This window comes from Porphyromonas circumdentaria (assembly GCF_900167105.1).
GTDB classification, from domain to species: Bacteria; Bacteroidota; Bacteroidia; order Bacteroidales; family Porphyromonadaceae; genus Porphyromonas; species Porphyromonas circumdentaria.
The window spans coordinates 1-57,671 of sequence record NZ_FUXE01000014.1; the positions used below are offsets into that span (position 1 = coordinate 1).

42 protein-coding genes and 1 pseudogene (1 of these 43 running past the window's edge) are annotated in these 57,671 nt (G+C 41.5%); 9 read left to right on the forward strand and 34 right to left on the reverse strand.

Features of this window, described 5'->3' with window-relative positions; translation table 11 throughout:
• Positions 1-234, forward strand: a pseudogene (locus B5D06_RS06625) (relaxase/mobilization nuclease domain-containing protein); the annotation flags it as partial.
• A gap of 353 nt (positions 235-587) precedes the next feature.
• Here the strand turns inward: B5D06_RS06625 and ispE are convergent.
• The 8 genes from ispE to B5D06_RS06665 form a co-directional block, all read right to left on the reverse strand.
• The gene (gene ispE / locus B5D06_RS06630; RefSeq protein ID WP_078737266.1) at positions 588-1,436 is read right to left on the reverse strand and encodes a 4-(cytidine 5'-diphospho)-2-C-methyl-D-erythritol kinase; all 849 of its coding nucleotides are present in this window, start codon (positions 1,434-1,436) and stop codon (positions 588-590) included.
• A gap of 4 nt (positions 1,437-1,440) precedes the next feature.
• The gene (lpxB, locus tag B5D06_RS06635) at positions 1,441-2,619 is read right to left on the reverse strand and encodes a lipid-A-disaccharide synthase (RefSeq protein WP_078737222.1); all 1,179 of its coding nucleotides are present in this window, start codon (positions 2,617-2,619) and stop codon (positions 1,441-1,443) included.
• 15 nt (positions 2,620-2,634) lie between these two features.
• A complete protein-coding gene (gene surE, locus B5D06_RS06640) occupies positions 2,635-3,420 on the reverse strand; it encodes a 5'/3'-nucleotidase SurE (RefSeq protein ID WP_078737223.1) in 786 nt (261 codons plus the stop codon).
• Positions 3,421-3,432: 12 nt separating this feature from the next.
• Positions 3,433-3,987, reverse strand: a complete 555-nt coding sequence (locus B5D06_RS06645; protein WP_078737224.1) for an FKBP-type peptidyl-prolyl cis-trans isomerase — start codon at positions 3,985-3,987, stop codon at positions 3,433-3,435.
• Entirely contained in the window at positions 3,977-5,530 is a 1,554-nt protein-coding gene (locus B5D06_RS06650) for a glycine--tRNA ligase (protein ID WP_078737225.1), read from the reverse strand. Before B5D06_RS06650 ends, B5D06_RS06645 begins: the two co-directional genes overlap by 11 nt.
• A gap of 69 nt (positions 5,531-5,599) precedes the next feature.
• Positions 5,600-6,325, reverse strand: coding sequence for a HesA/MoeB/ThiF family protein (locus B5D06_RS06655; protein WP_078737226.1), 726 nt, complete (start codon positions 6,323-6,325; stop codon positions 5,600-5,602).
• A 9-nt stretch (positions 6,326-6,334) separates the two neighbouring features.
• Positions 6,335-7,651, reverse strand: a complete 1,317-nt coding sequence (gene rmuC, locus B5D06_RS06660) for a DNA recombination protein RmuC (RefSeq protein ID WP_078737227.1) — start codon at positions 7,649-7,651, stop codon at positions 6,335-6,337.
• A gap of 5 nt (positions 7,652-7,656) precedes the next feature.
• Positions 7,657-8,811, reverse strand: a complete 1,155-nt coding sequence (locus B5D06_RS06665) for an iron-containing alcohol dehydrogenase (protein ID WP_078737228.1) — start codon at positions 8,809-8,811, stop codon at positions 7,657-7,659.
• Positions 8,812-9,421: 610 nt separating this feature from the next.
• On the opposite strand from B5D06_RS06665, the gene B5D06_RS06670 reads away from it, so the two are divergent.
• Entirely contained in the window at positions 9,422-11,974 is a 2,553-nt protein-coding gene (locus B5D06_RS06670; RefSeq protein WP_234989571.1) for a TonB-dependent receptor, read from the forward strand.
• Positions 11,975-12,178: 204 nt separating this feature from the next.
• Here B5D06_RS06670 and B5D06_RS06675 read toward each other — a convergent pair whose 3' ends face one another.
• The 21 genes from B5D06_RS06675 to B5D06_RS06780 form a co-directional block, all read right to left on the reverse strand.
• Entirely contained in the window at positions 12,179-13,294 is a 1,116-nt protein-coding gene (locus tag B5D06_RS06675) for a TlpA disulfide reductase family protein (RefSeq protein ID WP_078737230.1), read from the reverse strand.
• 404 nt (positions 13,295-13,698) lie between these two features.
• Positions 13,699-15,882, reverse strand: a complete 2,184-nt coding sequence (locus B5D06_RS06685; protein ID WP_078737232.1) for a hypothetical protein — start codon at positions 15,880-15,882, stop codon at positions 13,699-13,701.
• A 248-nt stretch (positions 15,883-16,130) separates the two neighbouring features.
• A complete protein-coding gene (gene rho / locus B5D06_RS06690; RefSeq protein WP_078737233.1) occupies positions 16,131-17,945 on the reverse strand; it encodes a transcription termination factor Rho in 1,815 nt (604 codons plus the stop codon).
• A gap of 855 nt (positions 17,946-18,800) precedes the next feature.
• Positions 18,801-20,603 (reverse strand): T9SS type A sorting domain-containing protein, encoded by a 1,803-nt coding sequence (locus tag B5D06_RS06695; RefSeq protein WP_078737234.1) that lies wholly within the window; start codon positions 20,601-20,603, stop codon positions 18,801-18,803.
• A 213-nt stretch (positions 20,604-20,816) separates the two neighbouring features.
• On the reverse strand, positions 20,817-23,459 hold the full coding sequence (locus B5D06_RS06700; protein ID WP_159442701.1) for a T9SS type A sorting domain-containing protein: 2,643 nt from the start codon (positions 23,457-23,459) through the stop codon (positions 20,817-20,819).
• A 538-nt stretch (positions 23,460-23,997) separates the two neighbouring features.
• The gene (locus B5D06_RS06705) at positions 23,998-25,545 is read right to left on the reverse strand and encodes an MBOAT family O-acyltransferase (RefSeq protein ID WP_078737236.1); all 1,548 of its coding nucleotides are present in this window, start codon (positions 25,543-25,545) and stop codon (positions 23,998-24,000) included.
• A gap of 23 nt (positions 25,546-25,568) precedes the next feature.
• Positions 25,569-26,390, reverse strand: coding sequence for a GDSL-type esterase/lipase family protein (locus B5D06_RS06710; RefSeq protein ID WP_078737237.1), 822 nt, complete (start codon positions 26,388-26,390; stop codon positions 25,569-25,571).
• A complete protein-coding gene (locus B5D06_RS06715; protein WP_078737238.1) occupies positions 26,374-27,801 on the reverse strand; it encodes an SGNH/GDSL hydrolase family protein in 1,428 nt (475 codons plus the stop codon). The genes B5D06_RS06710 and B5D06_RS06715 overlap by 17 nt, the downstream gene beginning before the upstream one ends.
• 810 nt (positions 27,802-28,611) lie before the next feature.
• Positions 28,612-29,511, reverse strand: a complete 900-nt coding sequence (locus tag B5D06_RS06720) for a 4-hydroxy-3-methylbut-2-enyl diphosphate reductase (protein ID WP_078737239.1) — start codon at positions 29,509-29,511, stop codon at positions 28,612-28,614.
• Positions 29,508-30,206 carry a (d)CMP kinase gene (cmk, locus tag B5D06_RS06725; RefSeq protein WP_078737267.1) on the reverse strand — a complete coding sequence of 233 codons (699 nt, stop codon included), beginning with the start codon at positions 30,204-30,206 and terminating at the stop codon, positions 29,508-29,510. Before cmk ends, B5D06_RS06720 begins: the two co-directional genes overlap by 4 nt.
• 13 nt (positions 30,207-30,219) lie before the next feature.
• Positions 30,220-31,218 carry a type IX secretion system protein PorQ gene (gene porQ, locus B5D06_RS06730; RefSeq protein WP_078737240.1) on the reverse strand — a complete coding sequence of 333 codons (999 nt, stop codon included), beginning with the start codon at positions 31,216-31,218 and terminating at the stop codon, positions 30,220-30,222.
• A gap of 68 nt (positions 31,219-31,286) precedes the next feature.
• Positions 31,287-32,159 (reverse strand): 1,4-dihydroxy-2-naphthoate octaprenyltransferase, encoded by an 873-nt coding sequence (menA, locus tag B5D06_RS06735; protein WP_078737241.1) that lies wholly within the window; start codon positions 32,157-32,159, stop codon positions 31,287-31,289.
• A gap of 28 nt (positions 32,160-32,187) precedes the next feature.
• The gene (locus B5D06_RS06740) at positions 32,188-33,555 is read right to left on the reverse strand and encodes an aspartate kinase (protein ID WP_078737242.1); all 1,368 of its coding nucleotides are present in this window, start codon (positions 33,553-33,555) and stop codon (positions 32,188-32,190) included.
• 28 nt (positions 33,556-33,583) lie between these two features.
• Positions 33,584-34,300, reverse strand: a complete 717-nt coding sequence (locus B5D06_RS06745; protein WP_078737243.1) for a cell division ATP-binding protein FtsE — start codon at positions 34,298-34,300, stop codon at positions 33,584-33,586.
• A 23-nt stretch (positions 34,301-34,323) separates the two neighbouring features.
• Positions 34,324-34,848 carry an NAD(P)H-dependent oxidoreductase gene (locus B5D06_RS06750; protein ID WP_078737244.1) on the reverse strand — a complete coding sequence of 175 codons (525 nt, stop codon included), beginning with the start codon at positions 34,846-34,848 and terminating at the stop codon, positions 34,324-34,326.
• A gap of 107 nt (positions 34,849-34,955) precedes the next feature.
• Positions 34,956-35,645, reverse strand: a complete 690-nt coding sequence (locus tag B5D06_RS06755; RefSeq protein WP_078737245.1) for a porin family protein — start codon at positions 35,643-35,645, stop codon at positions 34,956-34,958.
• A 45-nt stretch (positions 35,646-35,690) separates the two neighbouring features.
• A complete protein-coding gene (locus tag B5D06_RS06760; protein ID WP_234989569.1) occupies positions 35,691-36,872 on the reverse strand; it encodes a tetratricopeptide repeat protein in 1,182 nt (393 codons plus the stop codon).
• Positions 36,873-36,943: 71 nt separating this feature from the next.
• Positions 36,944-39,535: a DNA gyrase subunit A gene (gene gyrA, locus B5D06_RS06765; RefSeq protein ID WP_078737247.1), complete on the reverse strand. Its 2,592-nt coding sequence runs from the start codon at positions 39,533-39,535 to the stop codon at positions 36,944-36,946.
• 348 nt (positions 39,536-39,883) lie between these two features.
• Entirely contained in the window at positions 39,884-40,699 is an 816-nt protein-coding gene (locus B5D06_RS06770) for an Omp28 family outer membrane lipoprotein (RefSeq protein WP_078737248.1), read from the reverse strand.
• Positions 40,700-40,717: 18 nt separating this feature from the next.
• The gene (locus B5D06_RS06775) at positions 40,718-42,490 is read right to left on the reverse strand and encodes a DUF6029 family protein (RefSeq protein ID WP_221416036.1); all 1,773 of its coding nucleotides are present in this window, start codon (positions 42,488-42,490) and stop codon (positions 40,718-40,720) included.
• A gap of 8 nt (positions 42,491-42,498) precedes the next feature.
• Positions 42,499-42,990, reverse strand: a complete 492-nt coding sequence (locus B5D06_RS06780) for a TlpA family protein disulfide reductase (RefSeq protein ID WP_078737249.1) — start codon at positions 42,988-42,990, stop codon at positions 42,499-42,501.
• A gap of 806 nt (positions 42,991-43,796) precedes the next feature.
• Here B5D06_RS06780 and B5D06_RS06790 point away from each other — a divergent pair.
• The 7 genes from B5D06_RS06790 to rsmD all read left to right on the forward strand — a co-directional run bounded on the left by B5D06_RS06790 (position 43,797) and on the right by rsmD (position 51,049).
• Positions 43,797-45,458 carry a dipeptidase gene (locus tag B5D06_RS06790; RefSeq protein WP_078737251.1) on the forward strand — a complete coding sequence of 554 codons (1,662 nt, stop codon included), beginning with the start codon at positions 43,797-43,799 and terminating at the stop codon, positions 45,456-45,458.
• Between the two features lie 106 nt (positions 45,459-45,564).
• A complete protein-coding gene (gene rfbA, locus B5D06_RS06795) occupies positions 45,565-46,458 on the forward strand; it encodes a glucose-1-phosphate thymidylyltransferase RfbA (RefSeq protein WP_078737252.1) in 894 nt (297 codons plus the stop codon).
• A 2-nt stretch (positions 46,459-46,460) separates the two neighbouring features.
• On the forward strand, positions 46,461-47,507 hold the full coding sequence (gene rfbB, locus B5D06_RS06800) for a dTDP-glucose 4,6-dehydratase (RefSeq protein WP_078737253.1): 1,047 nt from the start codon (positions 46,461-46,463) through the stop codon (positions 47,505-47,507).
• A 37-nt stretch (positions 47,508-47,544) separates the two neighbouring features.
• The gene (hflX, locus tag B5D06_RS06805; protein ID WP_078737254.1) at positions 47,545-48,765 is read left to right on the forward strand and encodes a GTPase HflX; all 1,221 of its coding nucleotides are present in this window, start codon (positions 47,545-47,547) and stop codon (positions 48,763-48,765) included.
• 236 nt (positions 48,766-49,001) lie between these two features.
• Positions 49,002-49,643 (forward strand): hypothetical protein, encoded by a 642-nt coding sequence (locus tag B5D06_RS06810; RefSeq protein WP_078737255.1) that lies wholly within the window; start codon positions 49,002-49,004, stop codon positions 49,641-49,643.
• Positions 49,644-50,477, forward strand: a complete 834-nt coding sequence (locus tag B5D06_RS06815; protein ID WP_078737256.1) for a DUF3822 family protein — start codon at positions 49,644-49,646, stop codon at positions 50,475-50,477. It abuts the gene before it with no gap.
• Between the two features lie 17 nt (positions 50,478-50,494).
• Positions 50,495-51,049, forward strand: coding sequence for a 16S rRNA (guanine(966)-N(2))-methyltransferase RsmD (rsmD, locus tag B5D06_RS06820; protein ID WP_078737257.1), 555 nt, complete (start codon positions 50,495-50,497; stop codon positions 51,047-51,049).
• Positions 51,050-51,238: 189 nt separating this feature from the next.
• Here the strand turns inward: rsmD and cls are convergent, their stop codons facing one another.
• The 5 genes from cls to rlmD all read right to left on the reverse strand — a co-directional run.
• On the reverse strand, positions 51,239-52,666 hold the full coding sequence (gene cls, locus B5D06_RS06825) for a cardiolipin synthase (protein ID WP_078737258.1): 1,428 nt from the start codon (positions 52,664-52,666) through the stop codon (positions 51,239-51,241).
• A 188-nt stretch (positions 52,667-52,854) separates the two neighbouring features.
• Complete coding sequence (locus B5D06_RS06830; protein WP_078737259.1) at positions 52,855-54,105, reverse strand: ABC transporter permease; 1,251 nt, start codon at positions 54,103-54,105, stop codon at positions 52,855-52,857.
• 22 nt (positions 54,106-54,127) lie between these two features.
• Positions 54,128-56,008 (reverse strand): ABC-F family ATP-binding cassette domain-containing protein, encoded by a 1,881-nt coding sequence (locus B5D06_RS06835; RefSeq protein WP_078737260.1) that lies wholly within the window; start codon positions 56,006-56,008, stop codon positions 54,128-54,130.
• A 21-nt stretch (positions 56,009-56,029) separates the two neighbouring features.
• A complete protein-coding gene (locus B5D06_RS06840) occupies positions 56,030-56,872 on the reverse strand; it encodes a transglycosylase SLT domain-containing protein (protein WP_078737261.1) in 843 nt (280 codons plus the stop codon).
• A gap of 21 nt (positions 56,873-56,893) precedes the next feature.
• Positions 56,894-57,671 carry the 3' portion of a 23S rRNA (uracil(1939)-C(5))-methyltransferase RlmD gene (gene rlmD / locus B5D06_RS06845; RefSeq protein WP_078737262.1) on the reverse strand. It continues 650 nt past the right edge of the window, so 778 of the gene's 1,428 nt are visible here — the last part of the coding sequence; its start codon lies off the right edge, out of view; it ends in the stop codon at positions 56,894-56,896.

Below are 57,671 nucleotides of genomic sequence, written 5' to 3' on the forward strand. Positions count from 1 at the left end.
GTTCCGATTTATCAGCCGAAGGAGGTTTTTCAGGAAGAAACGCTACAGCCAGTACCAAGCCTTGAACCAAGCCTTGTTGAGAGCGTAGTGGATGTTGTTGCCGAAGGGATTGCATCGGGTGTTGGCGGTGTACTGGACTTCCAAGTCCATGGAGAGAATTATGCCGAAACCGCCTTTCAGCGGAGACTGCGCCACGAAGCCAACAAGAGAAAGAAACGGGGACGAAGGATGTAGAAACAGCCACTTCCTTTCCCGAAAAGAAAATCATGACGGAACGCTCACTTTTGCTCGCAAATCAATATCTTTGCAAGGGATAATAGTGAGCGTTCTTTGTTAGTACAAACACGAGCAACCAAAAGCATCTCGCTCATTTCCAAATCGTTACCTGTCCACCATCGTCCTGTTGGTAACGCATTGTTGCTCAATAAGATAGTTCCATCTTGAATTTTCGTATATACGAAATTTTCACCGCCTTTATAGACAGACAAAACTTCCTGATTAACAATAGATTACAAAACCTCCAAAGAGAAATTCAAAAAGAGAGAAAAAGCCTCTTTAAAAGCTCATCACTCGGACTTACAAAAAAGCTATTGAATTAGTTTTCCCTGCCACACGAAATAGCTTTCTTCCCTAAAAGGAGCATCTGTAAGAGGCGGGATAGAACGAGTGAATATTCCATACAACGTAGACCCAGAACCAGACATTGAAGCATAATCTGCCCCCAACGCATAGATATACTCTTTTATCTCTTTAAGAAGAGGATAAACCTTGAAAAGAGGCTCTTCAAAATCGTTGATAAATAGCTCTTTCCAAAGAGAAAGAGGGCTTTGGAAAAGGTCTTTCAGACTGTTTTTCGCCTCAGGACGGCAAGAAATAGCACTATAAGCCTCCTTGGTGGAAATGAATATCGGAGGTTTTATCAGCAAAATTTGAGCTCGTTTAATTGATGAGGGCAACGCCAAAGGAGTAAGCACATCGCCAATTCCTTCGCCCAACATGGGTGTGTTATGAATGAAAAAAGGACAATCGGCACCGATCCTCTTTATCATAGAAGCCATACGCTCCGTAGAAAGCTCTAAGTGAAACATTTCGTTTAGTGCTTTCAACATAAAAGCAGCATCGGCAGAGCCTCCTCCCAATCCTGCACCAAAAGGTATCTTTTTTACCAATTCCACAGAAAGGGGGGGGATAGGATATCCTTCCTCTCGAAGCATATGTAATGTGCGAAGTACTGTATTCTCTTCTGCTTTTTCCTCAATAATTACCCCGCTTTGTTGCCATTGATCAACTCCTTGCACCTCTGGCAACGGAACAATCTCTATGATATCACAGAGTTCAACGGGTAGAAAGATAGTCTCTATAGCGTGGTAACCATTGGATAAACGCTCAATAATACGTAATCCTAAATTGAGTTTAGCATTGGGAAAAACAACCATACTTTTATTCTCTCGGGGAGTTTTTTTTAGCATTAATACTGGCAACTATTTGGTCTGCTGCCCTTTCAGAGGCTGGGGTATTCCCCAACAAAAGGCGCAACTCATCATATCCCTCTGTTATAAGGTGAGGAGCCCTCAGCAAGTTGTCTATTGCAAGACGAAGATTATCGAGAGAAGCCTCGGCAGCCAATAATTCTTTTACCAAAGGTCGCCCTAAAATAAGATTGACTAAAGAAAAGTAACGTATCGGGAAAAGGTTCTTGAAAGCCCAGTTCATCCAACGCCTTCCATTGGCTCTGTAACAAACAACCTGCGGTGTACCAATCAGTGCCGTCTCCAGTGTGGCCGTTCCCGAAGTAACCAAAGCGAGCTTACAGCCTGCAAGAAGCGTATAAGTAGCATCGAATACAATCTGTATCGGATAGTCCTGGGGCAAGAAGAGACGATAATCCTCGATTGTAAGCCCAGGTGCACCTCCTATTACGGGATATAAATCTGGATAGTAAGTGCGTAACGTTTCAATCATAAGAGGAAGATTACTCTTTAGTTCTTGACGTCGACTTCCAGGTAGGAGGGCTATCAATAAATCTTTTTTAGCTTCAGGTATGGTAAAAGCTTGCTCTACTATTTTCTGCTTGTACTCCTCCTTGCCGTAACTTGCATAGTAGGCTCCGACAGCATCGACACAAGGATTGCCCGTATAATGAGCTGGGACATCCGCCTTTTGCAAAAAAGTTTCTTCAAATGGGAGTATACAAAGAACCCGCGAACAATACTTCTTCAATGCACGCACCCTATACTTCTTCCAAGCCCACACTTTCGGAGGAATGTAGTAAATAACACTTGTCTCGGGTAGTTCGCGATGCACAAAAGGAAGGATATAACGGAAGTTAAAGCCCCCAAAGTCTACAGGAATAACTATATCGGGCGAAAACTCAAGGAGCTTTTTCTGCATTAGTTTTCCCTTTTTGTGAATCGAAAATATATTTCTAACCACCTGCTCAAAGCCCATAAAGGCAAGACTTCGATAATGTATAATAGGAGGCTTTTGGGCAATCTCTGCCATCTTATCACCTCCCATAAAAGCAAACGTCGCCTCCGCATCTTGGAGCTTGAGGGCTTTCATCAGATTGGCTGCATGCAAATCGCCAGAAGCCTCTCCAGCAATAAAGAAGTAACGCATAGGCAAATGTTCTTGCTACTCCTCTTCCGAGAGCAAATCGTTAAAAGGATTTTTACGAAGTTCTTCTAAAAAAGAGCGGTCGGTCATATCTATACGAATAGGAGTAAGGGTAGCATATCCAGCCTCCAATAAATCCCAATCTGTATTAGGTTCATTACTTGTTTTAACCTGTTTTCCCGACAACCAGTAGACTTTTTGTCCTCTAGCATTCTCACTCTCGACAAACTCATTTACAAAACGCCCTACAGCTTGAGGACAAATCTCTATTCTCTTTGGCTGTGATTTGGGCAAATTAAGACTCAACAAGGTATGTTGGGGTATAGGGTTACGAAGCATCCAACGTACCACCTTGGGCGTATACTCGGCTGCATAACTCATTTCTGCATTATCGCCATGATCGTTTACCGATACGGCAAGAGCAGGTATACCCGCTATACAACCTTCCATAGCTGCCCCAATGGTTCCTGAATAGATTACACAAATCCCATCATTACGTCCATGGTTAATTCCAGAAACAATCAAATCTGGCTTTTGATCGGGATAGAGGAGATTAAGAGCCAGTTTAACGCAGTCTGCTGGCGTACCTGTTGAACGGTACCAAGTACAACCTGTCTCTTCTCTCATCTTAGTGAGCTTTAGGGGTACTTGCGAGGTTATCTGCGCCGAAGCTCCTGAGCGAGGTCCATCGGGAGCTACCACAACAATATCGCCTAAAGGCTTCAAAGCATCTGTTAAAGCTGCGATACCAGGCGCATGCACCCCATCGTCATTGGAAACAAGAATCTTTATCTTTTTATACATCAGCGTGTTTCCCTATTTTTCTGTTTCTGGAATAATCTTATCTAAACGCAAAAGAAAACGAAGAGAAGAATAGGGCTGTATATTACCCTCCTGTTTAGAACCGTAAGCTAAATACCATGGGATTATTACTTCCGTATAGTCCCCAACGACCATGTTCTGTAAAGCAACCTGTACTCCCACAATAGTAGCTCCCTCTCCTGCTCTATTAAGAGTAAATCTTTGGCTCTTCTCTTGATCGAAATTGCCCTCTATGAAAGATTTACTTCCCGTTAAGAGATAGCATTCATAGTGTACCAATACCCTTGAAGTTTCAATAGGATACTCTGTCCCTGTACCCTTCTCAATCCATCTCATGTAAACAAATGGAAGTAATCCATCTGTTGTTTGCTTGGTAAAGTTTTTATTATCGGCATAGTCATTAAAGGCATTTTCGTTCTGGCGTCTCCACTCCTCCACAGCATCTATTTTCTTTTGACAAGAGGGCAGCAGCACAACGATAAAAGCCACGGCTATAAGAGCCTTTAAGGCCGAAATCCTTTTATAGGATATGTTGAACTTATTCATCATCAGCTATTTTTCTTAGCAATGTACTCATATCTACTTTTGCCATTATTTCTTTTCTCAAATCGGCAATGGCCACACGATGTTGTTCCATGGTGTCTCTATCTCGGATAGTTACCGTATCGTCTTCCATGGTTTGATTGTCAATTGTAATACAATAGGGTGTACCGATCGCATCTTGACGACGATAACGTTTCCCAATAGAATCTTTTTCGTCGTATTGACAGGTAAAATCAAAACGAAGATCTCGTACTACCGCTTTAGCTTTTTCGTCCAAACCGTCTTTGCGTACCAGAGGCAGTACCGCCAGTTTTATTGGAGCCAAAGCTGCAGGTAGACGAAGTACAGTACGGATTTCTCCATTATCCGTCTTTTCCTCACAATAAGCACCACACATAATGGAGAGGAACAAACGATCTACCCCTATTGAAGTTTCTACCACGTAAGGAACGTAGCTTTCCTCTGTTGTAGCATCAAAATAACGAAGTTTCTTTCCGCTATACTCTTCATGACGTCTAAGGTCATAATCTGTGCGACTATGTATACCCTCTACTTCCTTAAAACCAAAGGGCATTTCAAACTCTATGTCGGTCGCAGCATTGGCATAATGAGCCAGCTTTTCGTGGTCGTGAAAACGATACTTCTGATCGCCCATGCCCAAGGATTTATGAAAAGCCATACGAGACTTTTTCCAATACTCAAACCATTTCATCTCTTCCCCAGGGGTAACGAAGAACTGCATTTCCATCTGCTCAAACTCACGCATACGGAAGATGAACTGACGAGCTACGATTTCATTACGGAAAGCTTTTCCTATCTGAGCAATACCAAAAGGGAGTTTCATTCGACCCGTTTTTTGCACATTCAAATAGTTAACAAAAATGCCCTGTGCCGTTTCTGGACGTAAGTATATCTTAGAAGCTCCCTCGGCAGTTGAGCCCATCTCAGTTGCAAACATCAAATTGAACTGACGCACCTCTGTCCAATTTGCAGTACCGCTTATGGGACAAACTATTTTCTTATCAATTATAATTTGTCGAACCCCTTCCAAATCTCCCTCTGTAAGAGCTCTTGTAAACTCCTTTTGAGTAGCCTGATACTCTTCTAAGTACCCCAAAATACGAGGATTTGTTTCTCTGTAAAGTTGTGCGTTAAACGAATCTCCGAATCGCTTTGCTGCCTTCGCAACTTCCTTTTCAATCTTGTCTTCTATTTTAGCCAAATAATCCTCGATGAGGACATCAGCACGATAGCGTTTTTTAGAGTCTTTATTATCAATTAGGGGGTCATTGAAGGCATCGACATGCCCAGAGGCTTGCCATATACGTGGATGCATAAAGATAGCAGAGTCTATCCCTACCACATTATCATGCAAGAGTGTCATACTCTTCCACCACAGGCTTTTAATATTGTTCTTTAATTCTACACCATACTGTCCATAATCATAAACAGCACCTAAACCGTCGTATATTTCTGAGGAGGGAAAAACAAAACCATATTCTTTACAGTGAGAAATGATTTTCTTAAATAAATCTTCCTGTTGAGCCATATTGTATAATGCCTGTCTTTATACCTATTAATTTATATCTAATGGTAACAAAGGTAAGCATTTCCTTTGTTAGAATTGAATCGAGAGAAGGTCGTTTCGGAGGGTTAAAGCATCGAAAAGAAGTAATTTACCCGCAAGGGTATTGGGCAGATCTAAGAGTATTTTTATAGTCTCTGTAGCCATGATAGAACTAATGATTCCTACGGCTGCCCCCAACACGGGTACTTCTCTCTTCTCTGCGTTAAGATCCTTTTGCGGAAAAAGGACACGATAGCTACCCGCTCCTTTATAATGAAAGAGAGAGACCTGACCACCCCAAGAGTCTACCGCTCCATAGAGATAAGGTATAGCCAACTCTTCTGCCGTTTTATCCATTAGGTAGCGCGTAGTAAGATTGTCACATCCATCAATAATAAGATCATAATTTTGTGCTATCCTCTTGGCATTTTGATCTGTAAAACGCTCATTATAAGCATGAATCAAGCAGTCGGAATTGAGACTCTTCAGCCTCTTTTGGGCAGCGAGCACCTTACTGAGTCCCAAATCCTCTTCGGTATACAGTATTTGTCTTTGGAGGTTCGAAAGAGAAACTTTATCAAAATCAATAATTCCAATCTCTCCAATTCCTGCGGCAACTAAATAGTAAAGTAAAGCAGAGCCCAAGCCTCCAGCACCCACCACGAGCACTTTCTTGGAGTGGAGCCGTGCTTGCCCCTCCTCACCTATCTCGGGGAGGAGTATTTGTCGGGCAAAGCGCTCTTTTTCGCTTTCGTTCAAAGGTGTTGGTGTGTTCATCGTTTCTACTTATTCGTCTATCGGGGTGCGTAGTTGTGAGGGTATCTCTTTGGTCGAAACTACCCCCATCTCTTTCAGTTTCTCCAGTCCTCCTATCAAATTGCCCCTACCCGTCATTAGTTGTCCTTTGGCTTTAGCTATGCTTTCACTCGCAGAGTGTATTTTGCGCTCGACATCAAGGAGTGTTTCGCTATAAGAGCAAAACTTATCGTAAAGGGAGGAGGCTTTGCGGATGATCTCTTCTACATTTTTTACTTGCCTATCTCTCTGCCACATATCTTGTGCCATCCTGAGTGCGGCGATGAGGTTAGAGCCATTGATGAGTATAACTCCCTTTTTGTAAGCATACTCCCACAGCGTTGGAGACTCTTGTAGGGCAAGGGTATAGGCGGGGTCGTTGGGGATGAAAAGCATCACGAAGTCGGGCGCCTCGGGTAGGAAGTGGTGATACTTTTTCTCCGATAGCTCCTCGATGTGCTTACGTACACTCGCCAAATGTGATTTGGCATACATAACCCTCTCTTCGTCGGTCGTGGCGGCAACGTAATTGCTGTACGCACTGAGGCTCACCTTGCTATCTATAATCATTACGCCACCATTGGGATAGCGCACCAATACATCGGGACGCAATCCCCCTCGATTCTTTTCGGCAGTTATAATGTCGCCCTTTTCGTCTCGGAGGGTTTCTTGTACAAAGTACTCTCGATCTTTGGTTAGCCCACTATGTTTGAGGATATTCTCCAGTATCATTTCGCCCCAATCTCCCTGTACTTTGGAGTCTCCTTTAAGGGCTTTTATCAATTCCGACGTCTCTTTGCTCATCGCCCCACTGCGCTCCATAAGGTCTTTGATAACGTTCTGAAGCGAAAAGCGTTCGCGAGCCTCTGCTTCGTAGGTCGTTTGCACCTGCTCTCCGAAGCGTTTCAAATCTTCTCTCAGAGGCTTCAAACTCTCCTCGTTTTTGCGAGAGAGCATCTCTCCCCGCTCTTCGAAGATTTTAGATGCCAACTCTTTGAACTGACTTTGCAACTGTTCGGAAATAGAGATTGACTCCTGCTGTGTCGAGCGCACCTGTTCCGAGAGATGTTCAGCTCTTATTTGAAGTTCAGAGTAGGCTATTTGCGCCTTTTGATACTCTTGTTGCACTTGGTTAAGCTCTGCCTCTTTTTGGGCTAATCGGCTCTCCCGCTCTGCTAAAGTTTGGAGGAGGTGCGTATAATTAGCTTCAAGAGAGAGCTTTTCCTTCTGCTTTTGATAGAGTTTGTACAGAAGGAAAGCTACGGCAACGATAAGAAGAAGTACCAAAGCAAGAGAGGTGTAGTACATGGGGCTTATCTCCTACAAGAGGCTAATATCTTTTCTACCACTTCAAAGTTCATATCTTGACGCTCACCCAGTATAGTACCTCTCTCTTCGAAACGCTTTACTAACGTGCGTTCTATATCTTCGCCAATGCCTGCCTCAGCGAGGCGAGTGGTAAAACCTAATGAACGGAAAAACTCTTCGGTGCAAACAATCGCCTTTTCGATACGGCTCTCTTCGTCGCCCTCGGTTATGTTCCAAACCCGTTCGGCATATTGTAGCATCTTCTCTCTCTTGCCCAAAGTGCCCATAATGCGGAGCGTTCCAGGCAAAACGATTACTAAAGAGTGTGCGTGGGCTATACCTGTGAGAGCGGTAAGTTCGTGCCCAATCATGTGCGTAGACCAGTCTTCCACCACTCCCCTTCGGATAAACCCGTTCAAAGCATTGGTGGCGCACATCATAAACTCGGCACGAGAGTCGTAGTCGATGTTATCGGTGTCAAGTACCTTAGGGGCTATCTCTTTAATAGTAAGGAGCAAACCCTCTGCCCAGTGGTCCATAAGCAAACTTTGATTGGGCCATGTTAGATATTGCTCTATAACGTGTACAAAGCTGTCTGCCAGCCCACAAGCCAGTTGATACTTAGGGAGCGTGTATGTTACCTCGGGGTCTAAGATAGAGAACTTGGGGAACTGACCGTGGAAGGGGAACTTCTCCTGCGTTGCCTGCGAAGAGATAACGCTACCCGAGTTCATCTCAGAGGCGGTAGCGGGCAGGGTTAAGATGCAACCTAAGGGAACAAACGGTCCCTTAGCAACGCCCGAGAGCACAATGTCCCACGGGTCTTTATCGACCAAAATACCTGCCGAAATGAGTTTACAAGCATCAATTACAGAGCCTCCACCAATGGCTAAAACCCAATCATTTTTGTCCCTGCGAGCTTGCTCTATAACGATTCGGATAGTCTCCACTGTAGGGTTCGACTCGATGCCCCAAAACTCACTGTATTCATAGCCTTGAAGAGCGGCCACAACTTGGTCGTACACTCCATTTTTGCGTACGCTACCTCCACCGAAAACAAGTAATGGTTTGCTGTTTTGAGGTAGTATTTTGGGGAGTTGAGCTATGCTGTTTTGTCCAAAAATAATCTGTGTGGGATTGACAAACTTGAAATTCTTCATAATGAATGACTATAATTTAATCGGATTTGATGTCCGTACAAAGTTACGTTTTTGCTCCTATTTCTAAAATACTTGGCAAGCCTATTCCGAGCTCTTTATAGAAAGACAGGAGAAAGAGCCTTTTTGTTTAGAGATGTAAGCTCTTTTCTTCTCTCAACCAATCTATAGAGCTGTTTTCTCAAAGGGTATAATGCTTACAATAAAAGCATATATGTTTTTCAAAGTTTGCACAGGTGGTTTTGCGAGTTTGCACAGATGGTTTTGAGCAAAAGGATTATGGCTAACCGTAGTATAGCTTCCAAGGGCTTTTGGAATGACACATAGCTTTTGCCCAAAATTATTATTGCTTGATGAGAGAGAAGATTGAGGCTTTTAGGAAAGAATCTTGTTCTGAATGTCTATTAGGCTCTATTCCTTTCTTGGATAGGTGTTGTGAGGAAATGATTTTTGTGAACGAAATTTATTGTCCACATACCTATCGTTAGGTATTTATCACCCTGTGGATATGAAGTATCTTTGCATCCAATTTTAAGAAACTAAACTATTTAATCAAAATTCTATGAACAAGTTTATAATCACTTGTGCGTTACTCTTTGTCTCTATCTTTCAGATGGTAGCCGAGGATAGCACACCCCCTTACAAGAAGAAGCCTTTGCCTTCGGATGCCAATGTAGTGGGGCACGTTATCGATGCCCTTACAGGAGAGCACGTGCCTGGTGTAACCATCCAAATCAAAGGTACTACCTTTGGTACCAGTACCGATGCTACGGGGCACTACTTTTTGCGTAACATCAAGCCTGGAGAGATTACTCTCGTAATGCGTGGTGTGGGTTACTTGAGCCAAGAGCGTACCATAACTGTACAGCGCAACAAGGTAGTTGAAGTTAACTTCGAAGCAGAGCAAGACGTAGTAAGTATCGACGAAGTCGTTATTAGTGCCAATAGACAAGCTACCCTTCGTCGCTTGGCTCCAACTATCGTTAACGTTGTAGATGAAACAATGTTTAGCCGTGTCAATGCCAACAACTTGGCACAAGGTATCATCTTCCAACCTGGAGTACGTGTAGAAAATGACTGTCAAAACTGCGGTTTTAACCAAGTACGCATCAACGGCCTCGACGGACGTTATACTCAAATCCTCATCGACAGCCGTCCTATCTTCAGTGCATTGGCTGGGGTTTATGGCATAGAACAGATCCCTACCAATATGATAGACCGTGTAGAAGTTGTGCGCGGTGGTGGTTCTGCTCTATTTGGCTCATCTGCTATCGGTGGTGTTGTAAACATTATCACCAAAGAGCCTACTCGCAATAGTTTTAGCTTCGGAGAATCTCTAACTTTTACAGGCTTAAAATCTCCAGACAACAACTTGAGCCTCAACGCTTCACTTGTAACAGATGACAACAAAGCTGGGGCGGTAGTCTTCGGGCAAGCACGTTATCGCTCTGCGTGGGACGCTAATCGCGATGGATACAGTGAATTGGGGAAACTTAACGGCCGTTCTTTGGGAACACGTACTTTCCTCCGCACATCAGATTACTCTAAATTAACTGCAGAGCTCCACACTATCCAAGAGTACCGTCGTGGTGGAGATCACCTCGAGTGGCCCGACCACGTAGCAGCCGTTTCGGAGCATGTAGACCACAGTATCTACAGTGGTAACATAAAATTTGATCTTTTCTCTTCCGATTATAAACATCACTTCTTGGCTTATGCTTCAGGTCAGCTTGTAAAACGTAATAGCTACTACGGAGGTATTGGTGAGGTTGAAGACGAGCACGGCAACCGTTTAGGTCGCTTGGGCTATCCTATACCTGGAGAAATGTATGGCATTAACTATGGTGTAACTAAGGGATCTACCTACATGGGGGGATTGCAATACACCTACGACATGGACAAATTTATCTTTATGCCCGCACAATTACTCTTTGGTACAGAGTATGTATACGATCACCTCAACGATGTAATGCCTATACGCAACTGGTACACCGAAAAGGATGACCAAGGTAACCTTATAGAGCTCTATCCCGCTATAGACCAACGCATACATAACCTAAGTGTTTTGGGACAGATTGAATGGAAAAACGATATGTTCTCTATCCTCTTGGGAGGCCGCTTAGACAACAACACTGCTGTACGTGACACAAAAGAAAGAGTAACTCCTATACTAAGCCCTCGTGCTACCCTACGTTACAACCCTACCAAAAATGTCAACTTCCGTTTCTCTTATGCTAAGGGCTTCCGCGCTCCTCAAGTTTTTGATGAAGACCTACACGTAGGTGTCGTAAACGGAGATGTACAACGTGTTACCAACGTAGCAGGCCTAAAACCAGAAACAAGCCATGCTTTCAATTTGAGTGCCGACTTATACGGTAACTTTGGAGCTGTTAAGACTAACTTCCTCGTAGAAGGATTCTTCAACAAACTACAAGATGTATTTGTTACCAAGAAAGTAAATGTTGTAAATGGAATCACCAACTTCGACCGCATTAATGGCTCTGGAGCTAAAGTAATGGGGGTAAACCTCGAGGGTAAAATGGCTTGGAATATATTCCAACTACAAGCAGGATTTACCCTTGCAAGTAATAAATACGATGCTGAAGAAGAATGGGGAGAAGTAGCAACGCTCGATTCTAACGGTCTCCCCGTCTTTGAAAGAGATGCAGAGGGAAATATCGGTGTAGTCTCTGAAAAGAAAACATCTACTCAAATCACACGTACCCCATCGGCTTACGGTTACTTCACATTGGGAATTGAACCTGTTAAAAACTTCAATATCGCTCTTACAGGTACTTATACTGGTTCTATGTATGCACCTCATGCCATTGTATTAGGTACCGAACAGAACGAAATCGCAAAAAAACTCTCTGGAGAACAAATCGAAGATGCTTTCAAAGTGGCCGGCTTTGACCCTGCGAACGATGAGATTCCAGAAGTCCATGCAGACCGCTTGGTAAAAACGCCTTCATTCTTTGACCTTGGCTTCAAGTTCTCCTACAAGTTCAATATCTTCTCTTCAGACTTAGAGGTCTATGCAGGTATGAACAATCTGCTCAACGCAATGCAAAAAGACTTTGACTTTGGTCCCGATAGAGATAGTGCTTATATATATGGTCCTACCCAGCCACGCTCTGCTTACATGGGATTGAAGTTTAATTTCTAAAAACTCTAGTGAATCATCAAGTATAAGAGTAGGGGACTCAGAGCTTGGTACCCAATTAACCGTTTTGAACTCCCCCATTATTGAAGATTCATACTAAGAGAAATCAACCTTACAGATTACTTTTTACCCCCTTGAAAATACCTTATAAGTATCTTCAAGGGGGTATCTCATTAAACGATATAAAGACCCTTAGAGAGTCTGCTTCTATTTCAAAAGTTCAGCTATTTTTTCGGCAAGCGGTGTCCCCTTAAGTTCACGGGCAACAATTACTCCCTCATTGTCTATCAACACTGTATGGGGGATAGTGTGAATACCATATAACATAGCAGCATCACTTTTCCAACCCTTCAAATCTGACATCTGAGGCCAAGGCAAAGCAAGTTTTACAATCGCCTTCTCCCAAGCAGTTTTGTCCTCATCCAAAGAAATGCCGACAATCTCAAACTTTCCCTTATACTCATTATAGAGTTTTATCAACTCGGGCATACTCTGGCGACATGGTGCACACCAACTCGCCCAAAAATCGACCAATACAAGTTTCCCCTTTCCTATATAATCAGAAAGCTTCACAGTTTTCCCCTCTGGAGTTTGCATCGTAAGATCTGTAAAAGGCTTGTTTACATCGGTTTGCTGTTGAGACTCTAACTGCTTTTTAATGCCTTGCAAATCTGGGTCATTAAGATATTGGGCAGGTATCTTTTCCAAAAGTCTCAAGTTTTCCGACAAACTATTTTCGTAATACTTCTCTTTGAAAAGGAATATCCCCACGATATTGGAGATATTTTTCTCCATTCCTCGCTTTAGTATCGCATCATACTCTATTTCCAGCTCATCCATTCTTTGCTCTCTTAGCTCATCGGTAAGTGTAGAGTCACTCTCTATCTGAAGCATATTGGCCAGAAGAGTATTGATTTCGCCTCGTATTCCCTGATAGATCTCATTCGTTGGAGTACCTGTTACAGACTCTTTTCCCCGCTCCATACGCACGATAATCTCTCCATTTTCCAAAAAGAAAGGAAAGCTAAAGGCATTCGTCTCGGTCAGACACGACAGATAACGAACAACGGTTGAGTCCTGTTGCCCCTCAAACGTGAAAGTACCGTTTTGTATAACAGCCTTATCGACAACTGTAGAGTTCATATTCTCTATAGCTTCCAGCACTACAACATCTCCATCTTTTGCTCCCTCTACGCTACCTACTATCGTATATCCTTTTTTTTCTTTTTCGGCTGTACAAGCCACAAATAGGAGCGTCATTGTTATTAGGGCAATACCATAAAACAGTTTCCCTTTTACAATAGATAAAATCTGATTTCTCATTTTCTTTTTAATAGTTTAGTAAATATCATACACTAAAGTACAGTTTATTCCCAGAACAATACACTACCGAGCTGTTTGGAGAGAAAGAACCAGAACCCCCTCCGTAGAAGAATACTTTAGCAGAGAGAGAGCAAAGACAATGAAGCTACGTACACCAGTGTATATAATATGGCTAAGACCGAGTATAGAAAGAAACGTGGATCAGACGAGCTATTAGGCAACGCTCTCACTACAAAAAGCGACATCACATTGAGAGACAGGATAAAAATATTTTCCGTAACAATCATTGCAGATGTGTGCACAGTAAGGATAAAAAATAGGGCAACCGCTTTTTTCAAGCAATTGCCCTATAGAGATTCGTTAAATTATATCGTCAATAATCTTCCCTACAAAGGGAACTCGTATTAGTAAACGAGTACTTTGAAAGTCTTAGCACCAACTGAAAGAATATAAACTCCCTGATGTAAAGAAGAAGCATCTAAGGAAGCGTTACCCTCTTGATCTGTAGTAGCACTCAACACTGTAGATCCCTCTAAGGTGTTTACGACGATGTTGGCATTAGCCGTTACTCCCCCAACAACGATGCTTTGATCAGCCGCGTTGTAGTATACCATCTCCTTATTGAGTTGGAGGCCTTCAACAGCTACAAAACCTTGGAACTCTTTCTTTTCATTGTAGTCTCCGTTGTAATCGTAAACCGCCCATCCCTTAGACTTAGCAACGTTAACTTGAGATTCTGTACAATAGTTAGTTTCAAACTCTTGTCCCCTCTTCAAGTCTACAAGAAGCAACTCTTTTTTATCTGCAGTACTATTGGGGAGTTCTTGCATGAAAGCATCCATGGAAGCACCCTTAAATTGGTTTTTCCAAACCCACAATGATTCTAAAACAGTCATCTTAGACAAAGAGATTTGGTTCAATTTGTTATCAAAACACCACAGTCGTTTCATAGCAGGGGCTTCACCAAGCTTCAAAGTTTCCATATTATTGGTATAGCAGTGTAATCTTTCCAATTTGGAATTTGCCGTAAGGTCGAGAGTCTGAATATCATTATTATAACAATAGAGATTCTTTAATTCTGGGTTGTTACTTACATTGAGAGAAGTTAACTGGTTGAGAGAACAAGAGAGGTCTTCCAAACGAGTATTTTTAGAAACATCAAGTCTTGACAATTCATTTTCTTGACAGAAAAGAAGACGGAGGTTCTTTGCTTTAGTTACATCTAAGCCCACAAGATTACCATTCTTGCAACGAAAACCTTGTATTACACCCTTAATCTTTACGATAGAAGAGGTTAAGGTATACTCTACATCTTTGCCAGTTTTAAACTCTCCTGTTGCTCCTTCGATTACAGGTACTTCATTACATACAATCCAAAGTGTAATTTTTTGACCTGGCTGACGAGAAGTAGTCAAGATAATCTGCTCTTCATCGATTGGAGATGGGCCACCGCCACGAGTAAAGAATGCCTCAACTGTAACAGCACTTCTTACTACGAAGCTATACTCGGGCAATATTTCTCTTCCCTTAACCTTCAAAGAAGTTAAAACACAGTTTTGGTCATTAGCCTTAGGAACCACTGTTAAAGTAGTACCATACTCTACAGACTTAAGTGCCTCTTCATCATAACCTTGGATAGAGATTGTACCATGTTCGTTGCTTACGAGAGTAACGGGGAAACGTAATTTCTTAAATGTACCCGCCAATGTACCAGGCCCTGTTACTGTAAAGCGTTTTGTTTCTTTAATATCTGTACCGTTGTAAGTAAGAGTGGCCAATTCCCATCCTTGCCTTTCATCTACACCCACTTCACACACAGTACCTTCTTCCAACTCAAACTCTGTCTGTGTATTGTCTGTACCCTTGATATAGTAACGTCCTCCGTCGGGAGCAGGAGTAACAGTAACTTTATGCTTAGTTAAAGCACCCTCGCCTTGATAAGGTTCCTCTACACCATTTCTATTGAATTTGAATACATTCCACCCTTTTTCATTGGCTTTTTTTACTTGTGAAGCTGTACAAAGGTTTCCCTCATTAGCCCCATTCCTTTCATTAAAAATAAGGAGTTTACCCTTGAAACTTTCTCCAGAACGGTTAGGCAAAGAGGTAATAAAATTGTCCATGCTAACTGCCTTCAACTTATTGGATTCCAAATAAATTGTTGAAATCTTGGGCGATTCTGTAAAGTTAATAGAGGAAATACTATTACCAGACAAAACCACTTTTTCCAAATTGGCACAGTTACTAAACGAGATATCTGTAATCTCAGACTCTGCCAATCCAAACTCTGATATATCTCCTTTAATAGTAACATTAGATTGTAGCAAAGTCACAGCACTTACCCCCCAAGAATAAGTTACGATCGTGGCTCCTTCTACTTCGAGGTCTCCAGTTGCCTTAAACTTACCATAGAGAATATCCCCAGCTGCTTTCTTGGTGGTGAACTGGATTTCTCCTTTTGTACCATCACGAAGGGACGATTGACCCCATACAGATTGAGGCATCAAGATGCTCACAAACAGAGCAAACAACGTAAGCAAACTCACCTTAGAGAGGAGAGGCTTACCCAAAAAAGACTTTTTGTTCATAATAGTATAGATACATTATTTGATTACACAGCCCGAAGTTACTAAAAATTTTTGTTATAAAAACCAACTTAAGAATAAACACAGCCTTTCGGCTAACGAACTCAATAGCTTTTACTGAGATATACCCCCTCAAAAAAAGATTGGACTCCCCTTATCGGAAGCCCAATCCCTTTAAGCTTTTAAATTTATAACAATGAAACAAAAAACCTTCCGACATACATCACAAAGTCCTCTTATCGCGACAAATTCTAACTATTCATGGATGCCAAAAACTCCAAATTGTCGTTTGTTTTTTCAATACGTTCCTTGACAAAATCCATAGCCTCTGTAGAGGTCATATCTGCAAGATACTTACGTAAAATCCACATACGGGAAGTAATCGCCTTATCCAATAGCAAATCGTCTCGTCGAGTACTACTGGCCATAATATCGATAGCAGGGAAAAGACGGCGATTGGCTAATTTTCTATCCAGTTGTAACTCCATATTTCCCGTACCTTTGAACTCCTCAAAGATAACATCGTCCATTTTTGATCCCGTCTCGGTGAGTGCCGTAGCTATAATCGTAAGACTACCCCCTTGCTGGATATTGCGTGCTGCACCAAAAAAGCGTTTCGGTTTTTGAAGTGCATTGGCATCAACCCCCCCCGAGAGCACTTTACCCGACGCAGGCTGTATGGTATTATAAGCACGAGCTAAACGAGTTATAGAGTCGAGTAATATTACTACATCGTGCCCACACTCTACCATTCTTTTCGCCTTATTCAAAACTATTTCTGCAATCTTAACGTGGCGTTCTGCGGGTTCATCAAAAGTAGATGCAATAACCTCGGCATTAACATTGTTAATCATATCGGTCACTTCTTCGGGGCGTTCGTCTATAAGAAGTATAATCAGATAAACTCCTCCTTTATCCCTGTTGTTGGTATTATAATTATGGGCTATTGCATTGGCAATATCTTTTAACAACATCGTCTTACCCGTTTTGGGCTGTGCAACAATAAGTCCTCTCTGCCCTTTACCAATGGGACTAAAGAGGTCTACGATACGCATCGCGGTTTTATCATATACCTCTACAGCATCATGCCCTACCTCTAACTTAAATTTCTCATCGGGAAAGAGTGGCGTTAACATATCAAAAGGTACCCGATCTTGAATCTCTTTGGGCGTACGACCATTAATTCGGTGAATAGAAGAGAGTGGAAAGTACTTTTCACCCTCTCTCGGCAGTGCCATAGTCCCATCTACTACATCCCCAGGTTTTAAACCATAATACTTTATCTGTTGCTGAGAGATATACACGTCATCGGGAGAAGTGAGATAATTATAATCGGAAGAGCGCAAGAAACCATAGCCATCGGGCATAATCTCTAAAACCCCCATACAGGACAACTGACCCTCAAAATCGTACCCTAAGTGAGTGGGTTTGGTCGCCTCTGGCTGTCCCTTACTACTCTTTCCCTTGGTCTGAGTTTTAGACGAGGTATTGTAGCGAGTCTCTGCTGCCATGCGAGAAGCCTCTGTCTTATTAGGCTCTGAAGAGGTTAACTCAGGCAATATCGTATTTAACATGCTACCACTACTCTTAGAACTCGTGAAAATCATTTGAGAGGGAGGCACCGTAGCGACTGTTTTCTTTTCGGGTTCGAAATCCAAGATTGCATTTACCCCCCTGGGTTCTTTTGTTGTGGTCTTCCTTATAGTTGTCTTGTTAGAGGGGTCGGGAAGGATCAAATCTTCCATAGCCTCTTCTCTTACAATCGTAGGAGGCAAAAGATCTGGATGACTAAATATCTTAGAAGAGGTGGCACTTGCCTGCTCTTTTTTAGTTTTATCTACCTTAGTCGAACTCTTTTTTACCGAGGCTCCTTTGTCTCGAACGGCTCCCCCTTCGACCTCTTTTTCTTCGGTTGTGGAGAGAAGTATAGGGGATTGAAGTTTTAGAATAGCCTGAATGCAAGCCTCCCTATCTTCGGGAATAATGCTAATGCCCATCTCTCGTGCTATTATAACGAGTTCTTCGTCCGTTTTTTTCCTTAAATCAAGGGCGGTATACTGCTGCATAAATATTGAGTGAAAGATATTTTTTTGTTCGTGTTACTTGATTTCCTTTGAAATACACACACCAAATTGCCATAAAAACTCTCTTAACATTTTAGTCTCTGGGGCTAATCAAAAAAAGAGCGGGAAAAAATCTTCGATTATATCAACCAGATGATTTTAACGAAGAATGTACAAGGTATTTCCTCTGATAAACAAAAACAGATTTATACAAGTAATACCCGAATTTTCCCGCAAAGATAGAGTTTTTCTTCTACTAATCAATAGGGGCATTTATTTCGAAATAAAAATTTAAAGTGGAGAATATCTGGTTCTCCCCCAAAATAAAAGTCTCTCCTATTCTTTTTAGAGCTCTAACAACCTCTTTCTGCTACTTCTACATCGTCTACCCTCTATTAGAAAATCTATGCGACACACATAAAAAACTGTTTACTACAGCCTATTACCTCTTTAAGACATGAGCACTTCTATATATTCAATCTAAGAATAAAGAAAAACAAAGGTAGAAAGGAGTTTTTCAAAGTATCCTTTTGATGTTTCTTTCAGTCGCAGAATAATAAAGAGAGGGACTGATGTTTTTTCTATAAAGATAAAAACCCAATCCCCCTCGACACAACAACTTCAAAAATATCATTCTCAAGAAGAGCACATTTCTGTCCAACCAGCTACTCTCTCGGCGTATACATGTAGATACACACTACCTATCATCCTCTTTACTTCGGCATACAAACAGATGTAAATACATGAAAAACGCGCCTCTTACTCTATTTAACGTCATTACAACAATCACCCCTCTAACTCAAAGCGACAAGAAAGGTTTTTAAGACAAAGCTTGCAAGAAGAGTATATTGCTTGTTACTAACGAACTATTCGTATCGAGTAAACCTGCTCTACATCGGCAAACTTAACGAAATAAGTTCCCACAGGAAGGCTCTCCACACTCACAGTTTCCACCTCTTCTCTTAGAGTATCTTGCAGTACAATATTGCCAAAGAGGTTGTAAATAGTGTACTCTCGTCCCAAAGAACCCGAAAGAGTAACCTTTTCGTTTACAACCGAAGGATATGCTCTAACGGTCTCGAAAGTTGCTTCTACCACCCCATCATCCTTATATCCTTCGTAGGGCAAAGGTTCTCTTTGAACAGAATTCCAATCCCATACACTCCATCCCTTTGCCTTTAACTTCTCTACATGAGTCGTAGAACAGCGATTTTCTTCTTTTCCACTTGAGAGGTCTACCACTACCAGTCGTCCCTCCTCTACTTGAAAGAGACTCTCTACGAGTTTATCCATCGCCTCTCCTTTTATTCTGTTTCCATAACAGAAGACCTCCGAAAGAACTTCCGATTGGAAAAGCAACTCTTCAATCAAGTTATCTTCACCTCTAAACTCTCTTAATTTGGACGCATTTCTTAAATCCATCTTTTTGATTTTGTTGCCCGCACAATAGAGGACTTCTAATTGGGTATTGAGAGATAAATCTATTTCGCTCAACTGACAATTAGCAACATTGAGAGTAACAAGCTTGGGGTTTTTAGAGAGATCCAATTTTTCTATTCTGGTTTCACCAACTGTCAACTCTTTCAAAAGAGGATTCATAGACACATCTAAAGAAGTTACTCCTGTGCCATTAAATTGTAGGGCAAAAAGGTTGGGATATTTACTTAAATCGATACTTGTCAAGGATGTATTACCAGCACAATCCAATACCTCTAACAGACTATTCTCTGTATAAAGGTTTAAACTCTGTATATCATTATTTTCCAGATAGAGTTTCTTTAACTTCGGACTCTTAGAAAGGTCAATACTTGTCAACTGGTTATACTTCAACATTAATTGGATGAGCTCGGGATTGTTGGAAAAGTTGAGTTCTCTTAGTTTATTATTAGGGGCCCAAAGAGTTTTTAGCTTTTTGAGTCCTGTTAGATCCAATTCAGAAAGAGCGCACTCTCCTACCACAAGCTCTTCCATATTGGCTATTCTACTTAAATCCAACGTAAAATTGGTATTACCACTTATATTAAGAGCAGTCAAACTTGAGAGATTTCCTTCTGGAAGAGACGTAATACTGGTCTGGCTGATATCCATTTTCATCAATGCTTCGACATCTTGAAGCCCCAACTTATCAATAGCAGTATTCCCATTTACACGCAAATCTCTTAGCTTAGTCATTCCTGTCAAGCCTACTTGAGACAGGAGGTTGTCACTCAAACTTAGTACCTCAAGTCGTGTATTTTGAGATAAGTCTATCTCTCGTAGTAAGTTTCCCTGCGCAATTAGCTTTATCAAATGCTCATTTTCTCTTACCTTCAAACTTACAAGATCGTTATCAGCACACGACAAAACTGTTACAGGTCCATGTATCGTTATTGTTAAGCTCGATTTATCTGTCTCAAAGGAACAAAGACCCGATACAGGACTCGTGGTTGCCTCATTCCAACCCTCCCCCTCATCTTTTATACCATCATTATTAAAGTCAATCCAAACCAATGGGCGATTGGCTTCTTCTGCACCCAAAGAAATAGACCAGAAAGGCATCCCCTCTGCACTACTCTCCAAAATCATCTTCTGACCCTGAGGAGGAGTATCGGCAAAAGCAAGTTGGGTAACAACGAAACTACCCAAGGTAAAACTCAAAGCTATTCGTAAAATGTTTTTCATTTTCTCTTCTCTACTTTAATTAAATATTATAACATCGCAAATATATGAAAATACTGTTTCTAATACCAAAATCTTCACTCTCTTGATAAAAAGATTTTGAGAACGACAAAAAAGAAACACTCTGCAGGACTTTACTATTCAAGCCCGCAGAGTGTTTAATCAGTATCGGATCTTTCTCTTCCCAGTCAGAAAAGGAAGAATTTCACCTCTTCATTATAAGATAATAACTTGCGCTTTTTCTCCTACTTTAACGATATACTGCCCAGCAGAAAGGTGCTGTAAATCAAGATTTGTAGTACCCTCTGAGTCTGCATATTGACTGTATACAAGGCGTCCATTCATATCGAATAGACAGATAACCTCTCCACCCAACGTATTATTTATCGTAAGTATTTTTCTCAAACTATCGTAACTTAGGTACCAACTGGAAGAAGTAAACACCTCCTCTTTATGTAGATAATCATCAAACTGTAACAATCCTCCTTCCATACCTATAACTTTTTTCATCAGCCAGTTTTTCTTTTTAATCTCCTCTACTTGAGCCTTTGATGCAATATTATTTTCACTCAAACCCTCTTGAGAGCGATTGGAGAAAATAATTTCCCCTGCCACTTCATCATACTGGCGGTTACAAATCGTATTAATTATATTCTGGAAACCATCTTCCTTGATAAAATTATTTGTGCAATTCAAATACTCAAATCTTGGGTTACCCGAAAGATCCAATGTAGTAATTTGATTTTCAAAACAAAGTACTTCTATAAGAGAACGAAGATTGTTCAACTTCAGACTTTTAAGTTTATTACGCCCACAATATATGCTCTCAAGAGAATGACAGTCAGAAAGGTCAAGTTCAGTTAATCCATTGTCTATACAATCAATCCTATAAATATCCCCTTGAATAGAAAATTCCTGATTCTCAACAACATACTTCACAAAAGCATTATTTATAAAGTCGCCCCTGATACCAACAAACTTTATGTCTGGATTAGGTTGACGACTCTGAATCATCAGGTATATCGTACTATTGACTGGTTTTTCTGTTCTGAACTTAATCGTGTTGCTTGTGATAACAATAGGCTCTTCTTCTGAATATCCAGCGTAGGGAATGTTTCCTTTTCCCTTTACATTCTGCATTGTTTGCCACCCTTTTTGACGGGCTTCAAAACTTTGTTTTTTTGTACAAACATTATTCTCCGTTTCCAATCTTGTATCAATAACCGTTATTTTGCCAAAAATAGGACCCGAACGAGTTGGTAAGAGATTCATTACCTGATCCATTCTTTCTCCTTTAAGCAAGTTATTTGAGCAATCTATTGTATGAAGAAAATCTGCATGAGAACAGTCTATCGCAGTAAGTTCGTTACCATAGCAATAGAGAGTTTCAATCTCTCCTGAGATAGTAAATGTCTGTTTTTCAATTACGTATTCAACTGGCTTATCATTTACCCAACTACCTGATAGTCCATCAATATTAACATTGTTTACAGACTTTATTCTAAGCTCCACTTTTTCCCCTACTTTTCTCTCGGTAGTGAGTACTATATAAGGTTCTTCTTTCCCCTCATAGTTAACAAGTTTTTCTCCTTGACGAGCCCTAACCAGCCATCCCTTAGCTTTTAATGACTGTATTTGTCTCTTGTAAAAGATGTTCTGTTCGCTATTATTCAGATTGGCTACTACAAGCTCTCCTTTAGACTCCTCATCTGCTCTGTTTACCAAATTAAGACATAAGACCTCTACACCATCTCCTTGCAAGAGATTATTATCGCAGTAAATGCGATATATCTTTTGGTTGTTGGCGAAATCAAGTTTTTTTATCCTATTGTTAGAGCAATCAAGCTCCTCAAGATCAGGATTGCCAGAGAGGTCAAGGTTTTCAATTTCTGTATTAGCACAGTTCAAGTTCTTGAGTTTTTTATTCTCTGTCAGATTAAGACGTTTCAAAGGATTGTTTTTACAATAAACTTCCTCAAGTGCTTTACTATTACGTGTTGCTAAAGTAATTAGCTTACAGTTATCAACTTTAATCGATTTTACAGTACCTTTTATGGAAATGTCCTGAGATGTAATCTTATAAATATTTCCAGATTGAAGAGATTCAGAAATCTCAAGGCCTAAAAACTCTATATCTCCTTCTCCCAAAAGAGACATAGGGAAAGTTTCTCCTACTTTCAGTAAAGTCTTTAACTCAATTTCATCTTTTTCAATCGGGAGATCTCCTCCTTCCGAGCCTTCATAAGCAAGATAGTTTAGCCCATCATAGAACTTGATGCTCCAATTCTTTGACTGTGCAAGTTTAACTAAAGCTTTCGTACAAATATTTCCCTCAGGTGCACCTAAAGAAAGGTCAATTACACCTAATATACCAGGATAAGATTCTGGAGTTCTATCAGGCAAAGACTCTATAAGAGTACGCATCTTTTCAGCCTTTATTTTATTATCTATGCAGTACACTCTTGCTACTTTACCTCCGCTGCAGACAACAAAGTCTTCAAGTTGATTATTTTGAGCATAGACATACTCCAACTGAATATTATTACTCACATCAAGCTCTTTCAGAAAGTTATCTTTTATGGATAAAGAATACAACGATGGTGCATGAGAAACGTCTATAGACTCTATTTTAGTATTATCAAGATAAAGACTTGTAATATCTCCCTTGAGAGTAATCGTTTGGGTTTCTCCTACAAAGTAAGAGACATCTTTTCCATTTTGCCACACGCCTCCAGTAACACCTTCAACGGCTACATCTCCATTCGCAGAAGCCCCAAAGGTAATCACCCCTCCAGGAATTTCTCTTGTTTTGAACACTACTTTCTTCTCTGGAGTTTGTCCATGCGCTAAAGTAAACATTGTGAAAAGAAAGATTCCCCACAAAAAACAAATTTTACTTTGATGAAAAGTTCTTAAATTCTTTTTCATAGTCATGTTATTTAGAGTACATACAATTGTCTTTATCTACAAAAAGCTCTTTTCTCCTCAATGAGAATAGATTATCTTGAAAAGGTTAGCAAAAGGAGTAAAGCAAGTTTCTAAAAAAATAAAGAATCGCGTAGCAATTTAACCGAAAATAAAAATTCCCACACAAGTCTATTATTCCAGACTCCTTTTGAAACTTTGGCACGCAAGTTAATAATTTTTGAACAAAAAAAAGAACTTAAACGCAGGGAAAGAGCAAAAAAACAGAGATAGTAATATATAAACTCACACAAAAAAAGATTTAACTCTTGGAAGAAAAGAAAGAGAGCAACCTGTCTATGTACTTAAAAATTCCTATACAACATAAATATCCACAAAACGTTAATCGCCTTTATTGTAGACAAAGTACCAATAAAGGGAGAGAGAAAAATCGTTTCTTTAAAAGAGGTAACCCTCCCCCAATAAATACTATCTAAAATTGAAAGTAAATAAAGGGTTGTATCTCTGCGGAGCGCATTTGGATAATCACAACTATTAGTAGTAAGATAATCGCAACTTGCCAAGAGAATTTAGCTCGAGTAAAAAACAAGCGGAACCGTCTCTCTGAACGATGAGAAGTGAAGTGTAAAAGATATCCCACCACCATTAAAACAAAGACTAACTTATACCCTGCCACAAATTGGAAAAAGACTTCGGGGTGGAAGTTGGTATAAATCTGATGAATCACATCTCTGGCAATCTCCATCGAATCTGCCCTAAAGAAAATCCATGCAAAACAAACCAAATGAAAAGTGATAAGGCGGCCCATCCATCGTCTCCACTTGGGCAATTCGTCTGCGTTGCGTGTGGAACTTGGCACTAAAGAAGACCAAAGTTTATGCAGTGCCAAAGCCAAACCATGCAGAGCACCCCAGAGAATAAAGCGCAAAGCAGCTCCATGCCAAAGTCCTCCCAAGAGCATCGTAATCATCAGATTAATATAAGTACGCAACTTGCCCTTTCGATTTCCGCCCAGAGGGATATAGAGGTAGTCTCTAAGCCATGTAGAAAGAGAGATATGCCATCTACGCCAAAACTCCGTGATACTTGCCGATTGATAGGGTGAGTCAAAATTGATATTAAACCTAAAACCTAATAGCAAGGCTATACCTATGGCCATATCGGAATAGCCCGAGAAGTCGCAATAAATCTGTAAGGCATACCCATAAACCCCCAACAGATTTTCTAACCCCGTATAGAGAGAGGGAGCATCGAATATACGATCTACAAAGTTGAGGCTTATATAATCAGAAATAATAGCCTTCTTGAACAAGCCGCTGATTATCAAAGCTAATGCCTCTCCATACTCAGCTTTAGAAAGAGAGGGTTTGCGATTAATTTGGGGGATAAAGTCCTTTGCTCGGACAATTGGACCAGCGACCAGTTGAGGAAAGAAAGAGACATAGAAAACGTAGTCAATCCACCTTCTTAGAGGTTTAATCTCTCCTCTATACAAGTCTATGATATAACTCATCGTCTGGAAAGTATAGAACGAGATTCCAGCAGGTAAGACGATATCCCAATTATTCCACTCTCCGACAGTCCAGTCGGGACGTATTACCGCAGCACCCAAGGTATTAAGAGCATCGAAAAATAAAGACCCCAGAAAATTGAAGTACTTAAAATAAGCCAGTACGCCCAGATTAATGCACATACTTGCAATAACATAGCGGCGACGCCTATTCTTATGAGGCTCTTTCTCCATCATTAAACCGATGATGAAATCGCTCGTTGCAGCAAAAAGTAAGAGAAAAACATACAATCCGCTACTCTTGTAATAGAAAAAGAGAGAAAACAGTGCTACGTAAACAATCCGCAGGAACTTATTTTGCCTGAGAAGCCCATATATAGGGAGGAAGAGCAAAAAGGCAAAAAAGAAAAGCCCACTTGAAAAAATCATTGGAGAAGAAGAATCGTAGGTCAATAGATCCGACACTCTGCCCCAATCAAGACTATCAATAAAGTTGTCGATAAACTCCATGTATGTTCACTCTGCTGCCCCTATTATGCAATAGGATTGGTGTTTTGCTCTTCTATCATCTGAACGAGGGCACTCGCTATAATCTCTCCATGCTTAGCATAACCCTCAATAGTATAGTGCGTTCTATCTCTGTACATCCAACCTCTATCCAACCACAATTTAGCCTCCTGCTCATCTCCTATTGTGGCGTACAAATCTATGTATGCACAGTCGTACGAGACTGCCAGTTCGCTCATAAGATTAGCAGCTATCACAGTATTACTATTGTAGGTGTAAGAGGTGATACTTCTATATCTTCTTTTTCCTCTCTTCCTTTTGGCTTTGGCAACACGCTTGGACAAACGCAGGAAGTTAGGAGGAGGAGAAGTGAGAACAACAGGTAAATCAGGCATTTTCTGAAATAACAAAGAGAGAAAAGTATTCATGTTCTCCCTCAAACAATCGGGCGAAAACTTAAAGGTATAAGAGTCATTTGTACCCAAAGATATAATAAGCAAATCGGGCTTCTCCTGCAAGATACGCTCTATCTCTTCGTCGGTGTTATAAGTAAGAAAAGTAGCTCCGTTGATACCTCTATGGGAAACAGAAACAGCGTCTCCATAAAGACGGTCCATTTGACTTTGAATAGGGGCGGTGGTAAAGCCATTCGTTATATGACTATCTCCGATATGAAGGATGCGTACGGGAGTATTGGTCTCTTTACTTTCTCTTATTGACTGCCAAAGCGTCTGAAAGTTCTTATTCGACGGCTGATGCCAAATCTTATTTTTATCGCTTTTCTCTGCCCACCCGACCTGGAATACCATTATAAATAACAGAGAAAGCAAGCTAATTTTTAATCGCATTGTAGTACTTTTCTTCGAGGATTAAGGCTTCCACAAATTTCTCAGCAATTTTTTGTCCTCCCTTATGGCTAAGGTGCGTATAGTCTTTGGCAGCCTGCCCCTTGCGAGCCATCTCTGTGATACCGCCCAAAGACTTCATCGTATTTAAGGGACTCCAGAAAGTAATCCCTAGCTCTTGTGCCAAAAGTTCCTGTTGTTGATGCAGCTTAACAATAGCAGGCATGGTAGAGAAAGAGCCCGAACTTCTTTTCGCTCGGTCAGATACACCAAACAGCATTACATCGGCATTGGGGTATAACTCTTGCAGATGCACAATGGCCTTTTTCATCTGTTTGGTATAATTCGAGTAATCCTTCTGACCTGCATTGGCGACATTCAATCCATACTGTAAGATTATAAGGTCATAGGGCCGCTCTGTATTGAAAGCTTTGTTCAGTTCTTCGTCGGCTTTTGCTAATAAAAGCCCAGAGTTACCCCGCAAAGACATATTGTCTACCGATACACCAGTTGCCGCCTCTAAAGATAATCCGTAACAGTCAAAGAGAGATTCCTTGTCAAAGTCTATACGGATGGAGTTCATCTCCCGACCCGATGCTATCAGATAGCCTCTGAGTTCGTCCTCCGAAGAGGGTAGAATAACCGTTTCCGTACTATCCTGTACCGTTATTCTTATCGGAATATCTTGGGAAGAGCGATAGTACAAGGTTGCTCTATTAAAGGGTTTGTTGGATTTAGGTAAGGTGTATTTGCTCCATGCTCCTTTAGATTTAGGTCGAAAGACATGCCCTGTAATAAGGTGCCTCTCTCCCTTGGCATGCAACAAGGACTTATCTTGCCAAGCACTAAATTCGTGCCGAATAGATTGCCTAAACCCCGCCGTCTCGCTACTCATAGGCAACCATCCTACACCACTTCCTCCCCAGCGTTGTTGCAGAGCACTACGAATAGCATCTGTCAATATATCTCCCTCGATGAAAGAGTCTCCCAAGACGGCTATGTGCACGGGGCGATCCATCTTTCTAATCTTACCCACACGGCCAAAGAAGCGTTTCAAGCCCGTACGTTCCTCACTATAATCCGAGATACTGGTCTGAAGAGTAGTAGAGTCAACAGAGGCTATGATAGATTCATAAGCCCTACGTCTCTTGGCCTGACGTGCTCGCTCTTTCGAGGATAAGTTTTTATTTTTTGCAGAGGGGAGATTTTTCTTATCATTAGCTCCACTTGGAATAGAATCTACCACTTCGGACTCATCGTAAAAGCCCTCTACACGTAAATCTCCGAGCATATCAATAGGTTTGGGAGACCAACCGAATATCTCCTTAGGCAGAAAAAACAAGGTTATAAGGCCAAGCATTACGACAAGGAACAATGCCCATGCTTTGAAAAAATAATCTCTCTTTCTACTCATTTACTGTACTTTAAGATACATTTACCAGCACTCAATCGGGTCATCGAAGTACAGCAAACCTATCACGCCTTCTTTGTCAAAAATCCGCACCAAAGATAATTGATTTTTGGGTCTGGACAACATCTCTATGGAACAAAATATATCTCATAGTAAATCACTTAATATTCCTTCCAATAATAAATAACACGTGTAAGACTTATTCAATCGGCTCTTTGAAAAAAACCTTTTTTGCCCTCTGGCATACTACTTTCCTTCTCCTACACCTAACTTTTGGAGACTTCCTTTCGAATAGCTCTCTCTTCCTTTGAGTAGGTATCTGCCACTTCTATCTTATCTCCAATAGGAACAATAAAAATCAAAGCTCTTTAGCAAAAGAAAGATATATAGGTCTAAAAACTGTTTTCAACGCGAACAATTCTCTATTTGCAGATTACGTTTATATATATTCAAGTTGAATATATGTATATTTAATCTACGTATATATATATTCAATCTGCATATAAAGAATTTATTGGAAGAAAAAAGAAAAGTTCGCGGTAGAAAACAATTAAGGGACTGACCTTATGGAAAAAGTCAGCCCCTATTTTATTTTTTGTCCCTTTTACTACTCCAACGCCCCAAAGATGAGTTCAAGTAGCTTACGCATCTTTTGGGGATTTGAACAGTACTCCCTCTCTAAAGAATATTCAGAGCAAACGACTTGCAGGTATTGCACGAACTCGATCTTATTTACTCCATCTCCCCTTGGAAAGGGAAATACCGCAAACCTACGCTGGCAAAAGAAAAGTGGTCTGAAAAAGATAAGAGGTATTACAGGATTTGAGCCCCTTCCCCATAATGTTCGGCAATAACAGAGGCTAACTCCTCCATTTGCCACATGGGAGTAGAAGTGGCACCACAGATGCCGATAAACTCCGTTGCCGTAAGAGGTGGCAACATTTCTTCTCTTAAGTCCTCCTTGTCAGAGAGAAAAAAAGTATTGGCATTCACCGCTCTACACTCCTCAAAAAGCACCTTACCATTAGAACTTTTCTTACCCGCTATAAAGAAAATACGATCATGCTGCTGGGCAAACTCCTTTATATGAGGGATGCGCATAGCTACTTGACGACAAATCGTATCAACGTAATAAAAAGGTACATCCTGAGCCATGCGCCCTTTTATACCCTCCACGATTTGCTCAAAAACGTCTAAAGGCATGGTTGTTTGCGAGTGCAGGTATATGGGACGCGAAAAATCGAGTTGCTCGATCTCATCAACAGATTGGATAACAATAGCTTCTCCATTTGTTTGCCCCACAAGACCATTAACTTCGGCATGTCCCCTCTTACCAAAGATTACAATTTGTGCCTGCTCAGCACGACTCTCCTCGTAACACTTACGTATACGTTGCTGTAAACGAAGTACCACAGGGCAAGTGGCATCAACTATTGTCAAACCTCTTTTCTGTGCTGCCAAATAAGTAGAGGGGGGTTCTCCATGAGCTCGGAAGAGTACTTTTTTACCCTTCAGCTCCTCAAATTGGTCGTAGTTAATCGTTTTCAAGCCCAAATGCTCCAAACGATCTACCTCTCTCGTGTTATGTACAATATCACCCAGACAGTATAAGAAATCTCTCTCCTCTCTTTGCATCTCCTCCTCTGCTTTTTTTATGGCATTTACAACTCCATAACAAAAGCCTGAGCGAGCATCTATTTCTATAGAAATCATGACTTCTGCCGAGCAATCACCTCTTCTGCCCAAGATAAAAGCAATTGGTTTTGCTCCTCTATTGTAAGCTCAGAGTTGTCCAGCACTCTCGCATCATCTGCTTTGGCCAAGGGAGAGATTGCTCGTGTAGAGTCAATCCTGTCTCGCTCTGTAAGATTGGACAATACTGTTTCGAAGGTACTCTCCTCGCCTTTCTGTTGCAACTCCTTATACCTACGCATCGCTCTTACTTCGGGAAGAGCCGTAACAAATATCTTAAGCTCTGCTTGAGGGAATACTGTAGTACCTATATCACGCCCGTCCATTACAATACCTTTCTTTACGCCCATTGCTTGTTGCTGCGCTACCATTGCCTCGCGCACAAAGCCTAACGTGCTCACAGGGCTCACATGCTCCGATACGGCCATAGTACGTATCTCTTTTTCCACATCCTCGCCATTGAGAAAAGTATGTAATTCTCCGTTGGGCATCCGCTCAAAAGAAATCGTCAGAGAAGGTAGCTGTTGGCGGAGCACATCGGTATCCAAAACCTCTCCTTTCCACAAACCTGCCCGCAACGAGAATAAAGTAACTGCTCTATACATTGCCCCCGTATCGATATACGTATAGTTGAGGGCTTTTGCTAAATCTTTAGCCATAGTACTTTTACCACAAGAGCTATGACCATCTATAGCGATAATAATTTTGTTTTGCATCATAACAGTCGAATCAAAAGATAAATTCATCATTTCCAAAGTTGGTTGCCAAGGAAATCACAAAGCTTAACCCAGAGGGATGGTAACGAGTAACGGCAGCCCCTATACGAAAAAAGTCATGGCTAAATCCTCCTCCTAAAGATAGTCCCGAGAAGAAATTACCATTCAGGTGCTTTAGATCTTGTGCCAGACGAGGATTATAACCTACCCCTAACCAGAAGCGTTCGTCCATAAAATACTCTACGCCCAAGGTTAAATGTCGGAGGGTGCGTTGCAACCACTTTTGCTCGTCCCCTCTATATTGAAATATCTTTGGGTTCAGCCCATAGGCCGTCAAATGAAAACGAAAAGGAGCATGACTCAACGATTGAGAGTAACCTAAGCGGAGGTCCCACGCAGGAGCTGTTTTCTTATCATGAAAACCCTTTATAGTAACCCCTGCATTCGTCAAAGCCGCTCCTATGGAAAGTCCTTTTTCCCCATCGTAATAACTAACCCCAGCATCTACCGCAACGGCAAAAGCATTGTAGGATTCTATATTGGAGTATATCAACTTTAAGGCTAAACCACCACGTAATTTAGAGGAAAGGTCGTAGCTGAAAAGGCCTTGTAAAGCAGCATCTGTGGCTGTAAATGAGCCCATCGCAATATTATTTTTATCGAAAGCCTCCATTTTACCATAATGCATGGCACGCATACCAATAGCCCAAGTACCGCGGTCATTCACAGGGCGACCGTAGAGCGTGTTCACAGAGTGAACTCCAGACATATAGTTCAGATAGGAAAGGAATAATAATCCCGACGTTTCCTCTCCAAAAAGGGCAGGATTGTCAAAGGCAATTCCAGAGTTTCCTGCTACATAAGTCAAAGAAAAACCACCATTCGCTATGGTATGAGGTGTAGCAGGGATATTCAAAAACTCAAAGCTGTGTTCCGCCTTCTGTGCACGTACCGTAAATAAAGGCAAGAATAAAAGCAAAGTGGAAAAAAGGATTTTATAATCTCTTCGCATGCTGTCTATATCAAACAATATCTCTCTAAGTACTAACGAAAAAAGAGAAGAAAAGTGTATAAGCTACCCTAAAGTAAACTCCCTAACAAGAGTGTGACTATACATACAGAAAGTATTAAAATACCCTTTGCAGTAGTAATAAGTACCTTATTAAGTTCTTGCCCCTCTTTCTGCTTCATTTGCCTTAAGACCCTCAACATAAAAAACAGATAAGCCCCCAAAAGAATCATCCCCCAGAGAGAGGAAATAGGAACTATCAAAGCGACAGAAAGCAAAAGATTACAAAGGAATAGAAGTGGGGCAAGCTCCTTACCAAAACGAACAATCAATGTTTTCTTGCCATAGGCTTTATCGCTTTCATAGTCTCTATAGTTATTAACCAAAAGGATATTCACATTGGCACATCCTATGGAAGTAGAGAGCAAAAGAGCCGTAAGCGTCAAATTATCCGTCTGAATATAGTATGTGACAAGCCCTGGGACTATCCCATAAAAAAGAAAAACCAATACTTCTCCCCAACCCAAATAAGCCAAAGGATAAGGACCTCCCGTATAGGCAATGGCTGTGGCAATAACAACACCCCCCAAGAGAGCCAAATACCACGAAGAGATAGCCACTAACAAAAAGCCAAATAATGCTGTCAAAAGCACCAAGACATACATCATGGTCTTTACAGAATTGTAAGAAACCTTACCCGAAGATAAGGGTCTTTCAAACCCTTTTCTCTTCTCCCCATCCGCGCCTTTCTTATAATCAAAAAGATCATTGGCCACATTACTCAAAGATTGAGCTAAAAGGGCTACTAAAAGTGTTAAAAGAGCTTGAGGATAGCGCAAATTTCTAACATCGACAAAAGATAATGTCAGTGCAACAATAACAGGAGATAACGAAGCCGAAAATGTATGAGGACGAAGCAAATAAAGAATTTGTCGGAACGTCATTGCTTTATGGATAATTGACCCACAATAATCAGGCAAGCTCTGGAGACTGCCAATTCAAGTTAGAAAACAGGTGATCTGAAAGAGCAAGCATAGCCCTTCGCTTATCTTCTGAAGAGACTACTAAAACCAGGCTATAGTTACTACTTCCGTAGCTAATCATGCGAATAGGAATATCATCCACTGCCTCCAATATACGCACCTCAAAACCCATACGCTCCCATCCCATATCTCCAACTACAGCCAAGATCGTCATGTTCTTTTGATAAAGCACCTCCGCCCATTTGGAAACCTCTTCACAAAAAAGAGCTACCTCTGGAGATTCTTCTACTGCTATCAAATAGCTGTCTCCCATAATTGAGATGAGATCCGTAACTATATTGTATTTGGAGAGAAGCTCCGATATGGAAGAGATATACTCCGTCATAGAAAGCCCCCCATCTATACGTAGGTGACGGCGAAGAGTAAGCAAGGAAATACCATCCTTTGCAGAGACCGCCTTGACCATATCTTTACTGGTCTCACAAGAGATGCGAGTACCTGGGGCTAAGGGATCCAATGTATAGAGGAGACGTACAGGGATATTAGCCCTACGAGCTGGCTCTATGCAAGCTGGATGTAAAATTTTTGCTCCAAAATGAGCTAATTCAGCAGCCTCTCCAAAGTGAAGACGACGCACTGGACTGGTAACATTTACAATACGAGGGTCATTGTTATGCAGACCATCTATATCTGTCCATATTTGTATCTCTTGAGCATCGGTAGCCTCCCCTATTAAAGTAGCCGTATAATCACTTCCACCTCGACGTAGATTGTCAATCTCCCCAAAGGCATTGATACAGATATAGCCTTCTGTTAGAAATAGTGTATCCTCTCCTTTGTCGACCTCCAAAAGAGGGGTAATATGTTCCTTGATGTAAGCAGGATCTGGCTCTCCAGCATGATTGATACGCATAAAAGAGAGTGCATCTAAATGCACAGCCTCTACTCCCTCATAACGACGAAGGGTGAAAGCCATAAGACTCGTACTCATTATCTCTCCTCGAGAAAGTATGAACTTCTCATCGTTTTGAGTAAAAGCCTCATTGTGTGTTTGGCTTAGGAGTTGCTCAAAAACGGGAGCCAAAACGGCCTTTACCTCAAGCCTTAATGCCTCCTCTTCAAAAAGCTCGTCAATGACATTGTGATACCTTGTCTGCAAAGTTGTAACGAGCTCCTCTGCCTCTAACCACTTACCCTCTCTAATCTTACTAGCAATGTGTACCAAAGTATCTGTTGTACCCGACATGGCAGACAGAGTGATAATCTTCCTCCCATCAACTGCGGCTATCAGGTGAGCTACAGAGCGGATACGTTGGGCACTACCTACAGAGGTACCTCCAAACTTTAATACAATCATGCTTTCTAAAAATTACTTGTTATACTTCTTATTCGACTGTAGAAAGAGGGATATGCACCAGAGTGCGACTCTTTGGGTCTATTGTGTATGTGGTCGCAGGCAGCTGCTTCATAAGCTCATAATTATGAGTTGCCATCAAAACAGTAGTTCCCTCACTGGCAATTTGCTTCATCAGCTGACCAATAGCAAGAGAAGTCTCTGGGTCAAGACCCGCAGTCGGCTCGTCCATTAAGATTAAATCGGGACGTACGACCAAAGCACGTGCTATACAGATACGCTCTGCCTCTCCACCCGAAAGCTCGTAAGGCATCTTGTATCCCTTACCCGACATACCCACCTGCGCCAAAGCTTCTTCTATGCGCACAACCCGCTCCTTTTTGTCTACTTTGCTTGTGGCTCTAAGAACAAAATCTAAGTTTTTCGTGACATTACGGTCATACAAAAGTTGGTCTTGAGACTGAAAAACAATCCCCATCCGCCTGCGCATAGCTTGGCGTTTACGGATATTTAGCTTCCTTAAATCATAACCTAAGACACTGGCCTCTCCTCCCTCTAAAAGAGGAAGCTCTCCGTATAGCAACTCCAACAACGAACTTTTCCCTGCTCCAACAGGTCCTGTCAAATAAGCAAAATCACCTGCTTCCAAACGAAAGGTTACATTCTGCAATAGTTCATTCTCATATCTTTTTACAGAAACATTCTCCAAAAAAACTGGACTTGTAGATGTCGATACTTTCTTTGCCATGTCTTAACTACAGATAGATTAGATTACTTTTTTATAAACTGTAAGTACTTCTCACAGTTAAGGGGGAGAGTTTTAATGGCTTCAGGATTATAGGTGTCGTAAAAAGCATGTACTCCTATATACTTGGCACGTACAAAACCGCATATACCATCAAATACATTCATATAAGACTCTATTGTATGACGTTGGATGCCTCCTTCAACAAATTGCTCAAACTTACCTCCACAAGAAACAGCTACCCCAATCTCTTTTCCTTCCATTTTGTCTCCGCCAGCTCCGTATGCCCATCCATCAAGAAAAATTTTATCCATCCACTCCTTGAGTAAAGAAGGAGCTGCATACCAATACAAAGGAAATTGGAATATAATGCGATCATGTTGCTCCAAAATAGTCTGCTCTGCCCGCACATCGATAGGCGTTCCCTCGGGATAATGTTCATATAAAAAATGTAATGTTACCTCGCCACGCAAAGCTTCTGCCCACGCTTTATTTATGGTAGAAGATGCCAAAGAAGGGTGAACCACTATAACAAGAGTCTTTTTTTCCATGTTATTTTTCTTTTTCAAATAATAAAGGGAGAAGAATACGAGGTTAATATCCCTCAATCGTACCCTTCCCCCTCGTTTTATCTCAAATTCTTAAATACAAAAATCTATCAGAAAGAGTAACCTAATCCTATATAAACTTGAGTATTACGAAAGTCTACAGATTGAGCTGCAGGAAGAGGCTTTTGATTAGATTCTTTAGAAACATTCAAAAGGCCAAAATCTGCTCCCACAGTTGCATAATAACTTCCCAAATAAAGCATGGCAGCAGCCCCCCATCCGAAGTCAAAACGCTTAGCCGTTATATTAGTTACACCCTCTTTGAAGATATTATAACTTGCTACAACACCAGCAACACCTCTCTTATAAGTACCGCCCAAAGCAGCAGCAAAGTAAGGACCCGTTTGTATGCCCAAGCGCAATCCTGGAGAAACCTTTAACTTATAACCGATATTCACGGGAACCTGGAGATAGTGCATAGTAATTTCATTGGACTCTCCAATACCTAGCAATGCCTTAGCCTCATCTATAACACTACCTTCTTTTTGAGAAAACTTATTGCCCTTCATGGCAAAAGTAAGACCAGAACCCAAATAAACACCGCTGGAAACAGGTACATCTACATAAGCTCCAAAATGATACCCTACCTTGGTACCCGAATTCATAACATTCAAACCGTGAGCCTTAACAGAAGACAATGAAAAGGCAGGAGCTCCCTCCACACGGAAGTTAACAAACTGAGCTGAAGCTACAAATACAGACGCTAAGAGCAAACTCAGCGCAAAAACAAACTTTCTCATAGTTACACTATTAATTCGTTATTACTCAAAAATACACTCTGAAAATTAAAGGTTATACTTCGCCTTTATAGCCTCGTATTCCTTAGACATTTTGAGATTGTAATACACTGTGCTAAGCACATAATAAGCCGTGTCTGGATCTCCTGCATAAGCCTTTTCCAAATAAGGAAGAGCCTTACGGAACAACTCTTCTGCTTTCTTATCAGTGGCTGCATCTACCTTATCGCCAGACTTGATAGCCACTGCTTGATTGTAGTAAACACGTCCCATGTTGAAGTTAGACTCCGTAAACGAAGGGTCTATTTCTAAAGCCTTTGCAAAGCATTGAAGTGCTTTAGCCTCATCTGTAGGCTCATAGAGTTTACCCATAACGTCATAGAGCTGTGCATTATTAGGAGCTTTTTCTATTGACTTTTGAAGTAAAGCAATAGCCTCTTCACTCTTTCCTGTTTGAATCAAAGTGTTGATCAGATTAACAGAAAAATAAGACTCATTGGGATAGAGACTCAAACCCTCTTTCATAGTAGCCACATAATTAACAGTATCGGCCATCTCAAGATAGGTTTGTGAAAGTATTTGATACAAGTCGTTGCGACGATAATCTACCGATTTAATCTCTTCTGCTAACTTGACAGTAAGTTTCTTATCACCTGTCTGATAGGCATTTATCACAGAGAAAAAGTCTACCATCATAGAGTTAGAGTCCGCTGCTGCAAAAGGTGTACCTGCAAACATTGGCATCTTCTTTATCTGTTTGAAGTTATCAAAAGCTTCCAATGCCTTGGTGTAATTCTTCTGCTCCATATAATACCCCCCTGCATTGATGAAATAAAGAAGGTTTATTTGGAAAGCATCTTTAATCTTCTTGGAATATTTCCCCAATTTTACTCCATCGGGGCTTTCCATCTTCACAGTAGCCACATAATAGTCAAACATATCCAAGAGAGCAGCATTCATAACAGCTCTATCGGGTGTTTCACCTTTCAATTGTTTATTATTCTCAAGAGTAAAATTAGACTCTTCTACAAACCCAGCTACATACCAAGTCTTAGGGTCCGACTTTGTCTCATCATTTTCAAGAGCTGCCTTTATTAAAGTACGAGCCTCCTTATAGTCGCCCTTCTTATCAGCAATACGCTCTGCGCCCTTAACATTTGCTTTCTGTGCGATAGCAGGAGCAGTACCCATGAGCACCGCAAGAGCTATTGGAAATGCTTTCTTCATCATTTTCATATTAATAGCTTTATAGTTAATTTAAATTTCACGGCTTCACACTATGAGTGAAAGACCTATTTCTCTTAAATTGTATCTTCATCCGCAAACTCCTCTGGGATAATATCCTCAGAAAACTCAACGTCTTTGTGGACAATGTTCTCGTTTGCTAAATTATCTTCTTTTGCCAAAGCCTTATCTGCCGTATCGTCCTCGCGAGCTACACTACAAACAGAGGCTATCTCATCTTCTCTACTCGTCAAGTTTATCAAACGAACACCCTGAGTTGCTCTGCCAATAGTAGAAATAGACTCCATAGGCATACGAATAACCACTCCACTCTTATTGATAATCATCAAATCCAAGTCGTCTGTTACGGCACGAAAATCAACCAAACGCCCTGTTTTATCGGTAATCTGCATGGTTTTAACCCCCTTACCTCCTCGATTGGTAGTACGATAAGTATCTAACAAAGATCGTTTTCCATAACCCCCTTCACTCACGACAAGCAAGCTCTCCTTTTCTGGATGCTTTAAGGCCACCATTCCTACCACGGCATCGTCGTCATCATCTAAAGTCATACCACGTACACCAGTAGAGATGCGCCCCATAGCACGCACCTTGCTTTCGTGGAATCGAATAGCACGTCCATTTCTATTGGCCAAAAGGATTTCTGCATTGCCATTGGTCAAACGAACAGTAACAACCCTATCACCTTCATTCAAATTTATGGCATTTACCCCCTTGCTACGAGGACGTGAGTAAGCTTCCAAAAGAGTCTTCTTTATAACTCCCTGTTGGGTGGCAAATACCAAATAGTGAGAATTGATAAACTCTTCGTCTTTTTCTAACTTCTTGATGCGAATACAGGCAGTGATCCGATCATCGGGCTCTATATCCAAAATATTTTGAATGGCCCTTCCCTTTGCGTTTTTAGCACCCTCGGGGATTTCATACACTCGCAACCAGTGACAACGCCCCTTTGTAGTGAATAACAATAAGGTTGCGTGCATAGAGGCAGAGTAAATATACTCTATAAAATCTTCCTCACGGGTTGTTGAGCCCTTAGAACCAATTCCTCCTCGTGCCTGACTTCTAAACTCACTTAAAGGAGTTCTCTTGATGTAACCCAAGTGAGAGATAGTTATAATCATCTCATCATCGGCATAAAAGTCTTCTGGATTGAACTCTTCGCTTGAGAAAACAATTTCTGTTTTTCGTGTATCTCCGTACTTACCCTTAATCTCCAGTAACTCTTGCTTTATGAGATCCATGAGCAAATCATCATTGGAGAGCAACTCTTGCAGGTGTTGAATTGTTTTTTCCAACTCTTCATACTCTGTACGCAGCTTATCTCTTTCCAATCCAGTAAGAGCACGCAGACGCATATCCACGATAGCACGTGCCTGTATCTCGGTCAGAGCAAAACGCTCACACAGACGCTCCATAGCCTGATTAGTCGTTTCGGAAGAGCGTATGATACGAATCACCTCATCAATATTATCGACGGCAATAAGCAGACCCTCCAAGATATGGGCACGCTCTTGCGCTTTACGTAATTCAAAACGACAACGACGAGTAACCACATCGTGTCTATGCTCCACGAAGTAATGGATAAGTTCCTTCAGATTTAACTGACGAGGACGACCATTAACAAGTGCAATATTATTGACACTAAAATAGCTCTGAAGTGCCGTCAACTTAAATAAATGATTAAGCACCACGGAAGCATTAGCATCTCTTTTTATCTCGATTTCTATGCGCAGCCCTCCCTTACCACTGGATACATCGGTAATGTTGGATATCCCTTCAATACGCCTGTCAGTTACAAGTTGAGCAATATCTTGCACCAGCTGAGACTTTACCACTTGATAGGGTATCTCGGTTACGACTATGGTCTCACGGCCATGTGCATCGGTTTCTATCTCCGTGCGTGCCCTCATCACTACTCTTCCACGTCCTGTAAGGAGAGCCTCTTTGACACCAGCATAACCATAAATAAGACCTCCAGTAGGGAAATCGGGAGCCTTTACATAATGTATAAGATCTTCTACGGGAATATCTCCTTTACTATCGATATAAGCCACACAACCGTCAATACACTCCGATAAGTTATGAGGAGGCATATTGGTAGCCATACCTACGGCAATACCCGAGACTCCATTAACAAGCAAATTGGGGATACGTGTAGGTAGCACAGTCGGCTCTAATGTGGTATCGTCATAGTTGTTTTGGAAGTCTACAGTCTCTTTCTCTATATCTCGGAGCATTTCGCCAGCGATCTCGGTAAGACGAGCCTCTGTATAACGCATGGCAGCAGGCGAGTCTCCATCAATAGAACCAAAGTTCCCTTGCCCATCCACCATAGGATAACGCAAGTTCCAAGGCTGTGCCAAACGCACCAAAGTCATGTACACAGAACTATCTCCATGAGGGTGGTACTTAGCCAAGACCTCTCCGACAGCCTTTGCAGACTTTTTAGTAGGCTGAGAAAAAACATTGTTCATCTCATTCATAGCGTAAAGCACCCGACGATGCACAGGTTTGAATCCGTCTCGCACATCGGGCAGAGCACGAGAAACAATCACCGACATAGAGTAGTCTATGTAGGCAGATTTCATTTCGTTCTCAATGTCAATCTTTATAATTCTATCTTCACGCTCCTGTAGTTCTTCCATAAGTTCCTATTTTACTTATATTGTATCTTTCTCTTATGATGGGTAAAAAGGTTTATTTTTCAATCTCAAACTCACATAAGGATAGTTCTTTTCGAGTGGCTAAGTTACTACTTTTCTATGAAAGTTTTGCTTTATTTCAACATTAATAAACTATGCCTACAGAGAGTATCTCTAAATCCAAAAAGGAGGCAGAACAAAAGCCACAGTAAGGCTATTCCAAAGTCTTACTCATATTGGAAAGAGATTGTGGCAAAACAGCCCACTACACGCCTTAATAAAAAAATAGCCCCCAGAGAACTTCCGAGGGCTATCCACTAAATTTTATGCCTATTTAATGAGTAAAAAGAATTACTTAATAGCAATGCTTGTAGCCTCATACACCTCCATTGTATTAGAGTCGTATACAAAAGCTACCAAGTGGCAGTTAGCAATATCATCAATTTTCTCCAAAGAAGCAGTGTAACTAACCTCTTTATCTAAGGCTATAGCTTCTCCCCAAATACCATTCAAGCTACCACGGAGTACATGATTGTGTACATAGTTGTACTTATCTTCTGCTCCCTCTTGAGGGATACCCGTGATACCGTCTTCTATCACCCACACTTGGAGCATCAAGTCTTTGGGCAAGTTCTCGCTATTGCCATACTTCTTCACAGTAACATTAGCGGTAACTTCGTCAATACCATTGTGGGTAGTAGAAGCCTTGATTTCAAAGATGCGAGGTTTACTATCCAACAAACCTTTTATAAGGCCCGACCAAGTACCAAACTCATTAATAGACAAAGCATTTCTCCCAGGGAATTTTGTTCTATTGATAATTCCCGTAGGTAATCCAACACCATTAGCAAAACGCTCATAGTAAGCGGCCGCTTCTGGAGTATAGAGCGTAGAGCCTTCGGGAGTAAAAACGGTTGTTCCATGGAGACCTACAGCCACGACATTGTTACCGAATAGCTGCTGGATATCATGTATCGCCAGGGCTGCCTTAGGACAGTTTACACATTTCTCCCCTGTAAAATCTTCGAGAAGTACCGTGCGCTTGTCTCCACCAACGTTAGTTTCTAACGGAATCAAACGCTTCTCTGGGGCTATTTTACTGCACGAACTAAAAAGAGCGAGTAAACCAGCAGAGAGTATTGATAATATTAAAGCACTTTTTTTCATACGTTATTATTCAAATAATTAGAAATTGCCCGTATAAGAGATGTATAATCCCTTGGTTTGAGGCATCCATCGACATACTCCTCCTGAGCAGTTCATACCCGCACGAGTTCTACCATACGAAAGCATCACACGATGCGCTCCTTGTGTGTAAGTAGCACCTACCATATAATAGTGTTGCTTGGTAGTACCCATGTTATATTGATCTGACAGAGAAATCATCCAGTTGGGCAAGAAAGAGAACTCAGCCAAACCGTAAATCCAGTGTCCCTCGGCATGTTTAGTAGCCAAGAATTGGAGCTCTGTTCTCAAAGAGGTCTTACGATTAAACTTATAAGTACCATCGTAGATAAATATGTTAGAGTAGATGTAAGGATTTACCTGAAGAGGATTTTCTACGTGCCCCTCTACGACTTCTTGGTTATAAATTTGATGCAAGTAGGTTAGTGTAAAGTTGTAGTTAGAAGATACTTTCTTTGTAATCTCCACATTAACGTCGGAATAATACAACTCTCCCATACCGAAGAAAGGAGACGTATAACCATCAGTACCATACATAGAGGTAGGGACAGAAGGATTAACTCCCTCTAAATAGTTCTTCTTCAAACCACGTACATGAGATACGTTAAGACGAATACCCGTACCATACTTCCCTCCAAGAGCTGTCTTGCGACCGAACTTGTAACGAAGCTCTCCCTGGAAAGCCCACTCACCTGCAGGCTGTGTAGCATAAGGATAGAGAGCAGCCAACGTATAGGTATGCTGTGCCGTAAAAGGAGGTAAATGATTTATATGCAAGTGCATACCCAACAAACTGCGCTGCGACATAAAATTAAAATTCTCACTGCGCTTTGCTTGTAAAAGCACGCTCATACCCGATTTTGAATAAGAGGCAGAAAGCATTGCTACGGAACCAGGATGGTAGATATAGTTATTTTCTGCCGTTGGGTCATTGAGTTTATAAGAATACTCTCCGTTCAAAACAAAGTTACCTACCCCAAAACGGAGTCTACCTCCATAAGCTGCCACATACTCGGGCAAGTTAAGACGATAGTTGTTGCCATCTCTGGAAACTAAAACCTCTGCATCGCCCTCCTTTTTAGAGACAAAAGAACCACCCAGTTGAAGGCTCATATTACGAGAGCGAAGACCCGAAAACCACTCTTCGGCACTCAAGTTCAGGTCTGTCCCCGACACAAAACCACGGTCAGGGTTAAATACTTTGAAAGTTCTATCAAAGTTGTAACGTTGCTGACCCGTTAAGGCCTTGAAGGTAATTCCCTTGTAAGGAGAGATAGCTACACGTGCCCCTCTAACGGCATTGTCTATACCCAAGTTACGATCTTCATAGGCACGGAAGATAGTACCACTACCGAATTGATCGTAAAAGTCTCCCAATGTAACCTCTGCCATCTTACCATAGTAAGCGGTTAAATACATATGAGGGATACCTCTCCCCTGCTCAATAAGACTTCTTCCTGGCAACGGAGCCGAAAGCTCTTCAAAGCGAGTACCCAACTCTAAATAGTTATTACGCAGTGTAGCGGATATATAATTGTTTCCCCTCCAAGTATTATAAGTATCATCTTTTGTCCTCGAAAAAAGCATATCGCTCTGCACGCTGAAGCTGGCTTGCAGAGGTTGCCACTTCTCAGGGCGGGGGAAGAAAGACTCCTGCTTCTCCACAGAAAGCTGGTGCGCATAAGTAGAGGGAATAGAGTCATTGGCCCAAGCGGACGAAAAGAAGAGGGGGGCAGCTACTGCCAACCCCCACTTAAGGATCTGTTGTTTCATTTCCTGAGTTATTTCTTTAGATGTTTACGTACTACCTCTATGAGATGCTCTTCTGAGCCATCACTATAACCACTGTGTGTATATACGATATTTCCCTTTCCGTCTACTACAAATACAGCGGGTATAAGGTTAACTTTCATAGCTCTTTTGAAGTCGGAGTTGCTGTCCAACAACACTTCATAATCCCAACCATTACCGTCTACAAGAGGTTTTACCTTTTGAGCATTCTGTCCCTCATCGATAGAAACAGCGATTAACTTAACGCCTGTTTCATCTTGCCAATCTGCATACACTTCGTTGATGGCTTTCAACTCTCTCAAACAAGGCTTGCACCATGTAGCAAAGAAGCTAATGATAAAGGGCTTACCATTGTTATTAAGCTTTGCAGTATTAATCTCTTTTCCTGCCAAAGTCTTAATGTTTACGCTGGGTAATGCATTCTGCGCCTGAGCTGCAAGCGATACTAATACAATAGTTAATAGAAGGGTTAGCTTTTTCATAATGTTTCTTTATTATTGTTTCCTATGTACTTTACTAAGTGTTTAACCTTGGCAAATATAAGATTTTTGGAGATATTAATTGCACTTGCTCCTATCTCCTCTATACGACCCAAGGGAAAGGGGCGAAAGAGGTCTCTACAAAATAAAATATAGCAAAGGGTTAAGAGTGCCATCAACAGGAGGCTTAAAAAGAGGCTCAAACAATCCTAATCGGCAACAATAAGTGGGGCTAAAAGCATTTTAACCAGCATTCTCCTCAAACAACGTGTTCATATCATAGGATTAGGGAAGAGAAAAACTCCTTCTAGACGGGTAGAAAAGAGTGTTCACTCCCAACGATTAAACGATAAACCCTCGAGCATTTCTTTATACGCAGATTGCATATATATATATTCAAGTTGAAAATATGTATATTCAATCTACGTATATATATATTCAATCTTAAAACAAAGAATTACTCAAGTGAAAAACAACTTTTGCAAAGAAGTTTTCGAGGTTTTCATCAGAAGGGTTCAGATAAAAAGACCTTTCAAAAGGGTTCCCGTTCAAAAAAAGCTTTCGCAGAACGCCTTATGCACAAAGCTCTGAGAGCAACGGAAGTGGGAATATAGCAAACTATATGCTCCAGCCCGAGTCTCGAAAGGAACACATGTAGAAGAGATATCATGCAAAGGCATCCTAAAAACTAATAGAGCTAACAGAGCTACTAAGTAGACTTTAGAGACTGAACGACAATACTTATTTGTCAGATGCAACTGCATTGTAGTATATTTGTAGGCAATGAATATTCCAAAATACAGATCAGTATGAAAATATCCTCGCTTTTAGCAGTCGTTGCGGCGGCTGTTCTTACTTTGTGGACAGCTCCACAGGCAAAGGCCTGCTCCGATCTCATTGTGGGCAAGGGAGCTTCGAAAGATGGTTCTATTATGATTTCTTATGCTGCAGACTCTCACACTCTATACGGAGAGCTCTATCACTGGCCAGCAAGAGAATGGCCCAAGGGAACCATGAGACAGATTATCGAGTGGGATACTCACAAACCTTTGGGTTTTATCCCCGAAGTTGCCTACACCTACAACGTAATCGGCAATATGAATGAATACCAATTGGCTATTACCGAGTCTACTTGGGGAGGAAGAAAAGAGCTTTCTGAGCCTAACGGCATTATGGACTACGGAAGCCTTATACAGGTAACATTACAACGTGCCAAGACAGCTCGCGAAGCGATCAAAGTGATGACCAATCTGGTAAAAGAGTATGGTTACCACAGTTCGGGAGAAAGCTTTACGATAGCCGATAAAAATGAAGTATGGGTACTCGAGCTTATTGGTAAGGGAGCTAAAGAAAAAGGTGCTGTTTGGGTGGCCATGCGCATACCCGACAATGCGATTTCGGCTCATGCCAATCAAGCTCGCATCCAACAAATAAAGTTCAAGGATCCTGAAAACTGCCTCTACTCTCCCGATGTAATCTCATTCGCTCGTAAGATGGGTTACTTCAAAGGGAAAGACAAAGATTTCAGTTTCCAAAAAGCGTACAATCCTTGGACAAAAGATAATTTGCGCGGCTGCGAAGCTCGTGTTTGGTCTTTCTTCAACCGTTTTGCAGAGGGTATGGACAAGCACTTGGCACTCGCAATGGGAGATGTCAACCAAGAACCTATGCCTCTCTATGTAATTCCCAAGAAAAAACTCTCTGTAGCCGATGTACGCGATATGATGCGCGACCACTATGAGGGTACACCTATGACCATGTGTGAAGATATTGGCGCAGGGCCTTATAAAGTACCCTATCGTTGGAGACCCATGTCTTGGAAGCATGAAGGAAAAACTTACTTCAATGAACGCGCCATAGCAACGCAACAGACGGGCTTCGTACTTGTAGCTCAATTACGCAACTACCTTCCCGATGAGATAGGTGGTGTATTATGGTTTGGTGTCGATGATGCTAATACCGCTGTCTTCACCCCTATGTACGCATCTATGAAAAAAACTCCAGAGTGTTACCGAGTGGGTAACGGAGATATGATGAACTTCTCTTGGACCAGTGCCTTTTGGATTCATAACTGGGTAGCAAACATGGCTTATACCCGCTACGATCAGATGATAGCAGATATTCGTCCCGTACAGAGAGAATTGGAGAAAGGATTCGATACGATGCTTGCTCAGGTCGATCAGAGGGCCCTCGCACTGCTAAACTCCTCAAGAGATAAAGCTATCGACTATCTCACAGAGTACAGCGAGCAAGCAGCAAACGGAGCCACAGAAAGATGGAAAAAATTGGGAGAATATCTACTCGTTAAGTATATGGATGGGAACCGTAAGAAAGAGGTAAACGGACGCTTCAAAGACAATGGTTATGGACTTAGCGATATGCCCGACTTCCCTGGCTATAATGCAGAGTATTACAAACAAATCGTAGAACAAACGGGAGAGCGTTTCTTATCACAAGGAGGGGAACACTAATTTCTCGCCCAACCTATATCAAGAGGATAGTACCCAAAGTAACTCATGAACTTTAGGAAACTATCCTCTCGTTCTTTAATCAAATACTAAGTCTTTGCAAAGATTTATGAAAGGGATTGTTCTTGCAGGGGGATCTGGCACACGCCTCTACCCCATAACCAAGGGTGTTAGTAAGCAACTACTACCCGTATTCGATAAACCTATGGTTTACTACCCTATCAGCACACTGATGCAGGCAGGGATACGAGATATTCTTATTATAACAACCCCCGAAGATATGCCCTCTTTCCGTCGTTTGTTGGGAGATGGTAGCGATTTTGGTATACGATTAAGTTATGCAGAACAACCCTCTCCCGATGGTTTAGCCCAAGCGTTTCTGATCGGGGAGCAATTCATTGCCCAAGACCCTGTGTGTCTCGTTTTGGGAGATAATATCTTCTATGGTGCTGGCTTTACACCTCTTTTGCAGAAAGCCGTGAAGCGCGTGAAGGAAGAAAACAAGGGAACTATCTTTGGCTACAGGGTTAGTGATCCTCGACGCTATGGGGTAGCCTCTTTCGATGCGAATAGGAAACTTATCGCCATCGAAGAAAAACCCAAAAAACCTCAAAGCAATTACGCTGTTACAGGGCTCTATTTCTACCCCAACGAAGTGGTAAAAATAGCACATAATATTAAGCCCTCTGCTCGCGGAGAACTGGAAATAACCTCTGTCAATCAAACCTTTTTGGAGCAACAGATGCTTCACTTAGAACTTTTGGGACAGGGTTTTACATGGTTAGATACAGGTACCCACGACTCTCTGAGCGAAGCCTCTACCTTCATAGAAGTAATAGAGAAACGACAAGGGCTAAAAATTGCTTGCTTGGAAGAGATCGCCTTTCGCAACCAATGGCTATCTGCCGAGCAAATACGAGACATTGCACAACCCATGAAGAAAAATGGCTATGGGCAGTACCTGCTATCTCTTATAGAAACTAAGAACGATTTGAACGATTAAATATGGCTATCCTAATCACTGGCGGTGCTGGTTTTATAGGCTCTCACGTAGTACGTTACTTTGTGCAAAACTACCCTCAAGAGAGGATTATCAACTTAGACAATCTCACTTATGCGGCCAATATGGCCAACTTAGACACCATAAAAAATGCTCCCAACTATCGTTTCGTGGCGGGAGATATTAGTGATGCTCTTTTATTGCAAAAGTTGTTTGCCGAGGAAAATATAAAGGGCATTATCCATTTAGCTGCCGAAAGTCACGTCGATCGCTCTATAGAGACCCCTCTTCTTTTTGCCCAAACCAATGTTATGGGTACCCTAACACTACTCGATGTGGCTCACAAAAATTGGAAAAAATCGGCTACAAAAGGGCGTTTCTATCATATATCTACAGACGAGGTTTACGGCTCTCTACCTCTTTCTGGAGGACTTTTCACCGAAGAGACTCCCTACAAGCCTCAAAGTCCCTACTCTGCGGCGAAAGCTTCGAGTGATCACTTCGTAAGAGCCTACCATAATACTTATGGTATGGATACGGTTATCAGTAATTGCTCCAATAACTACGGGCCTTACCAATTTCCAGAGAAATTAATTCCTCTTTTTATACATAACATCTGTACCGAACAGTCCTTACCCGTATATGGTACAGGGGAAAATGTTCGAGACTGGCTCTATGTAGAAGATCATGTCAGAGCCATAGATCTTGTTTATAGAAAAGGGGAAAGCGGGGCAACCTATAATATAGGGGGAAACAACGAGCGTAAAAACATTGATTTGATTCACTCGTTAATCCAAATAACCGATCAATTATTAGGGCGTCCAGAGGGTTACTCTTCCCAACTTATAACCTACGTAGAGGACAGAGCTGGACACGACCTTCGTTATGCCATAGATGCCTCAAAAATCGAGCAAGAGATGGGCTGGGCTCCTCAAGTCTCTTTTGAAGAGGGGCTAAAAAGAACCATCGTCTGGTATTTGGGAAATAGAGATTGGCTCGACAACATAAGTTCTGGTTCTTATAGACTATACAATGAGCAATTTCGCAAGTGAATGCTCTTGGCAACAAGCATATCCGATTAGCTTTTAGATGAAAGATTTTATTCTTACCACTACACAAGGAGAGAGAGCTGTTCTCGTAGGCCTTATAACCCCTAAGGTTACAGAACAGCAAGCAAAAGATTATCTCGACGAACTCGCCTTTCTATCCGAAACGGCTGGGGTGCAACCCGTAAAAAGTTTCGTGCAGAAGCTCGACATGGCACACTCCAGTACTTTTGTTGGGAAAGGCAAACTAAACGAAATAGCCCAATACATCGAAGAAGAAGGGATTGATATGGCTATATTCGACGACGAACTTTCCCCTAAACAACTCAGAAACATCGAAGCAACCCTTAAGGTACGCATTCTCGATCGCACAAGTCTTATCCTCGATATTTTTGCGACTCGTGCACAAACAGCACACGCCAAAACACAGGTAGAGTTGGCACAATACAGATATATGTTACCCCGCCTGACCCGACTTTGGACACACTTAGAGCGACAACGAGGTGGCGTAGGGATGCGCGGCCCTGGGGAAACGCAGTTGGAAACAGACAAACGTATCATTCTGGACCGTATAAGTAAACTAAAAGAGGAGCTAAAGCAGATAGACAGGCAGAAAAGTGTACAGCGCAAAAACCGAGGTAAAATGGTGCGCGTTGCTCTGGTCGGTTATACCAATGTAGGCAAATCGACCCTGATGAATGTGCTCTCCAAAAGCGATGTTTTTGCCGAGAATAAATTGTTTGCAACGCTTGACACCACGGTTCGCAAAGTGATTTTGCACAATCTCCCTTTTTTGGTAAGTGACACGGTGGGCTTTATCCGTAAACTTCCTACGGAACTTATTGAGAGTTTCAAAAGCACTTTGGATGAGGTCCGTGAAGCCGATCTTCTGGTTCATGTGGTAGATATTAGCCACCCCGACTTTGAGTCTCAAATAAATGTGGTAGAGAACACCCTCAGAGATCTCTTAGGGAAAGAGGAAAAGCCTCAAATACTTCTATTCAATAAGATAGATGCCTTTACCTACACTCCCAAGGAGGAAGACGATTTAACCCCTCGTTCGCGAGAAAATTACAGTAGGGAAGAATTGGAGCGAAGTTGGATGGCCAAAATGGGGCGTAACTGTCTCTTTGTTTCTGCCCATACGGGAGATGGTATAGAGGCACTAAAGTCCATGCTCTATGAGAGGGTAAAAGAGATTCACATTCGCCGCTACCCGTACAATGACTTCTTGTTTCAAGACTACGAAGGGTTGGAGGAATAAAAGCTTCTTCCTCGACATTTTCTGCATGCCTCAGAAGTTGCAGAAGAAAGTTACTTCCCATACCTCTGCAGCAATGTATTGATATTTTTCTTAGATAATTGTTCCAATTTGTCTGGGTAGTTGTATATTTGCGGAGTAAAAGGGCTTAGTAAAGCTAAAAAGTTCGTCCGTGTCCACCTTGAGACAGTGGGCACCTTTGGGCTAACACAGAATATAAATAGTAAATAATCATAAAGATGAAGGTTGTAGTAAAAATACTAATCGGTTTGGCCGTTATAGTACTTGCTTATTTGTGCGTGATGAGTATTTTCACTCCAGAGCAGTTTAACAAAGAGCAAAGAAGACGCGAAGCTCTAATACAAAAACGACTAAAAGAGATTGCTACTTATGAGTTGGCTTACCGTGAAGCCTATGGTAAGTTTGCTTCGTCAGAAGAGTTGGTACAATTTCTCACAGATGGGAAAATTTTCGTCATTAAGGCTGAGGGAGATTATACCGACGAAATGTTTGAGAAAGGTCTTACAGAGGCACAAGCAGCCAAGCAAGGTCTCATTAAACGTGACACGATATACGTTAGTGCCAAAGACTCTCTTCTTAAGAATGGAGAAAACCCTGCAGAGATTATTCTTGTTCCTGAGTTTCCACAACATCAAATAGAGATTCAGGCATCTGTAATTCCTCAAGAAGTAGGAAATGACACCATCAATATGGCTGTATTCCAAGCGGGAGTTCCCATGGAAGTCTACTTACAAGGTATGGATCGTCAAATACTCGACAACAAGATTCGTGATGCAAAAAGTCGTAACAACGGAAAGGGTTATCCTGGCCTTGTTATAGGTTCTTTAGAAGAGTTTAAGAGCACTGGTAACTGGGAGTAAATGGCTGAAAGCAGCAACGAAAAGCCAGCTCCATTTCTTTCAGAGGCGGAAGCTGAAAAGTATACAATGTCCATCTGCATTTATGTAGATGGACTTGCTTTTTTCATACGCTCTTTTGAAACAGGAGATTTGTTGCATTCCGAAAGACTCTTCTTCAATAAGAAAAAAGGACACTCTCTTGAAAGCAGACTGAGTGAGTTGATATACAACCACCCACTACTAACTTTCCCCTACCGAGACGTAACCATCACCTATCGCGAAGACTACTTTATTCTCACTCCTCCAGGAATAGTGATCGAAGGTAAAGAGGAATTATGGGTATCCTCTACGCTTATGCTACAGGGAGAGAACTCCTCTCCCATAGCTACCTACCCTATCAATGAGTATGGGGTACACATGGTAACCTGCTGGTCGCAAGAAGCCTACTCTTTTTTGAAAAGGACGTATCCCTACAGAACTATCGAAGCTGCAGCAGTTTCTCAACTAAAAGAGGCTATTAGCACTTCTCGTAAAGAGCCTCGAGCACAACTCTTTGTGTTCATTGAAAACAAGCGTATCAATGTTATTGCTTGTTATAAAGGAGAGATTCTTTTGGCCAATAAGTTTCAGCTCTTCCCTACTCTATCTCACCAGGTTATCGCAGATCAAATCCTTTTTTATATTGGATCTGTCCTTAGTGCTTTATCTCACACTCCGCACACTGTAGAAGAGAGTATTATCATACTACACTATAGCGAGCAAATACCTCAAGAAGAGACAAAAAAAATTGGACTGGCATTGGCAGAAAGCATTCCGCCTTTAGATGTCGAATATAAGTGGGGAGTCTCTTTCTAACCTCTTAAACTATTCTTATGCGCATCATAGGTGGAAAATATGGTCGTAGAAGGTTTATCCTTCCTAAAAGGCTTAAACTCCGCCCCACGACCGATATGGCAAAAGAGGCTCTATTTGCCTCTCTTGATGCATCTATAACACTTGAAGGGATCGAAGTTTTAGATCTTTTCTGCGGTACGGGAAGCATCGGTATTGAGTTTGTATCTCGTGGAGCGTTACAAGTAACCATGGTAGACAAAGCCCCCAGACACATCGCTTTCATACGTGAGGTTATTAAAACCATCGGAGCAGAAAAGGAGGCAAAAACACTTGTAAAAGATGTCCGCTCTTTCATAGAACAAGCAAAAGAAAAAGATCAATCTTTCGACATTATATTCGCAGATCCTCCCTACGATTTACCTTGGTTGTCTGAACTTCCCAATCTTATTCTCTCCACCTCTCTTCTCAAAAGAGATGCCCTCCTCATATTGGAGCACCCCTCTTCCTACGACTTTTCAGAAAATCCTTTCTTTCTGAAGCATAAAAACTATAGTGCGGTAAACTTCTCTTTTTTCTCTCCAGCAAGAGGTTGAGCATTACGTGTGTCACTATAAAGTCACTCTGTTTTTTAACTTGCCCTCACACCGACCCCGTAGCCCCATGATAAGTTTGTGTTTACACGTAAAAATCGAAGAGAGATGCAAACCTCCACACAAATTGAACGGATAAAAACAAAAGAGAAGAATAGAGATCCTCTGCTTGAGAGAGTGTTCCAAAAACACCTACAAAAGAGGAGAAAAAAGACGGAAAAAGCTTTCCTTTAGCTTCTGGATACGAGATCTTTGACTCCAAGTAGTAAAGTCGAGCTCTTCGCTACGAGCAAGGTCATCAAAGAAATTGGCATTAACCCGCTCAGCGAATTCGTCGCTATAAAAGAGTGCAGTGCTTTCAAAATTATGTTCGAAACTTCGAAAGTCCATATTGGCAGATCCAATAAAAGAGAGCTCATTGTCAATTGTAAGAAGCTTAGAATGTAAGAAGCCATCTTTATAAAGATAAACTTTAACACCTGCCATCAAAAGCTCTTCGATATACGAAAGGGAGGCATATTGTGTGGGAAGAGAATCTCCCTTTCCTGGTAATATTAAACGGACATCAAGTCCTCCCAATGCGGCTATCGTCAAAGCATGATTCAAAGTAGCTGTTGGTAGAAAGTAGGGAGTTTCTATATATACGCTGTGCGATGCACGCAATATCATACCTATAACTGCTTGTTCGATAGAACGCCATGCCCCAAAAGGAGTTCCCAAAACCAGCTGCATCGGAATTGTTCTATTACCCATCTTCAGAAATTCTGGTAGAAAATAATCGTGAAAATAAACAACCCTCCTTGTTACCAAGTACCAATCTATAAGGAAAGAACTCTGTAGTTCAGACACAGCAGGCCCTGTGATGCGTACATGTGTATCTCGCCAGGGTCCCAGTTCATTCCCTTTATAGTATCGGTTAGCGATATTCATTCCTCCTATATAACCAATTCTACCATCAATAATGGTCAATTTCCTGTGATTGCGGTAGTTTACTTTTGATGTGAAGAATGGGAAAACAACTTTCATGAAAGGATAGATTTGTATCCCATTATCCCTTAAACGACGAAGGAATCTACCTTTTGTTTTCCAAGAGCCTACATCATCATAAAGCACTCGTACCTTGACCCCCTCTTTTGCCTTCTTTATCAAAAGAGATGCAAAGCGTTCCCCCAGTTCATCACTATCAAAGGCGTAGTACTCTAAATGTATATGATGCGAAGCTTGCTCTATATCTCGTAATAAGCTTTCGAACTTATCCCTACCTCGAACAAACAATGTAGCCTCATCAACAGGCAGTAAAGGTGCATTGGAAATACTCTTACATAATTGGACTAACGGGTGATAAGCAACTGGTATCTGCTCTATAAGTTCTCTGTCTGTATGTTCCCCAAAAGAGTAAGGAAGGCTACTTAGACGATGATATACCTTACGATGAATCATACTTACATGTCTCAAGTCCTGTCCGAATAGAAAGTAAAAAACTATCCCTACAATAGGAACCAACAAAACGACTACTACCCAAGATATTGCCTTTATTGGATTACGATTTTCGGCAATAACCACTATGGCAATAGTCAGGACTATTATTCCGTAAAGTATACTCAAAATGAGCGAAAGCATTTTTACAACGTCTAGAGAATACTATTTTTCATTCTATAAAACACAAAAGAAAGAGAGTTTGCCACACTTTCAAGAGCACAAATGTAAGTAATTTTAAACAGATACTATTTTATCCTATATCTTAATCAGACATATTTAAGAGGGAAAAGAAAGAATAAAGAAAGATGAAGATCTCCCTTTTTTGAATTCTATTGATTAAAACGAATTGTCTCTATCGAGCGTATACGAGCTATTATACGTATGGGAAGTAACAAGAAAAGCATTGAGAGAACAAATGTTCCGCTATTAACAACTACAAACCCTGTCCAATTCCAAGAGACAGGTACTTTGGAAAGATAGTATGACGAGGGATCTAAAGAAAAAATACCCGTCTCTTTTTGAATTATAGCGATGCTTATGGCAATCAGATTTCCCCAAAGCATTCCTCTACCAATAATAAAAGTGGCTAAATAGAGGAACATAGAACGAAAAGTGTGTTGTGTCGCACCCAATGCCTTCAATAGGCCTATCATTTGGGTTCTATCTAAAATGAGTATCAGGAGCCCTGTTATAAGGGTAAAAGCGGCAACTAACGAAAGCAAAGTCAAGAGCAAAAGGATGTTGGAGTCCAACATATCCAACCAAACAAAGATACTGGGTAGTGTCTCTTCTGCATAATTCCAGCCTACAGATTGTTGAGTAATCTCTGTTCTGTTGGAAAGCAGCTCTACAATCTTTTCAAGGGAAAGAGTGACATGAGAATAGGAATTGAAAAAAATCTGTAGACGAGAAAGTTCTTCCTCTTGTAAATGAAGAGCCTTGCCAATAGGGGCAATCGGTGCAATTACTACGGAACCACCTATCTGGGGAATGTCAACAATGCCAGCAAGAGTAAAGGAACGCACTGTAATATCTTTAGAAGTAAGATAAAGAGCTACACGATCTCCAACATTTAGATTTAGTTTCTGTGCCGTTTCTCGAGGTAGCAAAATGGGATTATGTAGAGTGTCTGTACCATCAAAGGAGGGGATATTCCCCGACAAAAGAAAATCTTTAGCCCTCTTAAAACTTGTACCCGAATTAACTGCAGTTATAATTACGCCCTCGTAACTCTCTTTCGTTTTCAAAATCCCTGCCGTCTGTATTACTCTGCGTACATCTCGCACCCCCTCAACCTGACGTAAAGAGGAGAAAACAGCATCAGACACTTGAAAAAAATCAGGCGTTGTAGCCTCTCCCATGTGTCTACTTAGAATGAGGTCTCCCGTTAAAAGGGTTACCTTGACGCGCACCTCTTGCCTAAAACCAGTCCCTACAAAGACCGTTAGCAACATTACCACCAAGCTGAGAGCTATGCCCGATATGGTAAAACGCAAAAGAGTCGTTACAGATCGCTCCTTAGCCTCTCGTTTACGAGAAAGTCTGCGAGCAACAAACCATGCGAAACGACTATTTTTCATTCAGGAAGCAGTGTAAGACAAACTAAGAACCTAACTCTGAAAGTTCCAACCAACGCATAGATTTTTCCTCCAACAAGGCAGAAAGCGTTTCATACTCCCTACTCAGAATCAATAGGCGGTCGGAAGCGAGCATACCCGAAGACATCGTTTGAGAGAGCTCTGCAATCTTTTCTTCCAACTCGGCTACCTCAAATTCTAAGCGTTCAAACTCCTTTTCCTCCTTGTAAGAACGCTTCACTTTGCGCTCTTTGCGTTGCTCTTTCTCTTGCGACGAAGAAGAAGTTTTCTTCTCTTTTTCCTGTTCCAATTTAGTCGCTTCCAAGGTCTTTATCTGCTCTTTCCACTCCCTGTACTGGGAATAATTGCCAGGAAAATCCCGCACAATACCATCTCCCTCAAACACAAAAAGATGATCTACAAGAGCATCCATAAAGTAACGATCATGGCTAACGATGATAAGACATCCCTTAAACTCTCTTAAGTACTCTTCCAAAACACCCAGAGTAATAAGATCAAGATCGTTGGTCGGCTCATCCAATATCAAGAAATTAGGAGATTGCACTAGCACGGTACAGAGGTAAAGGCGTCTTAGCTCCCCTCCGCTCAATTTCTCTATGGGAGTATATTGACGCTCTGGGGTAAAAAGAAACCTCGTCAGCATTTGAGAAGCCGAGATTGTTTTTTCTCCCTCTGGAAGCGATATATTATCGGCAATGTCTGTCATCACCTCTATCACTCGCTTATCAGGCAGAAAATTACCCCCTCTCTGACTGAAATAACCAAATCGGACCGTCTCTCCAACATCAAAAAAACCTTTGTCGGGTATTAACTCTCCCAACAAAAGTTTTAAGAAAGTGGTCTTGCCGACCCCATTAGGCCCTACAATTCCAAGTTTATCATAGCGAGCAAAAGTGTACTCAAACCCCTTTAGGATAGCTTTTTCTCCAAAAGATAAACTAACACCTTGAGCAGAAAAAATTTTATTCCCCAAATGGACTTTTCCTCCAGCAAGTTGAGGTCCCTGTTCCTCTTTTGGGGGAGTGATCAACTGTTGCAATTCATAGAAAGCATCTTTACGGGCTTTCTGCTTTCCTCCTCTTGCCTGTGGTTGCCGTCTCATCCACTCAAGTTCTCTGCGATAGAGATTGCTTGCTTTTTGCGCTGCTTCGCGCTCTGTTTCGAGACGCTCCACACGAAGCTCAAGATACCTTTCAAAACCACATTTATAGGAATAGACCTTAGTAGGTGTTAGCTCCATAAAAGAAGAGCAAACTCTATCTAGAAAATAACGGTCATGTGTTATAAGTAAGAGGGAGAGTTTACTGCGAGAAAGATACTTTTCGAGCCACTCGATAACCTCTAAATCTAAGTGATTAGTAGGTTCGTCCAATATCAGTAAATCGGGAGATGTCAGTAAAACGCCAGCTAAAGCAACACGTTTCTGTTCTCCCCCAGAAAGAGAATCGACAGCACGAGACAAGTCGGGAATGGAAAGACGGTGAAGGATTTCCTCTGCCTGACGTTCGTAATCCCAAGCCTGCAAAGCATCCATCTGAGGAAGTAGGTGTTCTATAGCGAGCGTATCCCCCCTCATAGAAGCTTTGTGCCACTCTCCTACCAGAGAAGCAACTTTATCTAATGGATTAAAACAAGCCTCCAAAATAGAGCTTCCCTCGGGAAATTGAGTTTTTTGCGGTAAATAAACAATCTTTATATCCCTACGCTTAGTTATAAAACCAGTATCTGGTGTTTCATCTCCCACCAAGATGCGCATCAAAGTAGTCTTACCTGTTCCATTGGCAGCTATGAGCCCTACCTTTTCTCCCTCTTCTATCGAAAAGGATATGTTAGAAAAAAGAAGTCTATCTCCATAGGCCTTTGAAATCTGATCTACCTGCAACATAAAAGATTGTAAAAAGGATTTCTACTCTGTAGCCCAAACTTCATCGGCATAACTTTGAGCATGCTTAAGTAGTTTGGTTATGTAATTAATAGTGTGCTTACCATTAAAACTCCCATATCGTATTCCTTGGGTCGAGTAATACTTCTTTTCCGACATCTTCAGGATATAGGGTACGACCTCCTCCCATTTTAGGGGATTTGCCCCATAGTACTCTGCCACCTTTTGGGCATCGGTAATATGCCCTGGACCACTTACATAGGAAGCTATTATAAAGAGCATCTTATCGTGAAAATCGGGAATCGCAGAAAAATATTTTTCTAACGACTGTATACAGCGGACAGAGGCATCTACCGCATTTTTGGGATTCTTAATTTGAGTTCGACTATATCCAAAGCGACGTGCGGTAGCAGGGATAATACCCATCAATCCTCCCCGTACAGAGGGGCGAAAGCCCGACTCAAGCTTTGCGATAGCTGCAAGAATAGTCCAATCCCACGATAATTTCTCGGCTCCTTTTATAAAAAGGGAGTCGTAAGAAGATATTTTTACCTTTTGTGTTGTAGGGGTTTCCCTTTCCAAAAATGTATAAGGGAAAAGAAAAGAAAGAGAGTCTTTTCGAAAATCGGGTACCTCTTTCCTCTGAAAGGCAACACTATCTTCTGCAGGAATAGTGGAAGTTTTTCCGAATCTATCAGAAGATTGATTTACGAACTCTGAGAAGTTTTTTCTATTAGCAGCAAGGGTACTCATGGGCAGTATCACTACACTTAGAGTCCCTAACAAAAGCAATCCCTCAGGCCAAAAAGATTTTAGCCCGAAGAGATTCTTTCTTTTCCAAAAATCTATTATCCATCTCTTCATCATAGATAATAAACAGTTAAACAATCACATATGTTCCAGTAAAAGAACATTTTCCACATGATGTGTATGTGGGAACATGTCTACAGGTTGTGAAACCACGGCTTTGTAGCCACCCTCAACCAGCAGAGCCACATCCCTTGCCTGAGTAGCAGGATTGCAACTAACATAAACGATGCGAGCAGGGGCTGTACGTAACAATGTCTTTATAACATCGGGGTGCATTCCCGCACGAGGAGGATCGGTTATCACCACGTCTGGCCACCCTTCCCGAGCAATAAAGTCATCAGTTAGCAGGTCTTTCATATCGCCTGCATAAAAGATTGTATTATCGATGCTATTGATAGAGCTATTGAGCTTTGCATCCTCTATCGCTTCTGGCACATACTCTATACCCACCACCTTACGAGCTTTACGAGCTACGAAATTGGCAATAGTACCAGTACCCGTATAGAGATCATAAACCACCTCTGTACCTTGCAGTCCTGCCAAATCACGCGCCACGCTATAAAGAGTGTAAGCTTGCTTACTGTTGGTCTGATAGAAAGACTTCGGGTCTACTCTAAAAGTGAGGTCTTCCATCTGCTCCTCTATATAAGGCTTACCGTGGAAAGTGTATACGTCGAGATCTCCGATTGTATCATTACACTTCGTATTAATGACGTAGAGCAATGAAGTTATTTGGGGAAAGCGGGTAATTATGGCATTTAGGAGGGTCTCCCGATCCTCTTTTGTCTCTTGTGCAAAAGCGACAAGTACCATTATATCGCCTGTCGAGGCTGTACGTATCATTAAGGTACGCATA

Bases quoted from the DNA above. Each gene is read 5' to 3' on its own strand.
- ispE (WP_078737266.1), bottom strand. From the start codon at position 1,436: ATGGTTGTTTTTCCCAATGCTAAACTCAATTTAGGATTACGTATTATT.
- lpxB (WP_078737222.1), bottom strand. From the start codon at position 2,619: ATGCGTTACTTCTTTATTGCTGGAGAGGCTTCTGGCGATTTGCATGCA.
- surE (WP_078737223.1), bottom strand. From the start codon at position 3,420: ATGTATAAAAAGATAAAGATTCTTGTTTCCAATGACGATGGGGTGCAT.
- B5D06_RS06645 (WP_078737224.1), bottom strand. From the start codon at position 3,987: ATGATGAATAAGTTCAACATATCCTATAAAAGGATTTCGGCCTTAAAG.
- B5D06_RS06650 (WP_078737225.1), bottom strand. From the start codon at position 5,530: ATGGCTCAACAGGAAGATTTATTTAAGAAAATCATTTCTCACTGTAAA.
- B5D06_RS06655 (WP_078737226.1), bottom strand. From the start codon at position 6,325: ATGAACACACCAACACCTTTGAACGAAAGCGAAAAAGAGCGCTTTGCC.
- rmuC (WP_078737227.1), bottom strand. From the start codon at position 7,651: ATGTACTACACCTCTCTTGCTTTGGTACTTCTTCTTATCGTTGCCGTA.
- B5D06_RS06665 (WP_078737228.1), bottom strand. From the start codon at position 8,811: ATGAAGAATTTCAAGTTTGTCAATCCCACACAGATTATTTTTGGACAA.
- B5D06_RS06670 (WP_234989571.1), top strand. From the start codon at position 9,422: ATGGTAGCCGAGGATAGCACACCCCCTTACAAGAAGAAGCCTTTGCCT.
- B5D06_RS06675 (WP_078737230.1), bottom strand. From the start codon at position 13,294: ATGAGAAATCAGATTTTATCTATTGTAAAAGGGAAACTGTTTTATGGT.
- B5D06_RS06685 (WP_078737232.1), bottom strand. From the start codon at position 15,882: ATGAACAAAAAGTCTTTTTTGGGTAAGCCTCTCCTCTCTAAGGTGAGT.
- rho (WP_078737233.1), bottom strand. From the start codon at position 17,945: ATGCAGCAGTATACCGCCCTTGATTTAAGGAAAAAAACGGACGAAGAA.
- B5D06_RS06695 (WP_078737234.1), bottom strand. From the start codon at position 20,603: ATGAAAAACATTTTACGAATAGCTTTGAGTTTTACCTTGGGTAGTTTC.
- B5D06_RS06700 (WP_159442701.1), bottom strand. From the start codon at position 23,459: ATGTTTACTTTAGCGCATGGACAAACTCCAGAGAAGAAAGTAGTGTTC.
- B5D06_RS06705 (WP_078737236.1), bottom strand. From the start codon at position 25,545: ATGGAGTTTATCGACAACTTTATTGATAGTCTTGATTGGGGCAGAGTG.
- B5D06_RS06710 (WP_078737237.1), bottom strand. From the start codon at position 26,390: ATGCGATTAAAAATTAGCTTGCTTTCTCTGTTATTTATAATGGTATTC.
- B5D06_RS06715 (WP_078737238.1), bottom strand. From the start codon at position 27,801: ATGAGTAGAAAGAGAGATTATTTTTTCAAAGCATGGGCATTGTTCCTT.
- B5D06_RS06720 (WP_078737239.1), bottom strand. From the start codon at position 29,511: ATGATTTCTATAGAAATAGATGCTCGCTCAGGCTTTTGTTATGGAGTT.
- cmk (WP_078737267.1), bottom strand. From the start codon at position 30,206: ATGCAAAACAAAATTATTATCGCTATAGATGGTCATAGCTCTTGTGGT.
- porQ (WP_078737240.1), bottom strand. From the start codon at position 31,218: ATGCGAAGAGATTATAAAATCCTTTTTTCCACTTTGCTTTTATTCTTG.
- menA (WP_078737241.1), bottom strand. From the start codon at position 32,159: ATGACGTTCCGACAAATTCTTTATTTGCTTCGTCCTCATACATTTTCG.
- B5D06_RS06740 (WP_078737242.1), bottom strand. From the start codon at position 33,555: ATGATTGTATTAAAGTTTGGAGGTACCTCTGTAGGTAGTGCCCAACGT.
- B5D06_RS06745 (WP_078737243.1), bottom strand. From the start codon at position 34,300: ATGGCAAAGAAAGTATCGACATCTACAAGTCCAGTTTTTTTGGAGAAT.
- B5D06_RS06750 (WP_078737244.1), bottom strand. From the start codon at position 34,848: ATGGAAAAAAAGACTCTTGTTATAGTGGTTCACCCTTCTTTGGCATCT.
- B5D06_RS06755 (WP_078737245.1), bottom strand. From the start codon at position 35,645: ATGAGAAAGTTTGTTTTTGCGCTGAGTTTGCTCTTAGCGTCTGTATTT.
- B5D06_RS06760 (WP_234989569.1), bottom strand. From the start codon at position 36,872: ATGATGAAGAAAGCATTTCCAATAGCTCTTGCGGTGCTCATGGGTACT.
- gyrA (WP_078737247.1), bottom strand. From the start codon at position 39,535: ATGGAAGAACTACAGGAGCGTGAAGATAGAATTATAAAGATTGACATT.
- B5D06_RS06770 (WP_078737248.1), bottom strand. From the start codon at position 40,699: ATGAAAAAAAGTGCTTTAATATTATCAATACTCTCTGCTGGTTTACTC.
- B5D06_RS06775 (WP_221416036.1), bottom strand. From the start codon at position 42,490: ATGAAACAACAGATCCTTAAGTGGGGGTTGGCAGTAGCTGCCCCCCTC.
- B5D06_RS06780 (WP_078737249.1), bottom strand. From the start codon at position 42,990: ATGAAAAAGCTAACCCTTCTATTAACTATTGTATTAGTATCGCTTGCA.
- B5D06_RS06790 (WP_078737251.1), top strand. From the start codon at position 43,797: ATGAAAATATCCTCGCTTTTAGCAGTCGTTGCGGCGGCTGTTCTTACT.
- rfbA (WP_078737252.1), top strand. From the start codon at position 45,565: ATGAAAGGGATTGTTCTTGCAGGGGGATCTGGCACACGCCTCTACCCC.
- rfbB (WP_078737253.1), top strand. From the start codon at position 46,461: ATGGCTATCCTAATCACTGGCGGTGCTGGTTTTATAGGCTCTCACGTA.
- hflX (WP_078737254.1), top strand. From the start codon at position 47,545: ATGAAAGATTTTATTCTTACCACTACACAAGGAGAGAGAGCTGTTCTC.
- B5D06_RS06810 (WP_078737255.1), top strand. From the start codon at position 49,002: ATGAAGGTTGTAGTAAAAATACTAATCGGTTTGGCCGTTATAGTACTT.
- B5D06_RS06815 (WP_078737256.1), top strand. From the start codon at position 49,644: ATGGCTGAAAGCAGCAACGAAAAGCCAGCTCCATTTCTTTCAGAGGCG.
- rsmD (WP_078737257.1), top strand. From the start codon at position 50,495: ATGCGCATCATAGGTGGAAAATATGGTCGTAGAAGGTTTATCCTTCCT.
- cls (WP_078737258.1), bottom strand. From the start codon at position 52,666: ATGCTTTCGCTCATTTTGAGTATACTTTACGGAATAATAGTCCTGACT.
- B5D06_RS06830 (WP_078737259.1), bottom strand. From the start codon at position 54,105: ATGAAAAATAGTCGTTTCGCATGGTTTGTTGCTCGCAGACTTTCTCGT.
- B5D06_RS06835 (WP_078737260.1), bottom strand. From the start codon at position 56,008: ATGTTGCAGGTAGATCAGATTTCAAAGGCCTATGGAGATAGACTTCTT.
- B5D06_RS06840 (WP_078737261.1), bottom strand. From the start codon at position 56,872: ATGATGAAGAGATGGATAATAGATTTTTGGAAAAGAAAGAATCTCTTC.